This is a genomic window from Stutzerimonas stutzeri RCH2 (assembly GCF_000327065.1).
Classification (GTDB): Bacteria; Pseudomonadota; Gammaproteobacteria; order Pseudomonadales; family Pseudomonadaceae; genus Stutzerimonas; species Stutzerimonas stutzeri_AE.
In genome coordinates, this window is sequence record NC_019936.1 from 566,345 (window position 1) to 622,305 (window position 55,961).

Genomic DNA, 55,961 nt, shown 5'->3' on the forward strand with positions numbered 1-55,961 from the left:
GTCGGTCTATCGCATCGCTGGCAAGAGCGGTACTGCGCAGGTGGTCGCCATCCGCCAGGGCGAGAAATACGACAGTGCCAAGCTGGCCGAGCGCCATCGTGACCACGCCCTGTTCGTTGCCTTTGCTCCGGTGCATGACCCGAAGATTGCGGTGGCGGTGATGGTCGAGAACGGTGAGTCCGGTTCCGGCGTCGCCGCGCCAGTGGCCAAGCAGGTCATGGACGCCTGGCTGCTGGATGAGGAGGGCAAGCTCAAGCCCGAGTTCGCTCCACCCGTGACCGCCCAGGGGAAGAAGCCATGAATGGCAATTTCGACCGTACCCTGTCGCGCGAGGACGTGCTGCGCCGCCGCGCCAGTCTTTTGCAGCGCCTGCATATCGATGGGCTTCTGCTGGTTCTGCTGCTGGTGCTGGCGGCCGGCAGCCTGTTCATTCTCTATTCGGCCAGCGGCAAGAACTGGGACTTGGTCATCAAGCAGGCCACCTCGTTCGGGCTTGGGTTGGGCGCGATGCTGGTCATTGCGCAGCTCGAACCGCGTTTCATGGCGCGCTGGGTGCCGCTGGGGTATCTCGGAGTGGTTGCGTTGCTGGTGGCAGTGGAAGTGGTGGGCCACACGGCGATGGGGGCCACGCGATGGATCAACATTCCCGGGGTGATCCGCTTCCAGCCATCGGAATTCATGAAGATCATCATGCCGATGACCATCGCCTGGTATCTGTCGTCACGCAGCCTGCCGCCGAGCATCAAGCACACCGCGATCAGCCTGGCGATGATCCTGATTCCCTTCGTGCTAATTCTCAAACAGCCGGATCTTGGCACCTCGCTGTTGATTCTCGCCTCCGGCGCGTTCGTGCTGTTCATTGGCGGGCTGCGCTGGCGCTGGATCATCAGTGCGGTGGCGGCTGTGGTGCCCATCGCCGTGGCGATGTGGTACTTCGTATTGCGCGATTACCAGAAACAGCGCGTGCTGACTTTCCTCGATCCAGAGAGCGATCCGCTCGGTACCGGCTGGAATATCATCCAGTCGAAGGCGGCGATCGGCTCGGGCGGGGTGTTTGGCAAAGGCTGGCTGGCTGGCACCCAGTCGCACCTGGATTTTTTGCCGGAAAGCCACACTGACTTTATCATCGCCGTGCTCGCCGAAGAGTTCGGTCTGGTCGGCGTATGTCTGCTCCTGCTGGTGTATATCCTGCTGATCACCCGCGGACTGGTGATCACTGTGCAGGCGCAGACATTGTTCGGAAAACTGCTGGCCGGTGCGTTGACGATGACCTTCTTTGTTTACGTTTTCGTCAATATCGGTATGGTCAGTGGGCTGCTGCCGGTTGTGGGGGTGCCTCTGCCCTTCATAAGCTACGGTGGAACTTCATTGGTGACCCTGTTGTCAGGGTTCGGGGTTTTGATGTCGATCCACACCCATCGCAAGTGGATCGCACAGGTTTGATGAGAGTGAATTTGTTGACTTCATTACGGCGTGGCTGGGTAGCACGGATGCTGGGGGGCGTGGGCTTGGCCGGCGCTATGCTGGGAAGTCTGCCGCTGCAGGCCGCGGACTACACCGGCCCGAACGTGGACGAGTTCATCGCGGAAATGACCCGCGATTACGGGTTCGCCGGCGAGCAGCTGCGTGACCTGTTCAAGCAGGCCGAACGTAAGCAGGCGATTCTCGACGCAATTTCGCGACCGGCCGAGCGGGTCAAGCCGTGGAAGGAATACCGACCGATCTTCCTTACCGATTCGCGCATCGCTCAAGGCGTAGATTTCTGGCGCGAGAACGAAGCGGCCCTGACTCGCGCGGAAACCGAATACGGCGTGCCGGCCGAGATCATCGTGGCGATCATCGGTGTCGAGACTTTTTATGGTCGCAACACGGGTAGCCATCGAGTGATCGATGCGCTGTCCACTCTGGGCTTCGACTATCCGCCGCGGCAGCCTTTCTTCCGCCAGCAGCTCAAGGAATTCCTGCTGCTGACCCGTGAGGAGCAGGTCGACCCGCTGACCCTGAAGGGCTCCTACGCCGGGGCCATGGGGCTGCCGCAATTCATGCCGAGCAGCTTCCGTGCCTATGCCGTCGACTTCGATGGCGACGGCCGCATCGATATCTGGAACAACCCCACCGATGCCATTGGCAGTGCGGCCAGCTACTTCAAGCAGCATGGCTGGACAGCCGGCGGGCCCGTCGTGGCTCGTGCGAAAGTGTCCGGCAAGCGCTTCGAGGAAGGTCTGACCGTCGGCCTGGAGTCGCAGAAGAACGCCGGCGAGATGCGCAGCCTGGGTTGGCAGTTCGACAAGTCCGTGGCTGATGACACGGCGGTGACTGCATTCCGTCTGGAAGGTGCTGAGGGCGACGAATACTGGCTGGGCCTGCCGAATTTCTACGTCATCACCCGCTATAACCGCAGCGTCATGTATGCCATGGCCGTGCATCAGCTGTCCCAGCTGCTGGCCGAAGCGCGAGGCGAACAATGAGTGCTATCTGGACAAGGCTTGTAGTGCTGGGCGTGACTGGCTTACTGCTGGCGAGTTGTTCGTCGACACCGGCGCCCAGTAGCACGCAGAGCAAGCCGGCCGGCAGCAGCGGCCCTGGCGACTATGCCCGGCCTCACAAGGACGGCGCACCCTGGTGGGACGTAGACGTTTCGCAGATCCAGGACGCGGTGCCGATGCCGCATTACGGTCCATACAAGGCCAATCCATACACCGTGCTGGGCAAGACGTATTTCCCGATCAGTGACGGGCGGCGTTATTCGGCTACCGGGACCGCCTCCTGGTACGGCACCAAGTTTCACGGGCAGCCCACCGCCAATGGCGAGAAGTACGACCTCTACGGCATGAGCGCCGCGCACAAGACCCTGCCATTGCCCACCTACGTCAAGGTCACCAATCTGGATAACGGGCGTACGGTGACGTTGCGCGTCAACGACCGCGGTCCGTTCTACTCCGATCGCATCATCGATCTATCTTTCGCGGCGGCGAAGAAACTCGGCTTTGCCGAAAGCGGCACGGCGCGGGTCAAGGTCGAAGGGATTGATCCGGAGCAGTGGTGGGCGCAGCAGGGACGTCCGGTTCCGAGCATGATGGCGCAGCCGCAGATGGCCGCCGCCAAACCCGCCAGCAGCATTGCCCAGCCGATCGAGCAGTACACACCACCGCCTCAGCAGCACGCTGCGGCCACTGTGCCGCTTGAAATCGATGCAAAAAAAAACGCTTCGCCCGCAGCCTCTGGCCTGTTTCTCCAAGTTGGCGCCTTCGCCAATCCGGATGCAGCTCAGTTGTTGAAGGACAAACTGAGCGGCGTGGTGTCTGCTCCGGTGTTCATCAGCTCGGTGGTACACAACCAGCAGACCCTGCATCGGGTACGGCTGGGACCCATCGACACGCCGGATGAGGCCATGCAGCTCGAGCAGAGCGTTCGCCTGGCCAATCTTGGTCAGCCGCGGCGCGTCGCTGCCGACTGACCCATTTGCAAACATTACCTGTTTTACCTGACCAACTTTGAGATTCGGATGAACATCACCAGCCTCGTGCAACGCTTCATAGTCCTGACTCTGCTGACGGTCGCCCCGACCGTCTGGGCGGCCCAGATCCTGCCGTCGGCGCCTCAGCTGGCCGCCAAGTCCTACCTGCTGATGGACGCGGCCAGCGGCGAGGTATTGGTCGAGCACAATGGCGACGAGCGTCTGCCACCCGCCAGCCTGACCAAGTTGATGACTGCCTATATCGCCACCCTGGAAATCCAGAAGGGCCAGATCAGCGACAACGACATGGTCACCGTGAGTGAAAAGGCCTGGCGTACCGGCGGCTCGCGTATGTTCATCCAGGTCAACACGCAGGTTTCGGTGGACGATCTGCTGCATGGCATCATCATTCAGTCGGGCAACGACGCCAGCGTGGCCATGGCCGAGCACATCGCCGGCAGCGAAGAAGCCTTTGCCGATCTTATGAACAGCGCCGCCCAGCGTCTGGGCATGACCAATACCCATTTCATGAATGCCACCGGCCTGCCGGACCCGGATCACTACTCCTCGGCTGGCGATATGGCCAAGCTGGCGCGGGCGATCATCTATGAAGATCCAGCGCACTACGCCATCTATGCGCAGAAAGAGTTCTTCTGGAACAACATCAAACAGCCGAACCGCAACCTGCTGTTGTGGCGCGACAAGACCGTCGATGGCCTGAAAACCGGCCATACCGAAGAAGCCGGCTACTGCCTGGTGGCGTCTGCCGTGCGCGACAACATGCGCCTGATCTCGGTGGTGTTCGGCACCGACAGCGAGCAGGCCCGTGCAGCAGAGACGCAGAAACTGCTGACTTATGGCTTCCGCTTCTTCGAAACCCGCACCTTCTACCAGAAAGGTACTGAGCTGGCCCAGGCGCAGGTCTGGAAAGGCCAGCAGGACAAGCTCAAGGCCGGCTTGGCACAGGATCTGACCATGACCCTGCCGCGTGGCCAGGTAGAAAAACTGCAGGCTGTGATGAGCTTCAACGGCACGCTCATCGCGCCGATCCAGCAGGGCGACGTGATCGGCAAGGTCGAGGTCAAGCTGGACGACAAGGTGGTGCGCAGCACCGACCTGGTAGCGCTGGAGACCATCGAAGAGGGTGGGCTGTTCCGTCGCTTTTGGGATAGCATTCGCCTCTTCTTCTACAGCTTGTTCAACTGACCACGCTCCAGTGCGCCTTGGCTGATCCCGCCGCGGCGCACCTGCGGATCACGAGTCCGTTACGCCATGACCGATAACCAAGATGTTGCTGCACCCAAGATCGATTTCCCTTGCGAGCGCTACCCGATCAAGGTGATCGGCGACGCCGGCGAAGGGTTCCGGGAGGTCGTGATCGAGGTCATCCAGCGCCACGCGCCGGATTTCGACGAGACCACCGTGGTTACCCGTGACAGTCGCAGCGGGCGCTTTCTTTCGCTGCAGGTACTGATCACCGCCACTGGCGTGGAACAGCTGCAGGCCATCCATGTCGACCTGCGGGCCACCGGCCGTGTTCACATGGTGCTGTGATGACCCACGAAGTGGGTGTGCGTGAGCTCGGCCTGATCGAATACCGGTCTGCCTGGCAGGCCATGCAGCAGTTCACCAATACACGCGATGCGGACAGCGACGACGAGATCTGGCTGTTGCAGCATCCGCCGGTGTTCACGCAGGGGCAGGCCGGAAAGGCCGAACACCTGCTGTTCCCGGGCGATATTCCGGTGGTGCAGGTGGATCGCGGTGGCCAAGTGACCTATCACGGCCCCGGCCAGCTGGTTGGCTATCTGTTGCTCGATGTCCGTCGCCTCGGAATCGGCGTGCGCGAACTGGTAAGTCGCATCGAGCGCAGCCTGATCGATCTGCTTGCCGAGTATGGCGTCGAGGCGACAGCCAAACCGGATGCTCCTGGTGTTTACGTCAATGGCGCGAAGATCGCGTCGCTGGGCCTGCGCATTCGCAACGGCCGGTCCTTCCACGGCCTGGCGCTGAACGTGGATATGGATCTCGAACCTTTCCGGCGCATCAATCCCTGCGGTTATGCAGGGCTGCCCATGACCCAGATGCGTGACTTGATCGGACCGATCGACATCTGCCAAGTGGCCGATAGACTGCGCGAGCAATTGGTCCGGCAGCTCGGATACGCGCAACAGAAGACCCTCGCGGGCGGAATCGAAGCATATGAGTAGTGTAGAAACAGCAGGCAAGCGCCCAGCCAAGGTAGAAGCCGGCGTCAAGCTGCGCGGTGCCGAAAAGGTTGCGCGAATTCCGGTGAAGATCATCCCCACTGATGAGCTGCCGAAGAAGCCGGACTGGATTCGCGTGCGCATCCCGGTTTCCCCGGAGGTCGACCAGATCAAGCAGACCTTGCGCAAACACAAGCTGCACAGCGTTTGCGAAGAGGCGTCGTGCCCCAACCTGGGCGAGTGCTTCTCCAGCGGCACCGCGACCTTCATGATCATGGGCGACATCTGCACGCGGCGCTGTCCGTTCTGCGACGTCGGCCATGGTCGGCCGAACGCGCTGGACCCGGATGAGCCGAAGAATCTGGCTCAGGCTATCGCCGACATGCGTCTGAAGTACGTGGTGATCACCTCGGTCGACCGCGACGACCTGCGTGACGGCGGCGCGCAGCATTTCGCCGATTGCCTGCGCGAGATTCGCAAGCTGTCGCCATCGATCCAGCTGGAAACGCTGGTTCCGGACTATCGCGGCCGCATGGATATCGCTCTCGACATCACTGCCAGTGAACCGCCGGATGTGTTCAACCACAACCTGGAAACCGTGCCGCGACTGTACAAGTCGTCACGCCCGGGCTCGGATTTCGAGTGGTCGCTGGATCTGCTGGAGAAGTTCAAGCAGCGTGTGCCGGGCGTACCGACCAAGTCCGGGCTGATGCTCGGCCTGGGCGAAACCGACGAAGAGGTTATCGAGGTCATGCACCGCATGCGCGAGCACGACATCGACATGCTCACGCTCGGCCAGTATCTGCAGCCGTCGCGCAACCACCTGCCGGTGCAGCGCTTCGTGCATCCCGATACCTTCGCCTGGTTTGCCGAAGAAGGCATGAAGATGGGTTTCAAGAACATCGCCTCGGGCCCGCTGGTACGCTCTTCGTACCACGCCGATCAGCAGGCGCATGGGGCCAAGCACGACTGATCCCAAACAGTCGCGCCAGCCGTCACAAGGAAAGCCGCAGGGTAATCGAGATTGCCTCTGCGGCTTTTTTCTGGTCACGCGCTTGAATCCGTTCTGCTTGCAACCGAAGCGTTGGCAAGAAAATTGCGGCATTACGACGCATTAGACTTTGGTCTATAGTGGCGTTCGTTTACACCATGAGGCCAACCGAGGGCCACAGCAGATGAACGAACCCCAGTTAAAGAACCTCCTTGACGATCTGGATGCCGCGAAGGTCGAGTGCGATGCGATGAGTCGCCTGGTCGTGACACGACTGGCCAAGCAGCACATTCCATACCGGGCGATGTTGGGGCAGGTGGAGCTGGACGGAAAGGTGGTGTCGCCGCACTTCTGGGTCGAAACCGATGGCTGTGTGATCGACTACCGTGCTCGCCAGCGTCTTGGCGGCGACCAGCGCGTACCGCATGGCGTCGTGCCGCGTGAGGCAGTGCAAGCGCATTACCAGGGGCAGCAGGTGGTCATCGATCCGTTGCCGGATTACCTCTATGAGGTGGCCATCAAGCATTGATGGTAACCACAGGCTCTCGCCTGTAGATGAAAGCAAAAGCCCCGGTATGGCCGGGGCTTTTCGTATCTTTCTGTTGTGTTTGGCAATCAGGGTTGCGCGCGCAGGCGGCCGAGCAGTTCCTGGGTCGGGTGGCCATCGGCTGGCCAGCCCAGGCGTTGCTGGAAGCCGCGGATGGCCTTGCGGGTATTGGCGCCAATGATGCCATCCGGTGTGCCCGGGTCGAAGCCTTGGGCGACGAGGCGCTCCTGCAATTCCAGACGCTCGGAGCGACTGAGCGGCTGCTCACCGCGTGGCCAGCTGCCGGCAACCTGTCCCTTGCCTTGGAAGTTCTCCGCCAGCAAACCGATCGCCAGCGCATAGGCCGAAGAATTGTTGTAGCGCAGGATGGCGCGGAAATTATCCATGATGAGGAATGCCGGGCCGCGGTGGCCGGCTGGCAGCAGCAGGCTGGCGTTGGCTTCGTCCTGGCCGCTGGGCAGACCATGGAGGCCGAGGCGGCGCCATTCGGCAAGCGGCTTGCGGATCTCGTTGTCGGCCAGGGCGTAGTCGAAGCCTTTCGGCAGCTGCACCTCGAATCCCCAGGGTTGCCCTTGTTTCCAGCCGGATGACTGCAGGTAGTGCGCTGCCGAAGCCAGGGCATCGGCGGAGCTGTTCCAGATGTCGCGCTTGCCGTCGCCGTCGAAATCCACGGCATGGGTGTTGTAGGTGGTCGGAATGAACTGCGTCTGTCCCATGGCGCCGGCCCAGGAGCCGCGCATGCGCTGTGGCGCAACATCGCCATGTTGGAGGATTTCCAGTGCGGCGATCAGCTGGCTCTTGGCGAATGCCGGGCGGCGGCCTTCATGGGCAAGAGTCGCCAGCGAGCGAATGACCGACTTGTCGCCCATGATCTGGCCGAAGCTGCTCTCCAGCCCCCAGACGGCGACCAGGGTTTCGCGATCAACGCCGTAGCGAGCCTCGATCCTGTCCAGTGTGGCGGCATGCTCGCTGAGTAGGCGCTGGCCGCTGCGCACGCGCTGGGGGGAGATGGCGCCTTCCAGGTACTGCCACACGGGACGAGTGAATTCGGGCTGGCTACGATCGGCCGCGATCACTGCGGGATCGGGTTCGACGCCGGCGAACGCCTGATCGAAGGTCTTGGCGGAAATACCTGCCGCCAGGGCTTCGCTACGAAACTGATCGCGCCACTGGCTGAAGCTCAGATGAGGGCTTTCTGGGACCAGGTCGACCGCGGCGGTGTTGCTATGCGAGCTGGTTGACGGTGGGGCGTTACTGACCAGAGTGGACTGCGCGAGGGGTTCGGCTGCACAGGCAACGACCAGGCTCATCGCCGAAGCGGCGACCAGGGTACGAAGCAGCAGAACGGGAACGAAGGTGTGATACATGCACCACTCTCGAAACGTGTCGTCGGCCGCAGACATTATCACGCTTTGGCGGTGTTGGGTTTTCAGGCTGCCAGAAGGACCGAAGCCTCCCAGTTGGTGGGCTGGGAGGCTTCGCGACGGTAGCTGCCTTTGCCTTTTTTCGGCGTTTCCTGGCGTTGGCGGAACAGGGGTTGCGCGACCAGGCTTTTGGCCTTGTTCGGCCGTTTCTTGCGTGTGCTCATCCGATTTCCCTCATGGTGGCCCACTATCGGGCGAGGGCATCATAGGCCTTGTGCAAAAATTGTCCAGTGCGGACCAGTGAAGCGTTCTGGCAGCTAGGCGCCGATCCGGCGGCCGCTCAGCTGCAGGCAGATATCGGCCAGCCCGATCCACGGATCGCCGGCCGCCTGGCCCTTGATCTGCTCGTCGATGCGTTGCGCATCCATCAGCAATCGGCTCCAGCCGGCCACGTTGTGCCGCTGCAGTGCCTTGGAAATCAGCGGACGGCGCTTGTCCCACACCGGTGGGCGGGCCTGGCTGAAGGCGCGGTCGAGCGGGATACCCTGGGCATACTGCTGAGCGATATTGGCCAGCAGGCGCAGTTCGCGCGCCAGGGCCCAGAGGATCACCGGCGCTTCGACCCCTTCACCGCGCAGCCCTTCCAGCATGTGTAGCGCGTGAGCCGCCTGGCCATGCAGGGTGGCGTCGATCAGGCCGAAGACATCGTAGCGGGCGCTGTCGGCGACTGCGGCTTGCACGGTGTCCGCGGTGACCTGCCCGGCTTCGGCAAGCAGTTTGAGCTTCTCGATTTCCTGTGCCGCAGCCAACAGATTGCCTTCAACCCGGGCGGCGATCAGTTCAACCGCCTCCTGATCGGCGGACAGGCCCGCCTGGGCCAGGCGTTGGCGAATCCATTGCGGCAACTGCGCGGCATCTACCGGCCAGATCTGCAGGAACTGCACGTCCTTGCCGTCGATCAGCGCTTTCGCCCATTTGGTCTTCTGCGTGCTGCCATCGAGCTTGGGCAGGCTGATCAGCAGCACGGTGTCCTCGGCCGGACGCGCCAGGTAGTCCAGCAGCGCCGCGGCGCCCTTGTCCCCGGGCTTGCCGTTGGGAATGCGCAGTTCAAGCAGGCGCTTCTCGGCGAACAGCGACAGGCTGGCACCGGCCTCGATCAGCTGGCCCCAGTCGAAGCCGGTTTCCACATGAAAGACCTGACGCTCGCTGAAACCTTGTGCGCGCGTCGCGGCACGGATCGCGTCGCAGGCTTCCTGGCACAACAGGTGTTCATCGCCACAGACGACGTAAACCGGCGCCAGCGGGCCTTGCAGGTGTTTGCCGAGCTGAGCGGGAGAAAGCTTCATGATGCGAAGACGGGGGCCTTGAGGCCCCCGTTACCTGTTACTGGATGGGCAGCTGGATGGGCGACTGTTGCGGCTGTGCATCCTGGGCGCGACGGGCTGCTTCCATGGCTTCAGCCTCGGCACGTGCCTTCGCTTCGGCTTCCTGCTGCAGGCGATCGAGCTGCGACGGCGTGATGCGCTGGATGCGCAGGGCCAGTTGTTGCAGCAGCTCGCGGCGCATTTCCTGGCGCAGCTGATCGCCTTCCTGGGACGAGCCGATCAGGTTGTTGCTGTCGTGCACGTAGACCTTCTGCACTTCGATGCTGTCTTCGAGCAGCAGCAGATTCTGCGGGCCGCGGAATTCGTAATCGAGTGTGCTGGTCAGCTCGTACTCGGCGCTGCGTGCCGAGCTGGTGTAGCTCGCGGTGCGCTGGCGGGTCTGTTCGTTGGCCAGGTTGAGGCTGTACTTGGCGGCCGGAGTGACGCGTACGCCGTTGCTTTTGAGCAGGTCTTCGAGCTGCTGCACCGTTTCGCCGTAGCTGTTACGTGCTTGCAGGTTGACTTCCTTGAGGCCGAACTCGACGTCGCCGGTGCCGCGCAGCTGGAAGCCGCAGGCACTCAGCAGCAGTGTCAGGCCCAGCACCATCAGATTCCGTTTGTTCATCTTGTTATCCCCTTGCAGGCCCGGCGCGGACGCCGGGGCCGAATCAGTTAGCGACGATATTGACCAGTTTGCCCGGCACCACGATGACCTTGCGGATGGTCAGGCCTTCGGTAAAGCGCAGCACGTTCTCGTTGCTACGGGCGGCGGCCTCGACTTCCTCGCGAGTGGCGGCGGCCGCTACTTCGATCTGGCCGCGCAGCTTGCCGTTGACCTGCACCACCAGGGTCAGGCTGTCCTGCACCAGGGCAGATTCGTCGACCTTCGGCCATGAGGCGTCGATGATCGCGCCCGGCTTGCCGAGTTGCTGCCAGAGTTCGTGAGAAATATGCGGTGTGATCGGCGCGAGCAGCAGGGCGACAGTTTCCAGACCTTCCTGCAGCAGGGCGCGGTCCTGTTCGGTGGCGGTCGCGGCTTTCTCCAGCACGTTCATCAGCGTCATCACCTGGGCGATGGCGGTGTTGAATTTGTGGTGCTGGCCGACATCGACGCTGGCCTGCTTGATGGCCAGATGGATCGCGCGGCGCACGGCCTTCTGCTCATCGCTCAGGCTGGCGGTATCCAGCGCGCCCGCAGCACCCGCGCTGATGTGCGCATGGCCCAGACGCCAGACGCGGCGCAGGAAGCGACTCGCGCCCTCGACACCGGAGTCGGACCATTCCAGGCTCATGTCCGGCGGCGAGGCGAACATCATGAACAGGCGGCAGGTATCGGCGCCGTAGGCGTCGATCATGGCCTGCGGGTCGACGCCGTTGTTCTTCGACTTGGACATCTTCTCGGTGCCGCCGATTTCCACCGGTAGGCCATCGCTGGCGAGTTTGGCGCCGATGACCTTGGCCTTGGCATCGCGCTCGACGATTACGTCGGCCGGGTTGAACCAGTCCTTGCCACCATTTTCCAGGGTGCGGTAATAGGTGTCGGCCACGACCATGCCCTGGGTCAGCAGGTTCTTGAACGGCTCGTTGGAGCTGACCAGCCCCTCGTCGCGCATCAGCTTGTGGAAGAAGCGCGCGTAGAGCAGGTGCAGAATCGCGTGTTCGATACCGCCGATGTACTGATCCACCGGCAGCCAGTGATTGGCGGCGGCCGGGTCGACCATGCCCTGGTCGTAGTTCGGGCTGGCGTAGCGGGCGAAGTACCAGGACGACTCGACGAAGGTGTCCATGGTGTCGGTTTCGCGCTTGGCCGGTGCGCCGCACTTCGGGCAGCTGCATTCGTAGAATTCGGGCATGCGCGCCAGCGGGCTGCCGGCGCCGTCCGGTACCACGTTTTCCGGCAGCACGACGGGCAACTGGTCTTCGGGGACCGGCACATCGCCGCAGCTGTCGCAATGGATGATCGGGATCGGGCAGCCCCAGTAGCGCTGGCGGCTGATGCCCCAGTCGCGCAGGCGGAACTGGGTGCGCGCCTGGCCGAGGCCCTTCTTCTGCAGTGCCACTTCGATGGCGTCGAACGCACCCGCGAAATCGAGGCCGTCGAAGATGCCGGAATTGATCAGCTCACCGTGCTCGCCGTAGGCGTCCTGCCAGGGCGACGGAGTCAGGTCGCCGGCGCTGGTGCGTACCACTGGCTTGATCGGCAGGCCGTACTTGCTGGCAAATTCGAAGTCGCGCTCGTCGTGCGCCGGGACGGCCATGACCGCGCCTTCGCCGTAGTTCATCAGTACGTAGTTGGCGACCCACACCGGCAGCAACTCGCCGGTCAGCGGATGCTGCACGCGCAGAGAAGTGGCCAGGCCCTTCTTCTCCTGGGTGGCGATGTCGGCTTCGGCGACGCCGCCGCGCTTGCACTCGTCGATGAAGGCCTGCAGCTCGGGATCGTTCTGCGCCGCCAGGGTAGCCAGCGGGTGTTCGGCGGCCACCGCGACGTAGGTCGCACCCATCAGCGTATCGGGACGGGTGGTGAAGACCTTCATCTGACCTTCGCTGCCGATGCTGGCAATGTCGTAGGGGAAGCTGATTTCCATGCCGCGCGACTTGCCGATCCAGTTGCGCTGCATGGTCTTGACCTGTTCCGGCCAGCCATCCAGTTCGTCCAGACTCTCCAGCAGCTCATCCGCGTAGGCGGTGATCTTGAAGTAGTACATCGGGATTTCGCGCTTCTCGATCAGCGCGCCCGAGCGCCAGCCGCGGCCGTCGATGACTTGCTCGTTGGCCAGCACGGTCTGATCGACCGGGTCCCAGTTGACGGTGCCGTTCTTGCGATAGATCACGCCCTTCTGATACAGGCGGGTGAACAGCCATTGCTCCCAACGGTAGTAGTCGGGCTTGCAGGTGGTGACTTCACGCGTCCAGTCGACCGCCAGGCCCAGACTTTTCAGCTGGGCCTTCATGTAGGCGATGTTTTCGTAGGTCCACTTGGCCGGCGCCACCTGATTCTTCATCGCGGCGTTTTCTGCCGGCATGCCGAAGGCGTCCCAGCCCATGGGCTGCAGCACATTCTTGCCCTGCATGCGCTGATAGCGGGCGATCACGTCACCGATGGTGTAGTTGCGCACGTGACCCATGTGCAGCTTGCCGCTGGGGTAGGGGAACATCGACAGGCAATAGAAGGTGTCCTTGCCTGGCTGTTCGCTCACTTCAAAGGATTTCTGCGAATCCCAGTGGGACTGCGCGGCGGCTTCGATTTCGCGGGGCTGATACTGTTCGTGCATGGCTACTGGCGTTGGGATGGGGGCTGGCTCTCCGCAAATATGCTGGCGCAGGCTCGTCTGGCAGGTCCGGCGGAACTGGCGCAAACGCGGCCCTGCGGGCTGCGGGCGGAGGCATGGAAGCGCCGTAGCATACATGACCCCCCGCGGCCTAGGGAAACCCGATTTGCCGTAGCCGACAGGGGTTCCGTCCGTCGCACGCGGCTTGGGCGAGTCAGGCTGAGCTACGCTTGATCCAGGGGCGGGATGAATGCGAGGTGAGTTTGATGAACAGAGAACAGCAGTCGGAGGACGGCAGTCTTTATGCGCGGGTATTGCAACGACTGAGTTCAGCGTTGCAGGAAGCGGAGCGGGGTACGACCGGCGAAACAGGCGCGGGTGAACTGGAGGTGCGGGGGCTGACGCCGGCCGAATTCGAGCTGATCCGCGCCTATCTGCAGCGCGATTCGCAATGGCTTTCGGGCTGGCATGCAGCCGCGGAAGAGCAGGCCCATCTGAGCCGCCAGGCGTTGCGGCCGACGGTGCGCGGCGGTAGCCGGCAGCGGCATGGCTTGCGCACCAGACATGCCCCTGTGGCATTGCAGCAGACGCTCAGCTGCGCGCTGTGCAATGCCGAAGTGAGCTGGCCGGACGGCGCCGGCCCCGCCGCTTGCCCGGCTTGTGGCTCGCAGTTGCTGCGAGCGCGACAACGTCTGCATACCTATCCGAGGCACTGAGCCAAGCCTGCGCCGACAAAAGCGCTGACAGCCGCTAGAGTGTTGGCCTTTTGCCGGAGAGCTCGGATGCCGATTCGCTATTTCTTCAAGCAACTGCTGTTGCCACCGGGTCTGCTGCTGCTTCTGTTGCTGCTCGGATGGTGGCTGCGTCGTCGCGCGCCAAGACTGGCCGCGCTGTGCTTCGTCACCGGGTTCGCCGGGCTCTGGCTGATGAGTTTGCCGATCGTCGTAGAGTGGACGGCGCGTCTGGTCGAGAACGAGCCGGCTCTCGTCGAGGCGCAATGGTCAGGATTGGCCGAGCAGGCGGGTGCCATTGTGGTGTTGGGCGCGGGTCGCGAGCAGAACGATCCGGCCTGGGGCGGCGATCAGCCTGGCTACATCGCCCTTGAGCGGCTGCGCTATGCAGCGCGCGTAGCGAAAGCATCCGGGCTGCCGATTCTCACCAGCGGCGGCCTGCACTACGGCCAGCCGCCCAGTGAGGCGATGCTCGGCGCAGAGGTACTTCAGCGCGACCTGGATGTCACCACGCGCTGGCTCGAGGAGCGCAGCCGCACCACCTGGGAAAACGCGCTGTACAGTGCTGAAATGCTGCGTGCGGCCGGTGTCGAGCGGGTGGTTCTGGTCACTTCGGCATCGCATATGCCGCGTTCGCGCTGGTGCTTCGAGCAGAACGGCATTGAGGTCATCGCCGCGCCAGTGGGTTTCATGGGCGTGCCCAATGGTCGGCCGTTGCACGGCTGGCTGCCGGAAGCAAAGGCCTTCTGGCAGAACGGCATGCTGCTCAATGAAGTCGTGGGGATGGCCGTCTACCCGCTGGTTTACGGTGGCGTGGCCGAGTGAGCCGATTGCGCCGCCATAGTGGTGTGCGCTCCAGGCTTCAACGGCCCGGGCAGAGAACCTGCAGGGCGGCTTTCAAGCCCGCCCTACAGCTTGCACATTCTCAGCCTACGGCCCGGCGCCTGATCAGCGCCCAGCCGAGCAGCAGCCCGCACACTGCTATCAGTGGCCAGGAGCGCCAACGCAGGTAGGGCGTCAGGCCCTGCATCGCAGTGACCTGGCCATGCAGCACGGCCTGTTCGAACTGCGGAATCTGCTCAGTGATGTCCCCGTAAGGGTCGATCAGCACGGTAATGCCATTGTTGGTCGCGCGGATCATCCAGCGTCCGGCTTCCAGAGCGCGCATCTGCGCCATCTGCAGGTGCTGCAGCGGGCCGATGGAGCGGCCGAACCAGGCGTCGTTGCTCACCGTCAGCAGCAGGTCGCTCTGCGCCGCGAGGCCGGCAGCGAACTCCGGATAAACCACCTCGTAGCAGATATACGGTGCGATCTGCAGTCCCTTGGCCTGCAACAGCGGCTGGCCGGCCTCGCCGCGGGCGAAATCGGACATCGGCAGGTCGAAGAAGGCGATCAGGCCGCGCAGCAGATCCTGCAGTGGCACGTACTCACCGAACGGCACCAGTTTCTGCTTGAGATAGGTGCCGCTGGCGTCACCGGCGGTGGTCAGGCCGTTGTAATAGCGCAGTTCCCCGTCGGCATTGGGCTGGCGTACCGGCACGCCGGTGATCAATGCCGCATCGCGCTGTTCGGCGAAGCCGGCCATCATTTTCAGATAGCCCTCGGCGTGTTCCTTGAGAATCGGTACGGCTGTTTCCGGCCAGACGATCAGGTCCGCCGGGCGGCTGCGAAAGGTCATGTCGCGGTACAGCAGCAGCTGCATCTCCAGCTTCTTCGGGTCCCATTTCATGCTCTGCGCCACGTTGCCCTGCACCGCGGCGACGGTCAGCGGCTCGCCCTTGGGCGTGGTCCAGGCATGCCCGTTCAGCAGCAGCGCGGCAATCCAGGGCGCCGCCAGCAGCACGATGGCCAGCGCCAGACGCGGCTTCTCGGTACGCAGACGAGGTAGCGCGACCAGCAGCGTCGCGCTCAGTGCGATGGCAAAGCTCAGCAGCCAGACGCCACCGAGCGGAGCCAAGCTGGCCAGCGGGCCATCCAGCTGGCTATAGCCGATGTACAACCAGGGGAAGCCGGTGAGGACCCAGCCCCGCAGCGCATCGAATGCCAGCCAGAGTGCGCTGAACGCCAGCGCGTCACCGAGTGCGGAATGACGATTGCGCAGCAGGCGTACCCAGAGCCAGCCAAGCAGTGCGAAGAACAATGCCAGCCCGGCGACGAAGCCCAGAGTGAGCAGGCCGGCCAGCGCCGGTGAGGCCGCGCCGAAATCATGAATGCTCACATAGACCCAGCTGACCCCCGAGGCGAACAGACCGAAGCCATAGCACCAGCCGCGCTGCGCCGCTTGCTTCGCTGTGCTGTCGCGCAGGCCGAGGTACAGCAGTGCCACGGACACTAGCGCCAGTGGCCAGATATCGAACGGCGCGAGTGCCAGTGTGGTGAGCGTACCGGCAACCAGTGCCAGCAGATTGCCCGGCCAGCCGGGGCGGGTGATCCAGTGCATGGAGATTCCTTGCGCAATAGATGCGGGAGGGGAGGCTAAGGGCAATGGGACGGCCGGGCAAGCCGGTTCGGCGCAAGCGCCGCGCAGGCTGGCTGCGCGGAGTTACTCGGTTGCTTTCTACGCGCTTTCCGTGCGGCTCAGACGCAGCATGTGCACGCGGCGACTGTCGGCGTTCAATACGCGCACGCGGAAGCCGTCGATCTCGGTGACCTCGTTGCGCTTGGGCAGGTGACCGAAGGTGCTCATCACCAGGCCGGCAACGGTATCGAATTCGTCGTCGGGAAAGGCGCTGCCGAAGTACTCGTTGAAGCTGTCGATCGGCGTGAGTGCCTTGACCAGGAAGTCGCCGCTGGGCAGCGGACGAATGTAGCTGTCTTCCTCGACGTCATGCTCGTCCTCGATATCGCCGACGATCTGCTCCAGCACGTCCTCGATGGTCACCAGGCCCGCGACGCCGCCGTATTCGTCGATGACGATGGCCATGTGGTTGTGGTTGGCGCGGAACTCGCGCAGCAGGACGTTGAGACGCTTGGACTCCGGCACGAAGGTGGCCGGGCGCAGCAGATCCTTGATGTCGAAATTCTGCTGATCCTCCTTGAGGATCAATGGCAGCAGATCCTTGGCCAGCAGCACGCCGATCACTTCGTCCAGGCTTTCACCGACGACCGGATAGCGCGAATGCGCGGCGGCGATGATGGCCGGGAGGAATTCGCGTGGCGACTGATCGGCCCGGATGCTGATGACCTGCGAGCGCGGCACCATGATGTCGCGTACCTGCAGGTCGGCGACCTGGATGGCGCCTTCGACGATGGCCAGTGCTTCGTTGTCGAGCAGCTTGTTCTGATGGGCTTCGCGCAGGACTTCCAGTAGCTCCTGGCGATTCTTGGGTTCATGGGCAAAAGCCTGGGTGATTCTTTCCAGCCAGGTCTTCTGCCCGCTGATCGATCGATCTTCGCTCATGTCGTTGACTCAAGAGTCCTTGCAAATGCCCGAAACGGGCGATTCTTCAGCATAAGGGTCGGGATGACCCAGTTCGGCCAGCAGCTGACGTTCCAGGTCTTCCATTTCCTCGGCTTCGTCATCATCGATGTGATCGTAGCCAAGCAGATGCAGGCAGCCGTGAATGACCAGATGCGCCCAATGCGCGGTCAGCGTCTTGCCCTGTTCCAGCGCCTCGCGCTCGACCACCGGCACGCAGATGACCAGATCGCCGAGCAGCGGAATATCCAGCATTTCGTCGGGGACGTCGGCCGGGAACGACAGCACGTTGGTCGCGTAATCCTTCTGCCGCCAGGTGCGGTTGAGCTCGCGGCCTTCCTCCTCGTCGACCAGGCGAATGGTCAGTTCGGAGTCGCCGCTGCGCTGGCGTAGCGCCAGCTCGCACCAGTGCTGCAGATCGGCGAGCGCCGGCGCCGCGCCAGTGCTGGCGCACTGCAGGTCGAGCTCAATCACCGGCGGCATCCTGTGCGGCGCGCTTGCTGGCCGGCGACTGGCGATCCTCGAAGGACTCGTAGGCCTCGACGATACGCTGTACCAGCGGATGGCGGACTACGTCCTTGGGCTTGAAGTGGGTGAAGCTGATGCCGTTGACGTCCTTCAGTACCTCGATGACATGCGCCAGGCCGCTCTTGGTGCCGCGGGGCAGGTCGACCTGGGTGATGTCGCCGGTGATCACTGCGGTGGAGCCGAAGCCGATCCGCGTGAGGAACATCTTCATCTGTTCCTGTGTGGTGTTCTGGCTTTCATCCAGGATGATGAAACTGTTGTTCAGCGTGCGCCCGCGCATGTAGGCCAGCGGCGCGATCTCGATGACCTGCTTCTCGATCAGCCGGGCGACGTATTCGAAGCCAAGCATTTCATAAAGCGCGTCGTACAACGGGCGCAGGTAGGGATCGATCTTCTGCGCCAGGTCGCCGGGCAGGAAGCCGAGCTTTTCCCCGGCTTCCACCGCTGGACGTACCAGCAGGATGCGCCGTACCTGTTCACGCTCCAGCGCATCTACCGCGCAGGCCACCGCCAGGTAGGTCTTGCCGGTACCGGCCGGGCCGACGCCGAAGTTGATGTCGTTGTCGAGAATGGCTTTGACGTAGCGCTGCTGATTGGCGCCGCGCGGGCGGATCATGCCTTTCTTGGTGCGCAGGGCGACGCCCTGATGCGCGTTCGGATTGGCCAGCTCTTCCATCCCGGATTCCTGCAGGTACAGATGCACCATGTCGGGAGAGAGCTCGGTGTTCTTGGTTTCCCGGTACAGCCGGCGCAGCAGCTGCTCGGCAGACTTGGCCACGTCGCTCGGGCCGATCAGCTCGAACTGATTGCCGCGGTTGCGGATTTCCAGCTCGAGGCGCTGTTCGATCAGGCGCAGATGCTCATCGAATTGGCCGCAGAGGTTGGCGAAGCGACGGGCTTCAAAGGGTTCGAGGGTGAAGCGATGCGGTTCTATGGGTGCGTTCAAGGGCTTTATTTTTGGCCGTGGTCGGCGGAATGATGGGGGAAGAATAGCGCCGCGGGCGCAAAGCGGAAAGCGCAGGTGGTCGCGGCCCCCATCCATATCGGGGCCGCAGTCGCGTTTCTCAAGACAGCAGGGTGCCGCGCAGCGAATGCGGCAGCGCATCGTCGATGTGCACCTCGACGAACTGGCCGATCAGCCGAGGGTTGTCGCAGCGGAAATTGACGATGCGGTTGTGCTCGGTGCGGCCCTGCAGCATGCCCGGGTCCTTCTTCGAGTAATCGCTGACGAGGATGCGCTGGGTCGTGCCCACCATCCGTCGGCTGTTCTCGAAACCCTGCTGGTTGATGCGTTGCTGCAGGATAGCCAGGCGCTGCTTCTTCACCTCGTCCGGCGTGTCGTCGATCAGGTCTGCCGCCGGCGTGCCGGGGCGGGCGCTGTAGACGAACGAATAGGAGAAGTCGAAACCGACGTCTTCGATCAGTTTCATGGTCTGCTCGAAGTCCTTGTCGGTCTCGCCGGGGAAGCCGACGATGAAGTCCGAACTGATCAGGATATCCGGTACCGCCGCCCGCAACCGGCGGATGCGCGACTTGTATTCCAGCGCGGTGTGGTTGCGCTTCATCGCTGCGAGGATACGGTCGGAACCGGCCTGTACGGGCAGGTGAAGGTATTTGACCAGCTGCGGAATGTCGGCGTGGGCCTGGATGATGGCATCGGAGAATTCCAGCGGGTGGCTGGTGGTGTAACGAATCCGGCCGATGCCGTCGATCGCGGCGACCGCGTGCAGCAGGTCGGCGAAGTCATGCCCGTCGTGGCGGTAGCCGTTGACGTTCTGTCCCAGCAGGGTGACTTCCTTCACGCCGTTCTCGGCGAGGTGGACGATTTCCGCCAGCACGTCGGCCAGCGGCCGGCTGACTTCCTCGCCGCGGGTGTAGGGCACCACGCAGAAGGTGCAGTACTTGCTGCAGCCTTCCATGACCGAGACGAAGGCGCTGGGCCCATCGACGCGCGGCTCGGGCAGGCGGTCGAACTTCTCGATCTCGGGGAAGGAGATGTCCACCTGCGGCTTCTTGGTCGTGCGCGCGGCGTCGATCATTTCCGGCAGGCGATGCAGGGTCTGCGGGCCGAAGACCACGTCGACGTACGGGGCGCGGTCGCGGATCGCCGCGCCTTCCTGACTGGCCACGCAGCCGCCAACGCCGATCACCAGCTGCGGATTATCCAGTTTCAGTTCGCGCCAGCGGCCCAGTTGCGAGAAGACCTTTTCCTGGGCCTTTTCGCGAATCGAGCAGGTATTGAGGAGGATCACGTCGGCCTCAGCCGGGTTCTCGGTGATTTCCAAGGCCTGGTGTTCGCCCAGCAGGTCTACCATGCGCGAGCTGTCGTACTCGTTCATCTGGCAGCCATGGGTTTCGATGAAAAGCTTGCGGGTCATGTTACGGGCCGGCGTTGTGCAAAAAATGACCGGCGATTATATGCCCACGGCCGAGCAGGGGAAAGCGCGGGAGGATGCCGCAGGGTTTCGCTGGCGCTCAGGGGATCAGCGGTGCGTCGGCGGCCTGCAGTTGCATCAGGTAGTCGCGGAAAATCTGGCCGAGCACCTGGGTGGCGATCTCCAGCTCGTCGCGGCGCATCTGCGCGGAAACCCGGTCGGCGGTATCCAGTGCTTCGTCTTCGCCGTTGACCGCGGCCATCTTCAGCACGATATAGGCCTGCACATTGTTGGCCTTGACGCCCTCACCACGAAAGAACATCACGCCGAGCCGGTGCTGTGCCGCCGCATGGCCGCGCAGGGATGCCTGTTCGAACCAATACAACGCCTTGGCCAGATCGCGCGGTGCACGGCGACCGTCGTAATGGAACTCACCCAGCTCGTAAGCGGCTTGCACGTCGCCTTCGCTGGCAGCCTGTTGGCAGCTGCGCAGGGCTTCCGGCAGTTCTTCGGGGAGCGTGTCGAGCGCGCAGCGGGCAGTCGCCGGGATCAGCAAAGTGTTCCCGCCGGCCATGGCCGTGAGAGGCGAGAGAAGCAGCAGACAGCCCAAAGACAGGATGCGGCCGGTGCGGATCATGAAAATCTGGCGCCTCGAGGAGCAGGGCGGTAATGAAAGGCTGGAACGAGCCAGCCGTCACATTATGGATAAGCTGCAGTCTGCTTACAAAGCCTTTAACCGCCTGCCATCGGCTTTTTATGCGGCTGCCGGCTGGTCTCCGCCTGCGTTGCCCGGCAGGCGTCCCAGCAGGGCGGCGATAAACGGGCTGGCGATGGCCAGCAGCAGTGGGCGCAGCTCGCTGAGCGGATTGTCCATCAGGATGCCTGCCGGCAGCGGTGCCGAGGCCAGGAGCAGCATGCCAGCGACCACTCCGGCAGCGGCCGGCAGACTCGCCGGCCATTGCAGTGCGCCGGCGTAGATGATCAGCAGCGCGCTGGTCAGCATCAGCCCGAGCGCGTAGGGCTCGCTCCAGCCAAGCTGCCGCGCCAGCTCGAAGAACACGCACAGCCCCAGCACCACGCGTCCCCAGTTCGGTCGGCTCCAAGTCCAGCGTCGTGCCAGGGTCAGCGCCGCCAGTGCAATCAGTGGCAGGCCGAGCAGCAAGCTGGCGCGCTCCAGCCACTGCTGGGCTTCCTCAAGATCGAGGCCGATCAGGCTCGCCGCAGCGCATGCACCGCTCGCCGCGGCGAGGATGAAACCCAGCATCGCGCTGAACAGTGCCGGCTGATCCGCTTCGCCGTAGTGGCGTCGGCTGCGGCCGATCCATACCGCGCTGGCGCCCGCCGCCAGGAACAGCAGTACCGCTTGCAGCAATTGCATCGTCTCGCTCACTTGAGCTTGGCGAAGGCGCGCTCGGCCGCCTCCAGGGTGATTGCCAGCTCGGTGTCGCCATGGGCGATGGAGGTGAAGCCGGCCTCGAACGCACTCGGCGCCAGGTAGACCCCGCCTTCGAGCATCAGATGGAAGAAGCGCTTGAAGCGATCGGCGTCGCTGGCCATGACGTCGGCGAAGGTCACGATGTCGTCGGCGCCGCTGAAGTACAGGCCGAACATGCCGCCCACCTGGGTGGTGACGAACGGGATGCCCGCGGCATCGGCGCGGTCCTGCAGGCCCTGCAGCATACGGCTGGTGTAGGCGCTCAGCTCGTCGTGGAAGCCGGGACGGCTGATCAGGCCAAGGGTGGTCAGGCCGGCGGCCATGGCCAGCGGATTGCCCGACAGGGTACCGGCCTGATAGACCGGGCCGAGCGGAGCGATACGCTCCATGATGGCGCGCTTGCCGCCGAAGCAGCCCACCGGCATGCCGCCGCCGATGATCTTGCCGAAGGTCGACAGGTCCGGCGTCACGCCGTAGTAGGCCTGGGCGCCGCCGAGGGCGACGCGGAAACCGGTCATCACTTCGTCGAAGATCAGCACTACGCCGTGTGCGTCGCACAGGCTACGCAGGCCTTCGAGGAAGCCCGGCGCTGGCGGCACGCAGTTCATGTTGCCGGCGACCGGCTCGACGATGATGCAGGCGACCTGCTCGCCCTTTTCCTTCAGTGTGGCTTCGACTTCAGCGAGGTCGTTGTAGGCCAGGGTCAGGGTGTGCTTGGCGAAGTCCGCCGGCACGCCTGCCGAACTCGGCACACCCAGGGTCAGGGTGCCGGAGCCAGCCTTGACCAGCAGGCTGTCGGAGTGACCGTGGTAGCAGCCTTCGAACTTGATGATGGCGTCGCGGCCGGTATAGCCACGGGCGAGGCGGATCGCACTCATGGTCGCTTCGGTGCCCGAGCTGACCATGCGCACCATCTCCATCGATGGCACCAGGCGGCAGACCAGCTCGGCCATCTCGGTTTCCATGGCGGTCGGCGCGCCGTAGGACAGCCCGTGCTCGAGCTGGCGGCGCACGGCATCGAGCACCTCGGGATGGCTATGGCCAAGGATCATCGGACCCCAGGAGCCGACATAGTCGACGTAGCGCTTGTCATCCTCGTCGATCACATAGGCGCCGGCGGCATGCTTGAGAAACAGTGGGGTGCCGCCGACGCTGCGGAAGGCGCGAACGGGTGAATTGACGCCGCCCGGGATGTGGGTCTGGGCGCTGGCGAAGAGGGTTTCGGAACGGGACATGCGGGCCTCGCAAAACAGGGGCTGACCGCCGTGGGGCGGGTCAGCCGTGGCGGAATCAGGGAGTATTGAACAACTGGCTGAACGCTCGGGCGCGGCGCTCGACCTCGGCCGGGCTGTCAGCGGCGAACAGGGCGTGGACCACGGCGATCATCTGCACGCCCTCGGCGAGCAGACTCGGTGCCGTTTCCGGCGTGATGCCACCGATAGCGACAATCGGCAGGCCAATGCGGGTGCGAGCCTCGCGCAGCAGCTGAGGATCGGCCGCAGGCGCACCTGGCTTTGTCTGCGACTGGAAGAAGCGGCCAAAGGCGACGTAGCTGGCGCCGTCACGCGCGGCCTGTTCGGCCAGCGGCAGCTGCGCATGACAGGTGGCGCCGATGACTGCCTGGCGGCCGAGCAGGGCCCGGGCGACGGCGAGCGAGCCATCCTCCTGGCCGAGGTGCAGGCCGACGCCCAGTCGCGCCGCCAGTTCGGCGTCGTCGTTGATGATCAGTTGCGCGCCATGCCGGGCACAGAGTTCCTGCAACGCATCGGCTTCACGCAAGCGCCGCGCCTCGTCGCTGGACTTGTCGCGGTACTGCAGCAGCCGGGCGCCGCCTTTGAGTGCTGCTTCGACATATGGCAGCAGGCGACCGTCGGCGAGCAGCTTGCTGTCGGTGATGGCGTACAGGCCGCGCAGGCGAGTCGAGTCCTTCATGCGCTGCTCTCCAGTCAGGCCAGGTCCAGCGGCAGGCGCCGGGGAATGTATTGCCCGTGGCCGGGCGCCTCGGCGTCGCGCAGGGTGCGCCAGGTGTAATCGAGTGCGGACCTGACTGCGCTGGTCAGCTCCTCGCCCAGGGCCAGGCGGCCGGCGAGGGCGCTGGCCAGTGTGCAGCCGGAGCCGTGGTAACTGCCCGGCAGGCGCGCGCAGGTGAAATCGTGGCGACTGCCATCGCGGCAGTACAGACGATTGTGCACTTGGCTTTCGTCGCCGTGTCCGCCGGTAATCAACAGGTGGCGGATATGCGGCAGCAGGCGTTCGGCGCATTCGTCCGCGCTGCCCTCGGGCAGCTCGGCGAGGATGCGCGCTTCCGGCAGGTTCGGCGTGGCGATGGTCGACACCGGAAACAGCCGCTCGCGCATGGCATAGCCGACATCATCCTTGCCCAGTGCGCCGCCGCCACCGGCGCGCAGCACCGGGTCGCAGACCAGTGGCACGCCGGGCAGCTTGCTCATGATCTCGAGGACGGTTTCGACCATCTCCACCGAGCCGAGCATGCCCAGCTTGACCGCTGCGATGGGCAGGTCGGCGATCACCGCATTGGCCTGGGCGAGCACCCACTCGCGGTCGAGCACGCGGAAGTCGGAGACGTTGACGGTATCCTGCACGGTCAGTGCGGTGACGGTCGGCGCGGCGTGACAGGCCTGCGCCAGCAGGGCTTCGATGTCCGCCTGCAAACCGGCTCCACCACTGGGGTCATGGCCGGAAAGACAGAGGACGACGGGGCGTGAAGTAGGGTTTTTCATGGCGTGCGAGCTTATCACCAAACCGCGCTGGCGGGACGCGGCAGTTGTGCGTCGATCCGCCATCGCTGCGATTGCCGGCCATCGGCTAATCCAGGCGGGAGCGATTCGCCTTTCCGGCGAGAACGAGCGCTGTGGTAGATTGCTGGCACTTTGATTTTCGGACGCAGCGGCGGGGTTCACGGGCGTGAATTCGCATTCGCCGCCCGGCCTGCACGAGGCATCATGCGGTACGTCTTCCTCTTTTTCCTGGCTCTTCTGCCTGTCGTGACCAGTGCTGTCGAACTCGACGAGCACACCCGTCACCTGCCGCTGGGCCAGGTCATGCAGGTGTTCGAGGACCCGCTCGGCGAAGCGCGCATAGAAGACATCACCTCGACGGCTTTCGAAAGCCGCTTTCAGCCGCATCAGAACGCCGTGTTCAATGCCGGCTATTCCCGCTCGGTGCATTGGGTGCGGGTCGACCTGAACTACCGGCCACAGACGGTGCAGGGAGCGCGGCGCTGGTTGCTGGAAGTGGCCTATCCGCCGCTGGACAGCCTGCAGCTGTATCTGGCCGATGGCCAGGGTGGCTACCGCCTGGCCGGGGATACCGGCGATACCAAGCCCTGGGCCAGCCGCGAAATCCGCCAGGGCAACTACCTGTTCGAGATCGAGCTGCAGCCCAACCAGCCGCAACGTGCCTATCTGCGCGTTGCGAGCGAGGGGTCGATCCAGGTGCCGCTGAGCCTCTGGTCGCAGCATGCGTACCTCGAGGCGCAGCCCGGGCGCATCTATGTGCTGGGCATGATCTACGGCGTGTTGCTGGCGATGCTGGTCTACAACCTGTTCATCTATGTCAGCATCCGCGACCAGAGCTACCTGTTCTACATCCTCTACATCGCCGCGTTCGGCCTCTACCAGGTCTCGGTGAACGGTGCCGGGGTGCAGTTTCTCTGGCCTGATCGGCCCTGGTGGGCCAACGCTGCCACGCCGTTGCTGATCGGTGCCACCGGGCTGTTCGGCTGCCTGTTCACGCGCAGCTTCCTGCGCACCGCCGAGCACAGCCGCTGGATGGACCGGCTGCTACGGCTGATCATCGGCTTCTCCGTGGTGGTGATGGTGCTGGCGCTGACCACCGATTACGGCCTGTCGCTGCGCCTGGCGACTGCATTGGCGCTGCTGTTCACCCTGGCGGTGTTTGCCGCCGGCATCCTCGCCTGGCTGCGTGGCATGCGGGTGGCGCGCTACTTCATCATCGCCTGGAGCGCGCTGCTTATCGGTGGGCAGATCAACACGCTGATGGTGCTCGGCCATCTGCCGCACAATTTCCTGACCATGTATGCCAGCCAGCTGGGCGCGGCGCTGGAAGTGGTACTGCTGTCGATGGCGCTGGCCGATCGTATCAACGCGCTCAAGGACGAGCGGGCGAAGATCCTGGAGAGCGCCCGCTCCGACCTGGAACAGCTGAACCGCGAGCTGGCCGAGAGCAACCGGCTGAAGGATGAATTTCTCTCCAATATCAGCCATGAGCTGCGCACGCCGATGATGGGCGTGATGGGCGCGCTGGAGCTGCTGCCCGCCTCCGAAACACCGGAAGAGCTGCAGCAGTATCAGCACATCGCCACCGGATCGGCGCGCGACATGATGCGTCTGGTGAATAACATCCTGGTGCTCAGCGAGCTGCGTGCCGGCAAGCTGCGCCTGCAGGATCAGCGGTTCAGTCTTCGCGAGACCGCAGCACGATTGCACCAGCAGTTCGCGCCCTTGGCCCGCGAAAAAGGGCTCGCCTTCGACCTCGACTTCGACGAACAGCTGCCTGATCGCGTTTACGGCGATGCCGAAAAGCTTGAGCAGTGCATCTGCCATCTGCTCGACAACGCGGTCAAATTCACCGCTCGCGGGGCGGTGAACCTGCGCTTCACGGGTGCGGTCGAGCCGCGCCAGCTGCAGCTGAACGTCGAAGTCATCGACAGCGGCATCGGCTTCAGCGATGCCGACCAGGCCTTCCTCTATCACCAGTTCCGCCAGGTGGACGGTTCGATGACGCGGCGCTATGGCGGCCTCGGCATCGGTCTGGCCATCAGTCGCGGCCTGATCGAGCTGCTCGGCGGGCGGCTGGAGCAGCAGTCACGGCCGGGCCTGGGCAGCCGCTTCGGCATTCATCTGCGCTTTGCGCTGAATCCTTCGGATGGGCCTGCCTCCGACTCCTCGTCTGCCGTTCCGCCATCCGCGCCGATTGCCTGACGCGCGGACCTTTTGGCCGATACCTCGCTTCAACCGCCGCATGACAGCATGGTTCACTGCTGATCCATCGCCAGCGCCGACTACGCTTGCTGGCAACCGCCGCGGCATCGGTATCGAAGGAGGACGCTAGATGAACCTGCAGACCTGCGCCGAAACCCATGAGGTCACCAATCAGGTGCCGCCGCTGGATGGCGCCAACCTCTACCGTATCGACCTGCCATTGCAGCAGTGGGTACAGCGCTACCACGCCGGCTGGGCGGAAGATCGACTGGACCGTTACGGCGCGCTCGCCGGCGGGCCGCTGATGCAGGCCGGCTTTCTCGCCAACGAGAACAGGCCGCTGTTCAAAAGTCATGACCGCTACGGCCATCGCATCGATCTGGTGGAGTTTCACCCCGCTTATCACGAGCTGATGCGTGCCGCCGTCGAGCACGGTATTCCGTCGCTGCCCTGGAGCGAGCCGCAGCCCGGCGCACAGGTGGCACGTGCCGCCCTGATGTACCTGCACAACCAGGCCGAGGCCGGCAGCAGCTGCCCGCTGACCATGACCTACGCCAGCGTGCCGGCGCTGCGCCTGCAGCCGGATCTTGCCGAGCGCTGGCTGCCGAAGATCCTTGCCCGCGAATATGACCCGCGCAACCTGCCGATGGAGCAGAAGGCCGGCGTCACCATCGGCATGGCCATGACCGAGAAGCAGGGTGGCACCGACGTGCGCGCCAACAGCACCCGCGCCTATCCGGTTGGTGCCGGTGGGCCGGGCCAGGCCTACGAGCTGATCGGGCACAAGTGGTTCTGCTCGGCGCCGATGTGCGATGCCTTCCTCACCCTGGCGCAGACCGACAAGGGCCTGTCCTGCTTCCTGCTGCCGCGCCATCGCCCGGATGGCACGCGCAACCAGTTCTATATCCAGCGCCTGAAGAACAAGCTGGGCAACTGGGCCAACGCCTCCAGCGAAGTCGAATACCGCGGTGCGCTGGCCTGGATGGTCGGTGAAGATGGGCGCGGCGTGCCGACCATCATCGAGATGGTCTCCTCGACCCGCTTCGACTGCATGATCGGCTCCAGCTCGCTGATGCGTCAGGCGCTGACCCAGGCCATGCACCACTGCGCGCACCGCTTGGTCGGCGGCCGCGTCCTGCTGGAGCAGCCGCTGATGCAGAACGTGCTGGCCGACCTTGCCCTGGAAAGCGAGGCGGCGCTGGCGCTGACCCTGCGCATGGGCCGCGCCCAGGACAATCGCCATGACGAGCACGAAGACAAGTTCGCCCGTCTGGTCACCGCCGTCGGCAAATACTGGATCTGCAAGCGCGCGCCGAACATGATCGCCGAGGCCAGCGAATGCCTGGGTGGCGCTGGCTACGTCGAGGAAACCATCCTGCCGCGGCTGTACCGCGAGGCGCCGGTGAATTCCATCTGGGAGGGCTCCGGCAATGTGCAGTGCCTGGACGTGCTGCGCGCGCTGTCCAAGGAGCCCGGCGTGCTGGAGGTGCTGTTCACCGAGCTCGGCGACGGTCACGGTGATGCGCGGCTGAAGGCGCACATCCAGCGACTGAAGGTGGCCTTTGGCGATACCGAGGACATCCAGTACCGCGCCCGGCAGCTCACCGAAGACGTGGCCATCGGCCTGCAGGCCAAGTTGCTGCTCGAAGCCGGCAACGCAGCCGTTTCCGATGCGTTCATTGCCAGCCGCCTGGAGGGGCAGGGGCGCGTCTATGGCACCTTGCCGCGCGGGCTGGACATCGACGCGCTGCTCGCGCGCAGTGCGCCGCAGCTGTGACTCGTGGCAGGTGGTATCGGCTAGCGGCGAGCCTGCCCGCGTAGCAGTTCCTTGAGTTCGGCGATTTCGCCACGCAGGGCGCGGACCTCTTCATGCAGGTCGGCCTCGATGTGCTCGCGTGCCGCCTCGATGGTTGCCTGAGTGGCTTCGTGGTCAGCATCGGTAACCGTCTGCATCGCGTTGACGATGATCGCGATGAACAGGTTGAGCATGGTGAAGGTGGCGATCAGGATGAACGGGATGAAGAACACCCAGGCATAGGGGAACACGTCCATCAGCGGGCGCACGATGCCCATCGACCAGCTTTCCAGCGTCATCACCTGGAACAGTGTGTAGACCGAACGGCCGAGGTTGCCGAACCACTCGGGGAAGTCGGCGCCGAACAGCCCGGTGGCGATCACTGCGGACACGTAGAAGACCAGCGCCAGCACCATGGCAATCGAGCCCAGGCCGGGAATGGCTGACAGCAGCGCTCCGACCACGCGGCGCATCGATGGCACCATGGTGACCATGCGCATCACCCGCAGCACGCGCAGGGCGCGCAGAACGCTGAACGGGCCGCTGGCGGGTACCAGCGCGATGGCCACCACGGTGAAATCGAACAGGCTCCAGGGATCACGGAAGAACGCCGCGCGATGAACGTAGATGCGCGCTGCGATTTCCACCACGAACACGCCGAGGATCAGCATGTCGAGGACTCTGAGGAACTCGCCCCAGCTGGCCACCAGTGACGGCGAGGTCTGCATGCCGAGGATGGCCGCGTTGATCACGATCAGCAGCAGAATGCCGCGCTGAACGGCTGGCCGCTCAATGAGCTGCTTGAGCCGACTACGAGTGCTCGTTTCCACGGGGGTTGCCTGCATGATGCCTACCTGTCTGTTTCGATCATCGCCCTGCCCGCGACCGCGGGAGGTTACCGCTGTACTCGGCCGGGCGGGCGCGAGTATGGCGGCGAAGACCTGCGCGGGGAAGTGACAGCGGTGCCCGGTTCGTTTCCCGATTTGACAGGGATCGGGCGGCGCTTTGAGCGCGGCGACAGACCGGGCGCCCCGGTTCCACCGCGTGCGAGGGCCAGCGAGCGCCTCGCAGCTGGCCGGTCGTGGTTGCGCTGGGCGCGGATACCGGCTATGACCTCTCCTGTGCGGCGGCCTGCTAGTACCTTTGTATAACAGCCAAACGAGCTGGTGCTCCTAGAATGGGGCCAGCGACTACGTTACGGGGTTGCAAGTGCCGCATGATTTTTTGAGGTTCAGATATTGAGCGGCAAAAGACATGGGCGCTTTGTCTCCGGACATCAAGTGGCCGTCTCCCTGCCTCGTCAGGCCTGGCGAATTTCTTTGCAGAGCCTTCACGGACGAGCATTCGATGAGTTTCTGAGGTGAGTTCATGGCAACCGATCTAAACAAGTACATCCGCAACGCAGCGTTTCTCGACAAGGTCGTCTCGGCAGAAGAGGCCGCGTCGTGGATCGAGGACGGCATGACGCTGGGCATGAGCGGCTTCACCCTGTTCGGGGAGCCGAAGGTGTTTCCGAAGGCACTGTCCGAGCGCGGCCAGCGCGAGAAATTCAAGGTCAACCTGTTCACCGGCGCGTCCATGGGGCCGGCGGCCGACCAGTCGATGGCCGAAGCCGGCATCATCAACAAGCGCATCCCGTACCAGGGCAACGCGGTACAGCGCAAGAAGATCAACGCCGGCGAGGTGCTCTACATCGATCAGCACCTGTCGCACACCGCCGAGTTGCTGCGTCAGGGCGTGCTGCCGCAGGTCGACTACGCCATCATCGAGGCGGCTGCGATCACCGAGGACGGCCAGATCATCCCGACCGGTTCGGTCGGTAACTCGCCGATCTTCGTGCAGAACGCCAAGCACGTGATCATCGAGCTGAACACTTCTGCTCCACGCGAGTACGAAGGCATGCACGACATCTACATTCCCGGCCCCGCCGGTGAGGATTCGCGCAAGGACATCCCGGTCTACAACGTCAGCAAGCGCATCGGCTCGATCGGTATTCCGGTCGATCCGGCCAAGGTGCGCGGCATCGTGCTGTCCAGCGAGCCGGACATTCCTTCCCCGCTGTTCGAGCCGAACGCCGAAACCCAGAAGATCGCCGACAACCTGCTGGACTTCCTGCGCGAGGAAGTGAAGCTGGGACGCCTGACCAACAGCCTGGCTCCGCTGCAGTCCGGTGTCGGTTCGGTGGCCAACGCGGTGCTGGCCGGCATGAAGACCTCCGAGTTCAAGGATCTGACCGTCGCTTCCGAAGTGCTGCAGGACGGCGTTTTCGACCTGATCGACGCCGGAGTGGTGAAGTTCGCCGCCGCCACCGCCTTCTCCCTGTCGAAGAAGCGCGTGGACAACCTGGCCTCGGACCTCGCCAAGTACGCCGGCAAGGTGGTGTTCCGTCCGCAGGAGATCTCCAACCATCCGGAAGTGATCCGCCGGCTGGGGATCATCTCCTTCAACACTGCGCTGGAAGCCGACATCTACGGCAACGTGAACTCCACGCACGTCAACGGCACCCACATGATGAATGGTATCGGCGGCTCGGGTGACTTCGCCCGCAACGCACGTATCAGCATCTTCGTGACGACCTCGACGGCGAAGGACGGCAAGATCTCCTCCATCGTACCGTTCGTCACGCACGTGGATCACACCAACCACGACGTCGACGTGATCATCACCGAGCAGGGCTATGCCGATCTGCGCGGGCTGGCGCCCGTCGAGGCGGCGGCGCGAGTCATCAACAACTGCATGCACCCGGACTACAGGGCCCAGGCGCTCGCCTACCTCGAAGAGGCGAAACAGCGTGGCGGCCACACCCCGCACGTGCTGGAAAAAGCCTTCTCCTGGCATGCCAACTTCGCCAAGAACGGCACCATGCTGCTGGACAAGTAATCGGTAGGAGCCTGTGCGGCTGATGCAGCAATGCATCGGCGGCGGGCTCGAAGCGGTACCCGAATCCGACGTCAGGCTCTGGCGTCGGATTTTTTTCGCCGATGACGGCGCACATTTCCAGAGCGCCGGCGTCTCGGATGCGGCTCCAACCGCTCGGCTGCGTATACATCCGTCACCAAATGCAGCCAAGATAGAGCGGAGTGTTAAGCCAGGATTAGCCATGACTTCCAACGAATCCAGATCCTTCACCGTCGCCACCCGCGCTGAGGAGGCGGTCGACAAGCTGGCCGAGCTGCACGCGCAGGCCACAGCGGCCCTCAACCAGGCGCTCAAACGCTACGTAACCAGCCGCACCGAGCCCAGTGCCGCGGAGCGCAACCTGTTCCGCTACCCGCAGCTGCGCCTGACCTACGAGTGCCACGGCGAAGTGCCGGCCTCGACCCGTGCCTACGCCAAGGTCCAGGCGCCCGGCGTGTACAGCGTCACCGTGACCCACCCGGCCGCGTTCCGCGCCTATCTGCTCGATCAGCTGAAGCCGCTGATTCAGGACTTCAACGTCACCGTTGAGGTCGGCATGAGCGACCGCAACATTCCCTATCCCTACGTGATCGAGCAGGGCGACGAGCTGGCCGGCACCGGCGTGACCGCCGCCGAGCTGGCGCGGGTATTCCCCAGTACCGACCTGTCCGCCGCTACCGACGATATCGCCGACGGGCTCTACGACTGGGAGCACGCCGATCCCTATCCGCTGGCACTGTTCGATGGCGCGCGGGTGGACTTCTCGCTGCGTCGGCTTGTGCACTACACCGGCAGCGATTGGCGCCACGTACAGCCGTGGATCCTGCTGACCAACTACCACCGCTACGTCGACCAGTTCATCCGCCACGGCCTCGACATGCTGCGCGACGACACCCGCTTCACGCGCATGGTGTTGCCGGGCAACGTGATCATCGAGCGCGGCATGGAGGAGGGCGAGGCGCAGGCGATCATCGGTGGCGTGATGTGGCACCGCTACCAGATGCCGGCCTATCACCTGATCGCCGACGATGGCCATGGCATCACCCTGGTCAACATCGGCGTCGGTCCGTCCAACGCGAAGAACATCACCGACCACCTGGCCGTGCTACGCCCGCATTGCTGGCTGATGATCGGCCACTGCGGCGGGCTGCGGCAGTCGCAGTCCATCGGCGACTACGTGCTGGCCCACGCCTACATGCGTCGCGACGGCATCCTCGATCGGGTGTTGCCGCCGCACATCCCGCTGCCAGCGCTGGCCGAGGTGCAGCAGGCGCTGCAGGAATCGGCCGCGACGGTCACCGGCGAGCAGGGCGAAGCGTTGAAGAAGCGCCTGCGTACCGGCACCGTGCTGACCTACGACGACCGCAACTGGGAGCTGCGCTGGGCGCAGGAGCGGCCGCTGATCAATCTGTCGCGTGCCGTGGCGGTGGACATGGAAAGCGGCACCATCGCCGCCCAGGGCTACCGCCTGCGGGTGCCCTACGGCACCTTGCTCTGCGTGTCGGACAAGCCGCTGCACAGCGAGATCAAGCTGCCCGGCTCGGCCAATGCGTTCTACGAGCGGGCCGTGACCCAGCACCTGAAAATCGGCATCACCGCACTGGAACTGCTGCGCAGCCAGCTCAACTCGCTGCACTCGCGCAAGCTGCGCAGCTTCGACGAGCCGCCGTTCCGCTGAATCAGCATGTGCTGCCGGCGCTTTCGTGGGAATGGACGATACTCATAGCGTTCATTCCCGCGTCAGCACCGGAGGTCAACATGGAACAGTCGATCCACGCCTTCCATAACCTGTTCGAACAGTTGGGCCTGCCCAACGACGATGTCTCGATCAGGCGCTTTATCGAAACCCATTCGCCGCTAGCCGAGGACGTCTACCTGGCCGACGCGCCGTTCTGGACGCCGGCCCAGGCGGCCTTCCTGCGCGAGGAAATCCTCGAGGATGCCGACTGGGCCGAAGTGGTCGATCGCCTCAATGTGGCGCTGCGACGGCGCTACCACTGAGGCATGGCCTGGTTCTCAGCTGGCCAGCAGCCAGGCGCCGGTGAGTGCCGAGGCAGCGCCGGCGATGCGCACCAGTGGCGCGGCGGCCTGCGGCAGGTAACGCACCAGCGCGTAACCGGCGGCATGCAGAGCGGCAGTGGCAACAATGAAGCCGGCGGCATACCCCCACGGGCTGGACAGCTCTGGCAGTTCCAGGCCGTGGGCGACGCCGTGGCTGGCGGCGAACAGGGCGGTCAGCGCTGCGGCGACGACCAGCGGCGGGCGTACCGCCAGTGCCACCAGCAGGCCGAGGGCCAGCACCGAGCCGGCGATGCCGGTTTCCATCAGCGGCATTTCGATTCCGGCGAAGCCGGCCAGGCCGCCGAGCAGCATGGTCGCGACGAAGGTCATCGGCAGCGCCCAGCGCGCCTTGCCAGTCTGCTGAGCCGCCCATAGACCCACCGCGAGCATGGCCAGCAGATGGTCGAGGCCGAAGATCGGGTGGGCGATACCGGACAGCACTCCGGCGTGGTCATGCCCAGGGTGAGCCAGGGCCAGCGCAGGGCTGAGCAGCAGGGCGGAGGTGACCAGGATTTTCTGTACGTTCATGCGAGTTCCTCTGATTGCAAGGCTGAGAGCTGGACCGAGAAGCTGGCACTCGGTCGATTTCCGTTGATGGGCGAGGTCACGCGGCGCTGAGCATTCCCTGTTTCTCGATAAAGGCGATGATCTCGTCGAGGCCGTGGCCGACCTTCTGGTTGCTGAAAACGAACGGCCGCTCGCCGCGCATCTTGCGGGCGTCGCGATCCATCACCTCCAGCGAGGCACCGACCATCGGCGCCAGGTCGATCTTGTTGATCACCAGCAGGTCGGACTTGCAGATGCCCGGACCGCCCTTGCGCGGCAGCTTGTCGCCGGCGGACACGTCGATCACGTAGATGGTCAGGTCCGACAGCTCCGGGCTGAAGGTCGCCGAGAGGTTGTCGCCGCCGGACTCGACGATGATCAGATCCAGGCCGGGAAAGCGCCGGTTGAGCTGCTCGACGGCCTCGAGGTTGATCGAGGCGTCCTCGCGGATCGCCGTATGCGGGCAGCCGCCGGTTTCCACACCGATGATGCGCTCGGGTGCCAGGGCTTGGTTACGCACCAGGAACTGGGCGTCTTCCTGGGTGTAGATGTCGTTGGTCACCACGGCGAGGTTGTAGCGATTGCGCAGGGCCTGGCACAGGGCGAGGGTCAGGGCGGTCTTGCCGGAACCGACCGGCCCGCCAATGCCGACGCGCAGGGGTTGGGTGTTCATGGGTGTTCTCCTCTGGAAGGCGGTGTGACTGCCTTGGGGTTGATGCGAAGGGGGTGCTGCCGGGGTGCGCGGAGGGACGCGAAGTCCGTAGGGTGGGTAACGCGAAGCTTACCCACCGTTTTGAAAAGTAATCCGCCATGGTCCGGCGAGAACTTGGTTGTAGCCTGTGGTGGAAAATGCTGCGCAGTTTTCCACCCTACATTGCGTTGCACTCGCATTCGCTTTTCCATCCACGGCCTGACAGGCAACACCCAATTCCCCTTCAGGAGGGTGAGCGGAATCGTTGCGTAAGGGGATGAGCCGCATGGATGCGGCGAAAGGCTTAAAGGGCCATGGATGGCCCTTGTAAGCCGGCCCCTGGAGCGGCGATGGAGTGAACGAACCCTGCGCGTAGCGCAGGGCCGGATGCAGGGGCGCGCTTTCTTTTGCTTACTTTTCTTTGCGCGTGCAAAGAAAAGTAAGGCGCCGTGAGAGGCGCAACCTGTCGCTCGCGCCGAGGAAAGCGCGGAGCGCCGGCACTCATGCAGAAAGCCAACAGTTTCGCGGCCAAGATTCCTTCGCATTGGTTCAGTGAACACCGTGCGCCACGAGTGACCAGCGGGTTCGTGAGCAGCGCTCGCTCCTACAGGCGCGCACTGCAACGGCGGACTCGATCCGCTCATGACCTAAACAACCGACTGTACTGCCGCTCATGCGCCATGCTGGTCAGCACCAACCCGAGCGGCGCGCTGCCCCAGGCCGCTTCCGGCAGCTCGCTGGCCTCCCGCTGCGCCTGGCTCAGGACCGGCAACAGCCCTGAGGTCAACCGCTGCGCCGCCTGCTGTCCCAGCGGCAGGGTCTTCATCAGCACCGCCAGCTGGTTTTCCAGCCAGCCCCACAACCAGGCGGCGAGAGCATCGGCGGGCGTGATCTGCCAGGCGCGGGCCGCGAGCGCCCAAGCCATGGCCAGGCCCGGTTCTCCGGCAGAGGCAAAGCAGTCGCGTGCCTGTTGATCGAGTTCCGGCAGGCCGTCGAGCAGCTGCGTCAGGGAATAGCCCATCTGCCGGCTTTCCAGCTGAAGTTCGCGGGTTTCGCGGCTGGCGCGGTGCTCGGCGGCGAGCTGCAACAGACGCGGCCAGTCGTCCTGTGCCGCCGCTTCGCAATGCGCGAGCAGCAGCGGCGCCTCGAAGCGCGCGAGGTTGAGCAGCAGTTGATCCTCCAGCCAACGCCGAGCGCTGTCGGAGTCGTTCACCCAGCCGTTTTCCACCGCCATTTCCAGACCCTGGGAATAGCTGTAGCCGCCGATCGGCAGCTGCGGGCTGGCCAGCCGGAGCAGCGCCCAGGCGGAGCCGGGAGCGGCCGTCGCGTTCACGTCCGTACGCCGAACTGGTGCAGGCGCGGTGCGTAGCTGAACTCTGCCTCACCTGCGTGGGAATGGTGATGACCTCCGCCGTAGGCGCCATGCTCCGGCTGGAAGGGGGCTTCGATGTGTTCGACGCTGGCGCCCAGCTGCAACAGCATGTCCTTGAGCACGTAGTCGTCGAGCAGCCGCAGCCAGCCATCGCCAACCTGCAGGGCGACATGGCGGTTGCCCAGGTGATACGCCGCGCGGGTCAGTTCGAAAGCGCTGGTGCAGGTGACGTGCAGCAATTGCTCGGGCCGAGCACGCACGCGCACGACACGGCCATCACCGGCGAGCAGGCATTCGCCATCGTGCAGCGGCGGCTGGCCGCGTTCGAGAAACAGGCCGACATCCTCGCCGCTGGTACTGAAGCAGCGCAGGCGACTCTTGCTGCGCGCGTCGTAGGTCAGTTCGAGTTCGGCCTGCCACTCGGGGCGGGCGTCGATGCGTTGGCGAATCACCAGCATGAGCAGAGTTCCGGTCGGATCGTTTCCGGAACAAGAGCAAGTGGCTTGCCAACCGGCCCCATATATCGCGATCGCGGCGCCTTTCGGGCCTGCGTGCCTGATAATGGGGCTTTGAGCGCACCGTCATAGTGCGCCTGTCGGGGCCGGGTGAGGTGCGTGCGCCTTACTGGTGCAGGTCGCGCACCATGTACACGGCAGGGATCTGGTAGCTGGCCAGGTTGCCGGCCTGCGGCGGGTCGAGTTCGTCGTGGGCTTCGTAGCCCAGACGCGACCAGAAACCGGTGGAATCCTGCACCGACACCAGTGCCGAATAGCGCAGCTGTGCGGCGCCGGCCTGTTGCAGGTTATGCCGCACCAGTGCCGGGCCGATGCCGCGGCCGGCGGCCCGTCCGGCCACGGCCAGGTCATGCAGGTAAAGGCAATCGGCTTCGCCGTCGGTGCAGAACTCCCCGTCCAGCGGCGTCACTTTACCCAGTCGCGAGTGGTAGGCGAACAGATAGGCGCACACCCCCTCGTCATCCTCGGCCACCCACGCCAACTGCGGAAATGTCGCCAGACGTGAGCGGATCACCGCCTCGTCTTCCAGAACCTCGGCGGCATAGGATTCTTCCTGGATCGCCAGGACGGCAGGGATATCGCGCTCCTGCATCGCTCTCAACTGGTACATCACGGCTACACTCGAACGCCGCGAAACGCCGCGCGGCTCGGCAAAAAGCCGGCGATCATACGCGAAATGCCGGCGTTCCGCTTGCCGTCGGGCGGGCGTCCGTGCTCAGTCAGCGCACGCAGCGGAACGGACAGGGCAGTGACGCCACCGTCCTGGTTGGGCTGAATGGTTTCAGCTGATTGGTGCAGCGGTGCGACAAGATGACAGGCATAATGGTTAGCCTGCTAACAAGTGGCTGAGGCCTGCGTTGAACGATCACCATCACCCGCTCTACGGCGTTCTGCTGATATTGCTGTCGGGTCTGTTGCTGGCCAGTCATGACGGGCTGGCCAAGCACCTCTCGGAAATCTACCCGGTGTTCCTGGTCATCTGGGCTCGTTACGTCGCGCAGACGGTGCTGATGACCGCGCTGTTCGTGCCGCGCATGGGCCAGCGCGTGTTTCGCACCCTGCGCCCGTGGCCGCAGCTGCTGCGTGGGCTCAGCCTGGTCAGCGTCAGTCTGCTGTTCATCAACGGCCTGCATTTCATCCCGCTGGCCGAAGCCACCGCGGTGATCTTTCTGACCCCGGTGCTGGTGACCATCGCCTCGGCGTTGCTGGGTGAGCGGGTCAGCCGCAGCCAGTGGCTCGCCGTGGGCTTCGGCCTGCTCGGGGTGCTGATCATCGTGCGTCCCGGTTCGGCGCTGTTCACCCCGGCGGTGCTGTTGCCCTTTGGCGCGGCGCTGTCGTTCACCGTGTATCAGCTGGTGACCCGGCGCCTGGCCGGCACCGACCACCCGGTTACCAGCAACTACCTGACCAGTCTGGTCGGCTGCGTGACCCTGAGCGTGCTGGTGGTCTTCAACTGGCGGACGCCAACCCTGCACGATGCGCTGCTGATGGGCGCGCTCGGCGGCATGGCGATGCTCGGCCACCTGCTGCTGACCAATGCCTTCCGCTTCGCCAGCGCAGCGACGCTGGCGCCGTTCACCTACGGCCAGATCGTTTTTGCCGGGGTGGTCGGCTACGTCGCCTTCGATCACGCGCCGGATGCAGGGGCGCTGATCGGCATGGCGGTGATCATCGCCAGCGGCCTGTGCATGGCTTATGTGCAGCGCCGCCAGGGGCCGGTCGAGGGATAAACGGCGAAAATGTGCCATCCGGCCGACCAGGCAGCTTCTCAACAACACTGAAATGAAAAGACAGGGCGAATCGACCCTTGCGTGCACTCATGGAGCCTATATGCCGCGACTCTCTCATCACGACCTGCGCCGCAACTTTCGCGAGCTGCTGAACGCCGACCGCTGCTTCCACACCGCTTCGGTGTTCGACCCGATGTCCGCGCGCATCGCCGCCGACCTCGGCTTCGAAGTGGGCATCCTCGGTGGCTCGGTAGCCTCGCTGCAGGTCCTCGCCGCGCCGGACTTCAACCTCATTACCTTGAGCGAGTTCGTCGAGCAGGCTACGCGTATCTGCCGCGTCGCCCAGCTGCCGGTACTGGCCGACGCCGACCATGGCTACGGCAACGCGCTCAACGTCATGCGCACCGTTTCCGAACTGGAACGCGCCGGGATTTCCGCACTGACCATCGAGGACACCCTGCTGCCGCCCAAATTCGGTCGCCGCTCCACTGACCTCATCGGCATGTTCGAGGCGGTCGGCAAGATCCGTGCGGCGCTGGAGGCGCGGGTCGACCCGGAAATGGCCATCATCGGCCGTACCAACGCCGGCGTGATCGGCTTCGAGGAAGTCATCGCCCGCGCCCAGGCCTACGAGAAGGCCGGCGCCGATGCCATCTGCCTGGTCGGCATCGAGGATTTCGACCACCTGGAGAGCATCGCCAGTCAGTTGAGCAAGCCGCTGATGCTGGTCACCTACGGCAACCCCAACCTGCGCGACAACGCGCGGCTGGCGTCGCTCGGCGTGCGCATCGTGGTCAATGGCCACGCCGCCTACTTCGCCGCGATCAAGGCCACCTACGATTGCCTGCGCGAGCAGCGCCAGGTCGATGCACTGGACCTGAATGCCTCGCAGCTGTCGGTCAAATACTCCACGGCCGATGAATACGTCGTCTGGGCCGAGGAATACATGCAGGTCAAGGAGTAAGCCCCTGCGCTGGTGCGCTCGCCTGGCTGAAGTCAGCCGCGCGGGCACCGTGCATGGGTCGGCTGTGCTTCGTGGCCCGTGCTCAGAAGAACGAGCGCTCGGCCTTGAACATCATGAAGCCTTCGCAATAGGCGTTCTGCCCCGAGTACACGCCGCACTGCGCGCCGCGCAGGCTCGAGTCGCTGTAGGACAGGTCCATCTGCATGCCGAGCAGCCGGCGGGAAAGGTTCAGCGACCAGTCGTTGAACACCCGCACGCTGCCGCCCGGGTGATACATCGGGCTGTCCATCGAGTGGCTGGCGTACTTCATCCGTACCCCGACATCGAACGGCTGCAGCGCGCCCAGCTCGAGAAATAGCGTGCTGTCGGTGCGCCCCAGCGAGCTGCTCATCGCGCCGCCCAGGCGGCTGCTGCCGAGGTTGATGCCAGCGTAGTACTCCTCGCGGTTTCGCGTCTCGACTTCGGGAAAGCTGTAGCGGATCACGCCCAGCTCATAGCCCATCGAATCGTCGAGCCGTGGTTGGGCATAGCCGACGTAGCTGTTGAGCTCCAGCTGGCTGCCGTCGAACAGACCGACACTGGGCGACCACTGGCCGACATACACGCCGCTGTCGTGGGTCAGATCCAGGCCGCCGCGAAAGGTGCTGGCGGTAGTCGGCTGTACCAGGCCCTGGGCCATGCTGCGCGTGGGCGCCGTGCCGAGCTTGAGATCGAACTGCCCGATTTCGCGCTCGACCACCTCCGGTTGGCTGGCACAACCGCCAAGCACGACGGCCAGTGCTATCAGATATCTGTTGTCCATACACCGCTTCACTGGTGATGTGTGACAGGCCGACCAGTGACGACCGCGGGTGGGAAGGCCAAGCCAGAGCGCTCCAGCGCAGCGGCATATGAGCTTTCCCGATATCGGGCCGAGGATAGTCAATGCAATCTGCCGGCGAGCCCCGCTCGTCGATTTGGCGCCAGTAGATCGACAGGCGGTGCCGTCCACAGGCGAGGCGGGATTCCGGCGCGCTTTGTTCGCATTGTGGGAAACGCTTGCCGCAAATGCCGTTCGAATGAGATATCCGAAGATGCGACGGTTCGGACAGAACGAGGAGGTTGCGATGGCTACCGGTTGGGCAGGGGATGGCGCGGTACAGGACCAGATCGACAGCACCGTCGAGGATGCCGTGCAGCGCGCACGCAGCCGACTCGGCCGTGGCGAGAGTCTGAGCCACTGCGAAGAATGCGGGGAGAAGATCCCCGAAGCCCGGCGTCAGGCAGTTCCTGGCGTGCGGCTATGCATCAAATGCCAGGCTGAGCGGGACAAGGAAGAGGCCACGTCCAGCGGCTACAACCGCCGTGGCAGCAAGGACAGCCAGCTGCGTTGATCAGTCGCGGCGCACTGGCATCGAGAAGGTGAAGGTGGTGCCGGCATCGGCGCTGGAGTTCACCTGCATACGGCCGCCATGGGCCTTTGCCACCTGCTCGACGATAAACAGCCCGAGCCCCAATCCGTTGCGCGAGGTGTCGTCTTCCTGGGAATAGGCATGGAACAGTTGTTCCAGCCGTTCAGCTGGGATTGGGGTGCCGCGGTTGTGTACCGATAGCTGGAAATGCCCGTCGACCACTTCGGCGTTCACGATCACCGGGCCGGTACTGGCGCCATGGTGCAGCGCGTTGGTGATCAGGTTGGCCAGCAGTTGGGCGATCCGGTCCGGGTCGCACTCGAACACCGACAGCTCCGGCAGCTGCTCAAGCAACACCCGGCGTGGATAGGCTGTACGCAGCTCGTTGACCACCTGCGATAGAACAAGATGCAAGTTGGCCGAGGCCGTCCAGTTCAGCGGTATGCCGTTGCCCAGCTGGCCGCGGGCGAAATCCAGCAGATCATCGACCATTCGTGAGGCGCGCTGGCTGGACGTGCGCACATGCTCGGCGAGTCGTTGCGTACCGGGTTCCGTGGAGCGCCGGACCAACAGATCGCTGGCCGCCTGGATCGAGGCCAGTGGGGTGCGCAGATCATGGCCGAGCAGGGCGATGAACTGTTCGCGCTGGTGGCCGGTGATGCGCTCATCGGCTAGCGCCGCACGCGTGGCCTGCTGTTGCTCCTCGGCTTCGATCTGCAGCGTCAGCAGCCGCGCAAAGGACTCGAACATCGCCGGCGTCGCCGGGCTCGACAGGTCGCGTGGCAGCGGGTCGAGCGCACAGAGCGTGCCGAAGAAACTGCCGTCGGCGCGCAGCACCGGCACCGAGATATAGCTTTCGAAGCCGTACATCTGCGGTGTGTGATGGTTGCAGTAGCCGGGGTCGGCGCTGACCTGGCTGATGATGATCGGCTGCTGCGAAGCGTGGATTTCGCTGCACAGCGTGGTGGTCACGTCGAGTTCACCGCCAACCTTCAGACCGAACTCGATGCGGTCGAGCACGGCGCAGGCCGTCCAGGAATCTTCGGTAACCCGAGCGACCGCAGCGAAGCGCAATCCGGTTGTTTCGCTGACCACTTGCAGGATGGCCGGGACGGCGCTGATGCGTTGGACGGTGAGCAGGTCGTCGAGGATGGATCGCGCCATCTGCAGGCCCTGAGCGACGAAAAAAAGGCCGGCCACATTAACATGACCGGCCTCGTCTACAGACGGCGTTCAGCCGGGCGGTGCCGCTTGTACCGGGTTGGCGACCAGCTGCTGATTACGCATCAACCCGTAGTGCAGCACCCCGCCGAACAGTGCACCCAGCAGCCAGGCGAAGCCGGACAGATTTTCCAGCCCAGGCATCCAGACCGAGGCCACGGAGAACACCGCGCTGACGCCGAAGGCGATCATGGCCTTGCGGTTCCAGCCGGCATTGAAGTGATAGATCCCGCTGCGTTCGGCAGAGAACAGCTGCTGCAGATCGAGGCGTTGGCGGCGAACCAGGTAGTAGTCGGCGACGATGATGCCGTACAGCGGCGCCAGCACCGCACCGAGCGTATCGACGAAGGCGGCGATACCCACTTCGCTGATGAAGGCTACCCACAGCGCGCCGATAAAGAAGGCGATGGCCGCAGTGATGAAACCGCCGGTGCGCGCGCTGATTCGGGCCGGCGCCAGGTTGGCGATGTCATAGGCCGGCGGGATGAAGTTGGCGACCAGGTTGATGCCCACCGTGGCGGCGAAGAAGGTGATGGCGGCGACCACCGTCAGGGTGACGTTGTCGATGCGCGCGACGATGTCGGTGGGGTTGGTCAGCGTTTCGCCGAACACCACCACGGTCCCGGCGGTGATCACCAGCGCGATCAGCGAGAAGATCGCCAGGCTCACCGGCAGGCCGAGGAAGTTGCCGATGCGCATCTGCCGTTCGCTCTTCACGAAGCGGGCGAAGTCGCCGTAGTTGATCACCACCGCGGCGAAGTAGGCGACCATGGTGCCGACCACCGCGGCGAACGCGGCGATCGGTCCGCCGGCGTGCTCGCCGCTGCCACTAAAGATATCGCCCAGCGCGCCGAGCAGGCTCGGGCCGGCCTGATACCAGATGGCGATCATCAGCACGATCATCACCAGATAGACCAGCGGGCCGGCCCAGTTGAGAAAGCGCGTCACCCAGTCGACGCCACGGACGAACAGCGCTACCTGGAAAACGCAGACGATCACGTAGGCGGCCCAGTCGATGGCTGTCAGGCCGAGCAGTGTTGCGGCCTGTGGCTCGCTGCCGAGCAGCGTGCGCAGCAACAGCGCCACCGCGGTCGAGGCGAAGTAGGTCTGCACGCCGTACCAGAAAATCGCGACGATGCCGCGCACCACCGCCGGGAAGTTCGCGCCGCGCACGCCCATGCTCGCCCGCGCCATTACCGGGAAGGGGATGCCGTACTTCACGCTGGGCTTGCCGGTGAGCTGCACCAGACCCATGACGATGAAACCGGCCAGCATGATGCCCGCCAGCACTGCCCAGCCATTGAGGCCGTAGCTGATGAACAGGGTGGCGGCGAGGGTGTAGCCGAACAGGCTCTGGATATCGTTGGACCACACATTGAATATCTCTAACCAGCCCCATTTGCGCTCAGCCGGGGCGAGTGGAGCGAGATCGGCGTTATACAGGCTGGGATCGATCTGCTTGATCTGGAAATCGTCATGATTCATGGGAGGGCGCTCTGAGCAAGACTGTTGATTTTTTGTATGCAGTTCTTGTTCCGCGTAAGGCAGAGCTCGCGATTTAATCGGACGTGGCGTAGCGCGTCGCGTCAGCGATCCCAGGATTCTAGGCGCTCTCAGGCAATGTGCTTGGGTTTTTTGTATACAGAAACTGAGGCAGAGTTGGCCGCTGTCGAGGGCGAAGGCTGTCTACGAATGCGCCGCTCCAGAGCCTGATAGCGAGCGCCGCACCAGCAGGGTGCGTTCCGGTAGCGCATTAAAAGCCAGGCCCCGGGTGGGGGCCTGGCTTCTCCGACCGAATCGGCCGGTGGACGCGCTTATTGCTGGGTAATGATCGCGGTATTGTTGCTGCCGGTCTGGCTGATGTTGGCGTAATCAGCGAAGCCAGCCTGGGTAACGTTGGCGAAGTTGTCCATGCCGTTCTGCATGACCACGGCCTGATTCGCTTCACCGAACTGATCGACCAATGCAAGGTTGCCGTCGCCCTGTTGCATCAGGTCCACGGAGTTGGCCAAACCCTCTTGAGCGATGTCGGCGACGTTCATGTTGCCCGCCTGGCTCACGTCGATGATGCCCTCCTGGCCAGTCTGCGAGATCAGCGCTTCGTTGCCTTCGCCGAATTGATCGACGACGGTATCGTTGAAGGCGTTGTCCTGAATCAGCACGACATCGTTGTTCAACCCGTCCTGGGTGATGTCGGCGCTGTTCGCGAGGCCTGCCTGTTCGACGAGCGTGCTGTTGTTGACGTCGTACTGGCTGATGATGACCCGGCCTTCGACGCCGGTCTGGATGACGTCTGCCTGATGCAATGCACCTTGCTGGGTCACCTCGGAAAAGTTGTCCTGGCCGGTTTGCGTGGTGGTGGCAGCGTTCTGCTGCGACGCACCGCTCTGGTAGATGTACGAAGCCTGGCCGACACCTTCCTGATAGACGTCGGCAACCTGGTCAAAACCATTTTGTTCGATAACCGCTTCACTGCTGGCCGCAAAAGCCTGGGTAGCGGATACAGCGAGTACAGCAGCGAAAAGCGCGTTGATTTTGAACATCGATGTTTCTCCGTGGATTCAGTCAGTCGCACAGCCGAATCAGCTGGCGCGGTTACCCGACAAACGCACACCCTCCCGAGAGCGGTACCGGCAATGCCCGCCTTGAGCTTTGGCGCCAGTAGCCGCTTCGCATCCGTGCGTCCTAGAGCGGGGCGTCGCGCTTGGGTACGCAGAAGGTAAATACCTGCCGGGTATTCCCAATCCGTCGAACGGTTGATTCATTCGTGAACCGACGAAGTGCGCCTCGCTAGGTGGCGGTGAGGAGATGGTCGATCGCCCTGTTTGAGGGCGGCCGATCAGGCTGGATGCGCCCGTGAAGGCGATGCCATTTGGCTGAGCTGCCGGCTGGCTGCAGCGCCGCGCAGAGCTCAGAACAGGAAGTATCGCTGCGCCATCGGCAGCACCTCGGCGGGTTCGCACCAGAGCAGCTGGCCGTCGGCGCGGACCTGATAGTTCTGCGGATCGACCTGAATATCCGGCGTGTAGTCGTTGTGGATCAGGTCTTTCTTCTGCACCGAGCGGCAGCCCTTTACCACGCCGATCTTCTTCTTCAGGCCCAGCTGCTCCGGCACGCCGGCTTCGAAGGCGGCCTGGCTGATGAAGGTAAAACTCGATGCATGCAGCGAGCCGCCAAAGCTGGCGAACATCGGCCGGTAGTGCACCGGTTGCGGGGTCGGGATCGAGGCATTGGCGTCGCCCATCAGGCTGGCGGCAATCGCACCGCCTTTGAGGATCAGCGTCGGCTTGACGCCGAAGAACGCCGGGCGCCAGAGCACCAGATCGGCCCATTTGCCGACTTCGATCGAGCCCACCTCGTGGCTGACGCCGTGGGTGATCGCCGGGTTGATGGTGTATTTGGCGATGTAGCGCTTGGCGCGGAAGTTGTCGTTGCCGGCGCCATCACCGGGTAGAGCGCCGCGCTGCTTCTTCATCTTGTCGGCGGTCTGCCAGGTGCGGGTGATCACTTCGCCGACGCGGCCCATGGCCTGGCTATCGGAGCTGATCATCGAGAACGCGCCGAGATCATGCAGGATGTCCTCGGCGGCGATGGTCTCGCGACGGATACGGCTCTCGGCAAAGGCCACGTCCTCGGCGATGCTCGGATCGAGGTGATGGCAGACCATCAGCATGTCCAGGTGCTCGTCGATGGTGTTGCGGGTGAACGGCCGCGTCGGGTTGGTCGAGCTCGGCAGCACGTTGGCGAAGCCGCAGGCCTTGATGATGTCCGGCGCGTGGCCGCCGCCGGCACCCTCGGTGTGGTAGGTGTGGATGGTGCGGCCCTTGAACGCGCCGAGGGTCGTCTCGACGAAGCCCGATTCGTTCAGCGTGTCGGTGTGGATCGCCACCTGCACGTCGTACTGGTCGGCGACCGACAGGCAGTTGTCGATGGCCGCCGGGGTGGTGCCCCAATCCTCGTGCAGCTTGAGGCCGATGGCGCCGGCCCTGACTTGCTCGATCAGCGGTTCGGGCAGCGAGGCGTTGCCCTTGCCGGTGAAGCCGATGTTCATCGGGAAGGCGTCGGCGGCCTTGAGCATCATCGCCATGTGCCAGGGGCCGGGCGTCACCGTGGTGGCGTTGGTGCCGGTAGCAGGGCCGGTGCCGCCGCCGATCATGGTGGTGACGCCGCTCATCAAGGCTTCTTCGATCTGCTGCGGGCAGATGAAATGGATGTGCGAGTCGATGCCGCCGGCAGTGAGGATCATGCCTTCGCCGGCGATCACTTCGGTGCTGGCGCCGATGGCGATGGTCACGTCGGGCTGGATATCCGGGTTGCCGGCCTTGCCGATGGCGGCGATGCGGCCATCCTTCAAACCCACGTCCGCCTTGACGATGCCCCAGTGGTCGAGGATCAGCGCGTTGGTGATCAGGGTATCGACCACCTCGGCGGCGCACAGCTGGCTCTGGCCCATGCCGTCGCGGATGACCTTGCCGCCGCCGAACTTCACCTCTTCACCATAGGTGGTGAAGTCTTTTTCCACTTCGATCCACAGGTCGGTGTCGGCCAGGCGCACCTTGTCGCCAACGGTGGGGCCGAACATGTCGGCGTAGGCTTGGCGGGAAATCTTCATCGAATCTCATCCTTGTCCGTAGGGTGGACAACGCGAAGCTTGTCCACCGGCAATCTGGGTGGTGGAAAAGCCTGTGGCTTTTCCACGGGGTGGCCATCCACCCTACGAATTTGTAATCAGAGCGCGCCCATCACCCGTCCGGCAAAGCCGAACACCCGGCGCTCGCCGGCCAGCTCGACCAGCTCCACCTCGCGGCTCTGTCCCGGTTCGAAGCGCACCGCGGTGCCGGCCGGGATGTTCAGGCGCATGCCGCGGGCGGCGGCACGCTCGAAGGCCAGTGCATCGTTGGTTTCGAAGAAGTGGTAGTGCGAGCCGACCTGAATCGGCCGGTCGCCGCTGTTGGCCACGGTAATCGTCAGGGTGCGGCGGCCGACGTTGAGCTCGATCTCGCCGTCCTGGATCTGGTATTCGCCGGGGATCATGGATTGGACGTCCTGTTGAGGGTCAGTTGCATCATGGTCAGGTCCAGCCAGCGACCGAACTTGCAGCCGACCTGGCGCATCTGGCCGACATGGATGAAGCCGAGCTGCTGGTGCATATGCACCGAGGCGCGGTTCTCGCTTTCGATGAAGGCGACCATCACGTGCTTCTCGAGCACCCGGGCGCGCTCGATCAGCGCTTTCATCAGGCTGCGGCCGATGCCGCTGCCACGATGGTCGGGGCTGACGTAAACGGAGTTCTCCACGGTATGGCGAAAGCCGTCATGCGGGCGCCACGGGCCGAACGAGGCATAGCCGGCCACGCGGCCCTGCTCGTCGATGGCCACCAGCACCGGGTAATGCTGCGCGTGACGCTCGGCCAGCCAGGCGCGGCGGTTGTCGAGGTCGACCGTGTGGTCGTTCCAGATCGCCGTGCTGTTCAGCACCGCGTCGTTGTAGATATGCAGGATGCCTTCGAGATCGGCGTCCAGGGCGTCACGTATTTGCACGTTGAGTTCCTTCAAAGCGGGTCTGGGGTCTTCGCAGTAGACATTGACCGACATTTCAGGCGATTGGTTGATGCACGGTGACCAGCTTGGTGCCGTCCGGAAAGGTCGCCTCGACCTGAATTTCCGGGATCATCTCCGGCACGCCTTCCATCACCTGTTCGCGGCTCAGCAACGTGGTGCCGTAATGCATCAGATCGGCGACCGTCTGGCCGTCGCGCGCGCCTTCGAGCAGTGCGGCGGAGATATAGGCCACGGCCTCCGGGTAGTTGAGCCTCACCCCGCGCGCCAGGCGGCGCTCGGCCACCAGGCCGGCGGTGAAGATCAGCAGCTTGTCCTTCTCTCGTGGTGACAGATCCATAACAGCTCCAGTCGTAGGGTGGATGTCGCTTTTCACATCCACCGGCTCGTGGCGGCAAACCACGCAGCGTTATTCAGGGCAGCGTGCACGCAGGCGCGCCAGAGTGGGCAAAGGCCTTGCCCACTGATCATTCAGGTACTCCAGATTCGTGGCGGTACGGCCTCGCGGCCCAGCAGTTCAGGGCGCAACAGTCGCCATAGGTCGATCAGCCAGGCGCGCGCATGCAGCGCTTCGTCGGCCAGGCAGCGCGCTACCACCAGGCCGGGCAGCTGGGTCAGGTCACCGCGTACGCGGCTGGGCAAGTCACGGCAGCGTTCCATCAGGTCGGCATAGATCTCGCCGCTGACGATCAGGGTGGCAAACACCGAACGGCCGTCGAGGCCGATCGGCGAGTCCAGCAGGCCGTCGCCGCCGGCGATGCGCTGGCGCTCGTGCCAGAGCAATTGACCATCGCGGCGAATATCCAGGCGCGCCTGAAAATGCCCGGCGTCGAAGCGCTCGCCCGCAGCCGGTCGCCCCAATGCAACCATGTCCCAGTAGAACAGCCGCGCGTCGCCTTCCAGCTCGATGACCGTGCTCAGCTCGGCCTGTGCCGCGGAATAGACGATGGTCTCCTGCGGTAGCCATTCCAGCGTGGCGCCGGCTTCGACGCGCAAGCGCAAGTCCTGATACGCCGGGCCCGCCGCGCGATACCACTTGGCCGCCCCGGGGCTGGTCAGCTGCGCCCAGGCACCGGCGCCAACCGAGGCGCAGATATCCAGCCGATCACCGCCGGCGATGCCACCCGGCGGGTGCACGATGATGTGCTGGCAAACCTCCGGCCCCTCGGGATACAGATGCTTCTGCACCCGTAGCGGCCCGCTGTGGCGGCGCAGCACCGGCCGCGTGGCGCCGGCGCACAGTGCATAACCGAGTTCCAGCTCGGCATGCCAGTGCGGGGTGAAGAGTTGCGTCAGAACGGTCATGCGCAGCTGCCAGTCGTAGTTGACTGGGCAGACAGCAATAGTCGTGCCTCTACCCGGCGCGATGCGCAGCTTCGGGGCGTGCAGCCGAAGTGCTGGTGTAAGCAGGCTGGTTTCGATGATGGAAACGTCAAGCCGCTGCACCGTTTAGGTGCGAAGCGAGGGCTCGCAATATGCGGCGCTCGCAAATGGTGCATTTCGGTCGCGTCAGGGCTGGCGGGCTGCGCTGAGCCGGGCGAAAAAACGTTGTTTGGCCCATTCCGAGCAAGCTGCATAGAGCAGCGTGATCAGCAGTACCGCGCCCAGAACCGCTGCCGGCAGCGGCTGCAAGGCGAACCAGGCGCCTACGGGCGTGTAGGGCAGCAGGACAGCAAGCAGCCCGACACCGATCGCGCTTGCCAGCAGGAAGCGACCGGGACGGCTGCGGTAAAACGGCTTGTGCGTGCGCACCACGAAAATGATCGCCAGTTCGGTGATCAGCGATTCGACGAACCAGCCGCTGCGAAAAAGCTCTGGCTGCTCGCCGACCAGGTAGAGCAGCACGCCGAAGGTCAGCAGGTCGAAGGCTGAGCTGATCAGGCCGAAAGTGATCATGAAGCGCCTGACCTCACCGATGTCCCAGCGATGCGGCGTACGCGACCAGTCGGCGTCGACGCGGTCGCTGGCGATGCCGATGGCCGGAATGTCGGAGAGAAAGTTGTTGAGCAGGATCTGCTTGGCCAGCAGCGGTAGAAACGGCAGGAAGAACGAGGCTACGGCCATGCTGATCATGTTGCCGAAGTTGGCGCTGGTGGTGAGAAAGATGTACTTGAGGGTATTGGCGAAGGTACGCCGGCCTTCGTCGATGCCCTCGCGCACCAGGCCCAGCTCGTGGCGCAGCAGGACGAAGTCGGCCGCCTCCTTGGCCACGTCCACCGCGTTGTCCACCGAGATGCCGACGTCCGCGGTGTGCAGCGCCGGTGCATCGTTGATGCCGTCGCCGAGAAAGCCCACCACGTGGCCGGTCTTCTGCAGCGCGCGGATGATGCGTTCCTTCTGGTTGGGATCGACTTCGGCGAACAGGCTGATACGAGGCGCCAGGTTGATCAGCGCCTCGTCGCGCATCTGGCCAAGCTCGGCGCCGGTGATGATCTGCTCGACCGGAATGCCGACGCTCTCGGCAACATGCCGGGCGACCAGGCGGTTATCGCCGGTGATGACCTTCACGGTCACGCCCAGTTCGTGCAGGGCGCTCAGCTCCTCGCGCACGCCGGGTTCGGGCGGGTCGAAGAACAGCAGAAAGCCGGCGAAGGTCAGTTCCTGTTCGTCCTCGGCGCTGCAGCCGTCGTGATCGAGAAAGCGGTAGGCAATGCCGAGTACCCGATAACCGGCCGCGCTCCAGGCGGCGAAGCGGGCGTTCAGCGCCTCGCGCCGGGCCGCGGTGAGCGGCAGCAAAGCATCGCCCTGCTGCACGGACGCCGATACGTGCAGCACATTGTCCAGTGCGCCCTTGCAGATCAGTCGCGGCGTAGGCTGGTCTGCCTCACGCAGCAGCACGCTCAGGCGCTTGCGGACGAAGTCGTAGGGAATCTCGTCGAGCTTTTCGGCGCCTGGCATGGCTGGCTCCTGGTCGCGAGCGTAATCGCCGATCGCCTCGTCCAGCGGATTGCGCAGACCTGTCTGCAGCGAGGCGTTGAGCCAGGCTAGGCGCAATACCGTCCGGCTGGGCTGACCATCGACATCCAGCGCACCGTCGAGCGCGACCACGCCGCGGGTCAGGGTGCCGGTTTTGTCGGTGCACAGGGTGTCCATCGCGCCGAGGTTCTCGATGGCATTGAGATGACGCACGATCACGCCGCGCGCAGCCATCCGCCGCGCACCGGCCGATAGCGTGGCACTGAGGATCGCCGGCAACAGTTCCGGCGACAGCCCGACGGCCAGGGCGATGGCGAACATCAGGGTTTCCAGCGGCGGACGCTCGAGAAACAGGTTGAGGCCCAGCACGGCGGTCACCATGACCAGCATGACGCGCAATAGCAGCCCGCCGAAATGGCGCAGGCCGCGCTTGAATTCGGTTTCCGGCGGCCGCAGCACCAGCGACCGTTCGATATGGCCGAGCTCGGTCTGCACGCCGCAGTTCACGGCCAGCAAGCGAGCTGTGCCGCTGCGCAGCGAGGTGCCGCGGAACAAGCAGTTGTCGCGCTGCGCGAGGCCTGCGTCAGGCGCAACCTGGCCGGCCTCCTTGTGAACCGGGAAGGTTTCGCCGGTCAGCAGCGCCTGATTGACGAAACAGTCGCGGGCGTCAACCAGCCGACCGTCCGCGGGGATCAGGCTGCCGGCCGAGAGCTCGACGATATCGCCGGGTACCACGTCGCTGGCAGGGATGCTCTGGATGCGGCCGTCGCGCCAGACATCGGCGCGACTGGCCACCTGTCCGCGCAGGCGATCGATCGCGCGGTTGGAGCGGACTTCATGCGCGCAGCCCACCAGCGCGCTGGCCAGCACGATGGCCAGGACGATCAGGGCGTCCAGCCAGTCGTGCACCACTAAGGCCACCGCCGCGCCAATCAGCAGGATCAGCACCAGCGGGCTGGACAGCTGGCGCCCCAGTGAGGCGACGACCATTCCCGCCAGATGGGGGCGGTGGGCTCGCAGCACAGACGGTTGGCGCGCTGCGGCTTCGTCGCTGCGCAAGCCGCCAGGGGCCGCCTGCAGCCGGCCATAAAGCTGATCCAGTGGCTCGCTCCAGAACGCCATGGACGGCGTTTCGCGGGAACCCTCGGACTGGCTGCGCAACGCCGAACGGGAAAGCCAGAAACCGGGCAGCATCGGCAGCCAGAAGCTCAGCGCACGGAACAGCAGGGTTGCCGACAGGCCTGCGGCCAGCGGCACGCCGGCCCAACTGAGGGTCGTTACCGCCGCTGCCTCGAACGCGCCGAGCCCGCCCGGCACGATGCCGATGCTGCGCAGCACGCTGGCGAGCATGAAACTGGCGAAGATACCGGCGAAGGGGGCGGCATGGCCGATGGCGTAGAGCAGGACCCACATGGTCAGCGCATCGAGCAGGACGATAGCCAGCGAATAGCCGGTCGCCCGCACCAGCAGCGCGGGGCTTCGTGTCAGGCGCGGCTCGGCAGCAAACACCATCGCCAGGAGTCGCTGCATCCAGCGAACGTTCTGCATTCGGCTGGCCAGGCGGCTCTGCGGCAACCCGGCGATCAGTGGCGCGGCGACGGCCATCAGACCGCAGAACAGCATGAAGGCGGCACTGGTTGCGATCACCGCGAGGCCGCCATGCCCGCTGCCGATGGCGATAACCAGCGCTGCACCGAGCGCCAGCAGATAAGCCGCGAAGTAGGCCGAGACGCTGATGATGAAGCAGCTCGAAACCTGCGACAGACCAATGCCGCGCCGCTGCAGCAAGGCGACAACGGTCACTGCGCCGCTGAACCCCGACGAGGGTAACGCCTGGTCGACGAACAGTTTGGCCAGGCTGAGCTTCGTCGCATCCCATAGTGGCAGCGCCGCGCCCGAGGCCTTCAGCACTATGCGGTAGAGCTGACCCTGCGCGATGTAAGTCAACCCCTGCAAGGCAATGGCCAGCAGCAGCCAGCCCGGCTCGGCCTGGCTGAGAAGCAGCTCGAAATGGCTGGCATCGGACAGCTGCAGCACACCGGCCACCAGCGCGCCGAGCACGGCCGCGCCCAGCAGCCAGGAGAACCAGACCAGCTGTCTGGCGTGCGCGCTCGAGCTGGTGGAACCGAGTACATCGTGCATGCGGTGCATCCGATGAAGGAGATCAACAGCTTTCGATACTCGTCCTGCGAACGCGACGCGGCATTGACGCCGGTCAGCCAGGCTTCGCGGGCCGCTGCAGCAAGGCTAGATCGCTACCAGGCGTTGTACACCGTCGGCGGCCATGTTTTCGCCGCGCCCTTGCTGAATGATCTCGCCGCGGCTCATCACCAGGTACTGGTCGGCCAGCTCGGCGGCGAAGTCGTAGAACTGCTCCACCAAGAGGATCGCCATGTCGCCGCGGGCGGCGAGTTTCCTGATCACCGCGCCGATCTCCTTGATCACCGAGGGCTGGATGCCTTCGGTGGGTTCGTCGAGGATCAGCAGGCGCGGCTTGCTCGCCAGCGCGCGGCCGATGGCCAGTTGCTGTTGCTGACCGCCGGAGAGGTCGCCGCCGCGGCGGTGCTTCATTTCCTTGAGCACCGGGAACAGCTCGTAGATGAACTCGGGTACTTCCTTGGCTTCCCTGGCGCTGAAGCGGGACAGGCCCATCAGCAGGTTTTCCTCGACGGTCAGACGGCCAAAGATCTCCCGCCCCTGCGGCACGTAGGCGATGCCCGCGTGCACGCGCTGGTGCGGTTTGAAACCGGTGATCGGCTTGCCCTCCCAGTTCACCGCGCCTTCCTTGGCCGGGATCAGGCCCATCAGGCATTTGAGCAGGGTGGTCTTGCCGACGCCGTTGCGGCCGAGCAGGCAGGTGACTTCGCCAACCTTCGCCTCGAATGAGAGGCCGCGCAGGATATGGCTGCCGCCGTAGTACTGATGCAGTTGCTGGACTTGCAGCATGTGCGACTCCTTCACTTGGTGGACAAGCCTCTGGCGTTATCTACCCTACGATTAGGTTTGTGATGATGCGGGCATGGGCGTTCGGCGGACGTAGGGTGGATGACGCTTTACCCATCCACCGTGGAGGTCCTCGGTGAATGGCGCCAGTCATCTCCCTGTGAGCGGCTTACCGCCCCAGATACACCTCGATCACCCGCTCATCCGCCTGCACCTGTTGCAGCGAACCCTCGGCCAGCACCTGGCCCTGGTGCAGCACGGTGACGTGGTCGGCGATGGTCTCGACGAAGCCCATGTCGTGCTCGACCACCATCAGCGAATGCTTGCGCGCCAGCGACTTGAACAGCTCGGCGGTGAACTCGGTTTCGGCATCGGTCATGCCGGCCACCGGCTCGTCGAGCAGCAACAGTTGCGGCGACTGCATCAGCAGCATGCCGATCTCGAGGAACTGCTTCTGCCCGTGGGACAACAGCCCGGCCGGGCGATGGCGTGACTGGCCGAGGCGGATGGTTTCCAGCACTTCGTCGATGCGGTCTTTTTGCTCGCCAGAGAGTTTGGCTCTCAAACTCGCCCACACCGACTTGTCGGTCTTCTGCGCCAGCTCGAGGTTCTCGAACACGCTGAGCGCTTCGAACACCGTGGGCTTCTGGAATTTGCGGCCGATGCCGGCCTGGGCGATGTCCACCTCGCTCATGCGCGTCAGGTCCAGGGTTTCGCCGAACCAGGCGCTGCCGCTGGTGGGGCGCGTCTTGCCGGTGATGACGTCCATCATGGTGGTCTTGCCGGCGCCGTTGGGGCCGATGATGCAGCGCAGCTCGCCGACGCCGATGTACAGGCTAAGGTCTGTCAGCGCCTTGAAGCCGTCGAAGCTGACGTTGATGTCTTCCAGGCTGAGGATGGTGCCGTGGCGCACGTCCAGGCCTTTCTCGGCCACTCGGCCAAGGCCGATGGCATCGCGGGTCAGGCCGCCGCCGGTAGGGTCGAAGCCGTCGATGACGGCGCTGCAAGGTACGGTTTTCATCATTCGCCCCTCCGCTTGATAAGGCCGATGACGCCCTTGGGCAGGTACAGGGTGACGATGATGAACAGCGCGCCGAGGGCGAACAGCCAGTATTCGGGGAAGGCCACGGTGAACCAGCTCTTCATGCCGTTGACGATGCCGGCGCCGAGCAGCGGGCCGATCAGCGTGCCGCGTCCACCGAGGGCAACCCAGACAGCAGCCTCGATGGATTGCGTCGGCGCCATTTCGCTGGGGTTGATGATCCCCACCTGCGGCACGTAGAGCGCACCGGCCAGGCCGCAGAGCACCGCGGACAGCGTCCAGATGAACAGCTTGTAGCCGCGCGGATCGTAGCCGCAGAACATCAGCCGGTTCTCCGCATCGCGCAGGGCGGTGAGCACCCGGCCGAACTTGCTGCGTGCCAGGCGGAAGCCCAGATAGAGGCTGCCGACAAGCAGGAGGACCGTGGCGAAGAACAGCGTGGCGCGGGTCGCCGGCGCCGAGATCGAGAAACCGAGGATGGTCTTGAAATCGGTGAAGCCGTTGTTGCCGCCAAAGCCGGTCTCGTTGCGGAAGAACAGCAGCATGCCGGCGAAGGTCAGCGCCTGGGTCATGATCGAGAAGTACACGCCCTTGATCCGCGAGCGGAAGGCGAAGAAGCCGAAGACGAAGGCCAGCACGCCGGGCACCAGCACCACCAGGCACATCGCCCAGAGAAAGCTCGAGGTGCCGTACCAGTACCAGGGCAGCTCGTTCCAGGCGAGAAAGCTCATGAACGCCGGCAGGCCGTCACCGGCGCTCTGCCGCATCAGGTACATGCCCATGGCGTAACCGCCGAGGGCGAAGAACAGGCCGTGGCCGAGGGACAGCAGCCCCGCGTAACCCCAGACCAGATCCAGCGCCAGGGCGACGATGGCGTAGCAGAGGATCTTGCCCACCAGGGTCAGGGTGTAGGCCGAAACGTGCAGGGCATGCTCGGCCGGCAGCAGGTGCAGCAGCGGCATGGCCAGCAACACGACCAAAGCGATACCGAGCGCGACGGCGGTGAGTTTTGGCCCGGCTTTCTGCGCGGCGGTGAGGGTAAGTGGCTGGTTCAATCGATGACCCTCCCCTTGAGAGCGAAGAGTCCCTGCGGACGCTTCTGGATGAAGAGGATGATCAGCGCAAGGATGAGGATCTTGCCCAGCACGGCGCCGATCTGCGGTTCGAGGATCTTGTTGGCGATGCCCAGGCCGAAGGCGGCGAAGATGCTGCCGGCCAGCTGGCCGACACCGCCGAGCACCACCACCAGGAAGGAGTCGATGATGTAGCTCTGGCCGAGGTCCGGGCCGACGTTGCCGATCTGGCTCAGCGCCACGCCGCCGAGGCCGGCAATGCCGGACCCAAGCCCGAAGGCCAGCATGTCGATGCGCCCGGTGGGCACGCCGCAGCAGGCGGCCATGTTGCGGTTCTGCGTTACCGCGCGCACGTTCAGGCCCAGCCGCGTCTTGTTCAGCAGCAGCCAGGTCAGCAGCACCACGAACAGCGCGAAGCCGATGATCACCATGCGGTTGTACGGCAGCACCAGGTTCGGCAGCACCTGCAGGCCACCGGACAGCCAGGCCGGGTTGGCGACCTCGACGTTCTGCGCGCCGAACAGCACCCGCACCAGCTGGATCAGGATCAGGCTGATGCCCCAGGTCGCCAGCAGGGTTTCCAGCGGGCGGC

The 55,961-nt window shown here is 64.3% G+C and carries 54 protein-coding genes (2 of these 54 running past the window's edge); 19 read left to right on the plus strand and 35 right to left on the minus strand.

The features are described 5' to 3' along the window. From mrdA to PSEST_RS02555, 9 genes are all read left to right on the plus strand, one after another. On the plus strand, window positions 1–301 hold the end of the coding sequence (gene mrdA, locus PSEST_RS02515) for a penicillin-binding protein 2 (RefSeq protein WP_015275502.1). It extends 1,589 nt beyond the left edge of the window; the window shows 301 of its 1,890 coding nt (coding positions 1,590–1,890); its start codon lies beyond the left edge, outside the window; the stop codon is at window positions 299–301. Next, window positions 298–1,443 (plus strand): rod shape-determining protein RodA, encoded by a 1,146-nt coding sequence (rodA, locus tag PSEST_RS02520; protein WP_015275503.1) that lies wholly within the window; start codon window positions 298–300, stop codon window positions 1,441–1,443. The genes mrdA and rodA overlap by 4 nt, the downstream gene beginning before the upstream one ends. A gap of 47 nt (window positions 1,444–1,490) precedes the next feature. Next, window positions 1,491–2,468 (plus strand): lytic murein transglycosylase B, encoded by a 978-nt coding sequence (gene mltB, locus PSEST_RS02525; protein WP_041756429.1) that lies wholly within the window; start codon window positions 1,491–1,493, stop codon window positions 2,466–2,468. Further along, window positions 2,465–3,457 carry a septal ring lytic transglycosylase RlpA family protein gene (locus tag PSEST_RS02530; protein WP_015275505.1) on the plus strand — a complete coding sequence of 331 codons (993 nt, stop codon included), beginning with the start codon at window positions 2,465–2,467 and terminating at the stop codon, window positions 3,455–3,457. The genes mltB and PSEST_RS02530 overlap by 4 nt, the downstream gene beginning before the upstream one ends. 48 nt (window positions 3,458–3,505) lie before the next feature. Beyond that, complete coding sequence (locus PSEST_RS02535) at window positions 3,506–4,663, plus strand: D-alanyl-D-alanine carboxypeptidase family protein (protein ID WP_015275506.1); 1,158 nt, start codon at window positions 3,506–3,508, stop codon at window positions 4,661–4,663. 66 nt (window positions 4,664–4,729) lie between these two features. Continuing rightward, a complete protein-coding gene (locus PSEST_RS02540; RefSeq protein WP_015275507.1) occupies window positions 4,730–5,011 on the plus strand; it encodes a DUF493 domain-containing protein in 282 nt (93 codons plus the stop codon). Further along, window positions 5,011–5,667 carry a lipoyl(octanoyl) transferase LipB gene (gene lipB / locus PSEST_RS02545; protein WP_015275508.1) on the plus strand — a complete coding sequence of 219 codons (657 nt, stop codon included), beginning with the start codon at window positions 5,011–5,013 and terminating at the stop codon, window positions 5,665–5,667. The genes PSEST_RS02540 and lipB overlap by 1 nt, the downstream gene beginning before the upstream one ends. Continuing rightward, window positions 5,660–6,637, plus strand: coding sequence for a lipoyl synthase (lipA, locus tag PSEST_RS02550; RefSeq protein WP_015275509.1), 978 nt, complete (start codon window positions 5,660–5,662; stop codon window positions 6,635–6,637). The genes lipB and lipA overlap by 8 nt, the downstream gene beginning before the upstream one ends. Before the next feature lie 202 nt (window positions 6,638–6,839). Beyond that, window positions 6,840–7,184, plus strand: coding sequence for a hypothetical protein (locus tag PSEST_RS02555; protein ID WP_015275510.1), 345 nt, complete (start codon window positions 6,840–6,842; stop codon window positions 7,182–7,184). A gap of 86 nt (window positions 7,185–7,270) precedes the next feature. On the opposite strand, the gene PSEST_RS02560 is transcribed toward PSEST_RS02555, so the two are convergent. The 5 genes from PSEST_RS02560 to leuS form a co-directional block, all read right to left on the minus strand. Next, on the minus strand, window positions 7,271–8,569 hold the full coding sequence (locus PSEST_RS02560) for a lytic murein transglycosylase (protein ID WP_015275511.1): 1,299 nt from the start codon (window positions 8,567–8,569) through the stop codon (window positions 7,271–7,273). Window positions 8,570–8,631: 62 nt separating this feature from the next. Further along, window positions 8,632–8,790 carry an alternative ribosome rescue factor ArfA gene (arfA, locus tag PSEST_RS02565; protein WP_015275512.1) on the minus strand — a complete coding sequence of 53 codons (159 nt, stop codon included), beginning with the start codon at window positions 8,788–8,790 and terminating at the stop codon, window positions 8,632–8,634. Window positions 8,791–8,883: 93 nt separating this feature from the next. Next, entirely contained in the window at window positions 8,884–9,912 is a 1,029-nt protein-coding gene (gene holA, locus PSEST_RS02570; protein ID WP_015275513.1) for a DNA polymerase III subunit delta, read from the minus strand. A gap of 37 nt (window positions 9,913–9,949) precedes the next feature. Continuing rightward, window positions 9,950–10,555 (minus strand): LPS assembly lipoprotein LptE, encoded by a 606-nt coding sequence (gene lptE / locus PSEST_RS02575; protein ID WP_015275514.1) that lies wholly within the window; start codon window positions 10,553–10,555, stop codon window positions 9,950–9,952. Between the two features lie 43 nt (window positions 10,556–10,598). Next, the gene (gene leuS, locus PSEST_RS02580) at window positions 10,599–13,205 is read right to left on the minus strand and encodes a leucine--tRNA ligase (protein ID WP_015275515.1); all 2,607 of its coding nucleotides are present in this window, start codon (window positions 13,203–13,205) and stop codon (window positions 10,599–10,601) included. A gap of 263 nt (window positions 13,206–13,468) precedes the next feature. Between leuS and PSEST_RS02585 the strand changes: the two genes are divergently transcribed. Both PSEST_RS02585 and PSEST_RS02590 read left to right on the plus strand, forming a co-directional pair. After that, window positions 13,469–13,918, plus strand: coding sequence for a hypothetical protein (locus PSEST_RS02585; RefSeq protein ID WP_015275516.1), 450 nt, complete (start codon window positions 13,469–13,471; stop codon window positions 13,916–13,918). 66 nt (window positions 13,919–13,984) lie between these two features. After that, window positions 13,985–14,758 (plus strand): YdcF family protein, encoded by a 774-nt coding sequence (locus PSEST_RS02590; RefSeq protein WP_015275517.1) that lies wholly within the window; start codon window positions 13,985–13,987, stop codon window positions 14,756–14,758. Between the two features lie 100 nt (window positions 14,759–14,858). Here PSEST_RS02590 and lnt read toward each other — a convergent pair whose 3' ends face one another. The 10 genes from lnt to PSEST_RS02640 all read right to left on the minus strand — a co-directional run bounded on the left by lnt (window position 14,859) and on the right by PSEST_RS02640 (window position 24,430). Then, a complete protein-coding gene (gene lnt / locus PSEST_RS02595; protein WP_015275518.1) occupies window positions 14,859–16,373 on the minus strand; it encodes an apolipoprotein N-acyltransferase in 1,515 nt (504 codons plus the stop codon). Window positions 16,374–16,490: 117 nt separating this feature from the next. Beyond that, entirely contained in the window at window positions 16,491–17,333 is an 843-nt protein-coding gene (locus PSEST_RS02600; protein ID WP_015275519.1) for an HlyC/CorC family transporter, read from the minus strand. A gap of 9 nt (window positions 17,334–17,342) precedes the next feature. After that, window positions 17,343–17,825 (minus strand): rRNA maturation RNase YbeY, encoded by a 483-nt coding sequence (ybeY, locus tag PSEST_RS02605; protein WP_015275520.1) that lies wholly within the window; start codon window positions 17,823–17,825, stop codon window positions 17,343–17,345. Next, the gene (locus PSEST_RS02610; protein ID WP_041756431.1) at window positions 17,818–18,825 is read right to left on the minus strand and encodes a PhoH family protein; all 1,008 of its coding nucleotides are present in this window, start codon (window positions 18,823–18,825) and stop codon (window positions 17,818–17,820) included. The genes ybeY and PSEST_RS02610 overlap by 8 nt, the downstream gene beginning before the upstream one ends. A gap of 118 nt (window positions 18,826–18,943) precedes the next feature. Further along, window positions 18,944–20,257, minus strand: coding sequence for a tRNA (N6-isopentenyl adenosine(37)-C2)-methylthiotransferase MiaB (gene miaB, locus PSEST_RS02615; RefSeq protein WP_015275522.1), 1,314 nt, complete (start codon window positions 20,255–20,257; stop codon window positions 18,944–18,946). A 97-nt stretch (window positions 20,258–20,354) separates the two neighbouring features. Next, window positions 20,355–20,891: a tetratricopeptide repeat protein gene (locus PSEST_RS02620; protein WP_015275523.1), complete on the minus strand. Its 537-nt coding sequence runs from the start codon at window positions 20,889–20,891 to the stop codon at window positions 20,355–20,357. Window positions 20,892–21,008: 117 nt separating this feature from the next. Beyond that, window positions 21,009–21,632, minus strand: coding sequence for a hypothetical protein (locus PSEST_RS02625; protein ID WP_015275524.1), 624 nt, complete (start codon window positions 21,630–21,632; stop codon window positions 21,009–21,011). 8 nt (window positions 21,633–21,640) lie between these two features. Continuing rightward, entirely contained in the window at window positions 21,641–22,924 is a 1,284-nt protein-coding gene (gene hemL, locus PSEST_RS02630; RefSeq protein WP_015275525.1) for a glutamate-1-semialdehyde 2,1-aminomutase, read from the minus strand. Window positions 22,925–22,979: 55 nt separating this feature from the next. Beyond that, window positions 22,980–23,621: a thiamine phosphate synthase gene (gene thiE / locus PSEST_RS02635; RefSeq protein ID WP_015275526.1), complete on the minus strand. Its 642-nt coding sequence runs from the start codon at window positions 23,619–23,621 to the stop codon at window positions 22,980–22,982. Between the two features lie 14 nt (window positions 23,622–23,635). Further along, window positions 23,636–24,430 carry a hydroxymethylpyrimidine/phosphomethylpyrimidine kinase gene (locus tag PSEST_RS02640; protein WP_015275527.1) on the minus strand — a complete coding sequence of 265 codons (795 nt, stop codon included), beginning with the start codon at window positions 24,428–24,430 and terminating at the stop codon, window positions 23,636–23,638. A gap of 222 nt (window positions 24,431–24,652) precedes the next feature. On the opposite strand from PSEST_RS02640, the gene PSEST_RS02645 reads away from it, so the two are divergent. Beyond that, window positions 24,653–26,653, plus strand: coding sequence for a sensor histidine kinase (locus tag PSEST_RS02645; RefSeq protein WP_015275528.1), 2,001 nt, complete (start codon window positions 24,653–24,655; stop codon window positions 26,651–26,653). Between the two features lie 130 nt (window positions 26,654–26,783). Continuing rightward, window positions 26,784–28,430, plus strand: a complete 1,647-nt coding sequence (locus tag PSEST_RS02650; RefSeq protein ID WP_015275529.1) for an acyl-CoA dehydrogenase family protein — start codon at window positions 26,784–26,786, stop codon at window positions 28,428–28,430. A 20-nt stretch (window positions 28,431–28,450) separates the two neighbouring features. Here PSEST_RS02650 and PSEST_RS02655 read toward each other — a convergent pair whose 3' ends face one another. Beyond that, a complete protein-coding gene (locus PSEST_RS02655) occupies window positions 28,451–29,293 on the minus strand; it encodes an ion transporter (protein ID WP_015275530.1) in 843 nt (280 codons plus the stop codon). A 523-nt stretch (window positions 29,294–29,816) separates the two neighbouring features. Here PSEST_RS02655 and PSEST_RS02660 point away from each other — a divergent pair. From PSEST_RS02660 to PSEST_RS02670, 3 genes are all read left to right on the plus strand, one after another. After that, window positions 29,817–31,328 (plus strand): succinate CoA transferase, encoded by a 1,512-nt coding sequence (locus PSEST_RS02660; protein WP_015275531.1) that lies wholly within the window; start codon window positions 29,817–29,819, stop codon window positions 31,326–31,328. 220 nt (window positions 31,329–31,548) lie between these two features. After that, a complete protein-coding gene (gene amn / locus PSEST_RS02665; protein WP_015275532.1) occupies window positions 31,549–33,024 on the plus strand; it encodes an AMP nucleosidase in 1,476 nt (491 codons plus the stop codon). Between the two features lie 80 nt (window positions 33,025–33,104). Then, entirely contained in the window at window positions 33,105–33,347 is a 243-nt protein-coding gene (locus PSEST_RS02670) for a DUF2789 domain-containing protein (protein ID WP_015275533.1), read from the plus strand. A gap of 15 nt (window positions 33,348–33,362) precedes the next feature. Here the strand turns inward: PSEST_RS02670 and PSEST_RS02675 are convergent, their stop codons facing one another. The 5 genes from PSEST_RS02675 to PSEST_RS02695 form a co-directional block, all read right to left on the minus strand. After that, window positions 33,363–33,935 carry a HupE/UreJ family protein gene (locus PSEST_RS02675; protein ID WP_015275534.1) on the minus strand — a complete coding sequence of 191 codons (573 nt, stop codon included), beginning with the start codon at window positions 33,933–33,935 and terminating at the stop codon, window positions 33,363–33,365. A 76-nt stretch (window positions 33,936–34,011) separates the two neighbouring features. Continuing rightward, window positions 34,012–34,626, minus strand: a complete 615-nt coding sequence (gene ureG, locus PSEST_RS02680) for an urease accessory protein UreG (RefSeq protein ID WP_015275535.1) — start codon at window positions 34,624–34,626, stop codon at window positions 34,012–34,014. A gap of 658 nt (window positions 34,627–35,284) precedes the next feature. Then, window positions 35,285–35,977 carry an urease accessory protein UreF gene (locus PSEST_RS02685; RefSeq protein ID WP_015275537.1) on the minus strand — a complete coding sequence of 231 codons (693 nt, stop codon included), beginning with the start codon at window positions 35,975–35,977 and terminating at the stop codon, window positions 35,285–35,287. Further along, a complete protein-coding gene (ureE, locus tag PSEST_RS02690; protein WP_015275538.1) occupies window positions 35,974–36,474 on the minus strand; it encodes an urease accessory protein UreE in 501 nt (166 codons plus the stop codon). Before ureE ends, PSEST_RS02685 begins: the two co-directional genes overlap by 4 nt. 163 nt (window positions 36,475–36,637) lie before the next feature. Continuing rightward, window positions 36,638–37,123, minus strand: a complete 486-nt coding sequence (locus tag PSEST_RS02695) for a GNAT family N-acetyltransferase (RefSeq protein ID WP_041015919.1) — start codon at window positions 37,121–37,123, stop codon at window positions 36,638–36,640. 265 nt (window positions 37,124–37,388) lie between these two features. On the opposite strand from PSEST_RS02695, the gene PSEST_RS02700 reads away from it, so the two are divergent. Further along, a complete protein-coding gene (locus PSEST_RS02700; RefSeq protein WP_015275540.1) occupies window positions 37,389–38,261 on the plus strand; it encodes a DMT family transporter in 873 nt (290 codons plus the stop codon). 100 nt (window positions 38,262–38,361) lie between these two features. Beyond that, window positions 38,362–39,225, plus strand: coding sequence for an isocitrate lyase/PEP mutase family protein (locus PSEST_RS02705; protein ID WP_015275541.1), 864 nt, complete (start codon window positions 38,362–38,364; stop codon window positions 39,223–39,225). Between the two features lie 82 nt (window positions 39,226–39,307). On the opposite strand, the gene PSEST_RS02710 is transcribed toward PSEST_RS02705, so the two are convergent. Next, window positions 39,308–40,027: a TorF family putative porin gene (locus PSEST_RS02710; RefSeq protein WP_015275542.1), complete on the minus strand. Its 720-nt coding sequence runs from the start codon at window positions 40,025–40,027 to the stop codon at window positions 39,308–39,310. Between the two features lie 304 nt (window positions 40,028–40,331). Between PSEST_RS02710 and PSEST_RS02715 the strand changes: the two genes are divergently transcribed. Continuing rightward, a complete protein-coding gene (locus PSEST_RS02715) occupies window positions 40,332–40,598 on the plus strand; it encodes a DksA/TraR family C4-type zinc finger protein (RefSeq protein ID WP_015275543.1) in 267 nt (88 codons plus the stop codon). Here the strand turns inward: PSEST_RS02715 and PSEST_RS02720 are convergent, their stop codons facing one another. The 13 genes from PSEST_RS02720 to urtB form a co-directional block, all read right to left on the minus strand. Beyond that, window positions 40,599–41,780 carry a GAF domain-containing sensor histidine kinase gene (locus PSEST_RS02720; protein ID WP_015275544.1) on the minus strand — a complete coding sequence of 394 codons (1,182 nt, stop codon included), beginning with the start codon at window positions 41,778–41,780 and terminating at the stop codon, window positions 40,599–40,601. Between the two features lie 69 nt (window positions 41,781–41,849). Then, window positions 41,850–43,322 (minus strand): NCS1 family nucleobase:cation symporter-1, encoded by a 1,473-nt coding sequence (locus PSEST_RS02725; RefSeq protein ID WP_015275545.1) that lies wholly within the window; start codon window positions 43,320–43,322, stop codon window positions 41,850–41,852. 329 nt (window positions 43,323–43,651) lie between these two features. Further along, the gene (locus tag PSEST_RS02730) at window positions 43,652–44,380 is read right to left on the minus strand and encodes a curlin associated repeat-containing protein (protein ID WP_015275546.1); all 729 of its coding nucleotides are present in this window, start codon (window positions 44,378–44,380) and stop codon (window positions 43,652–43,654) included. Between the two features lie 368 nt (window positions 44,381–44,748). Further along, window positions 44,749–46,449 (minus strand): urease subunit alpha, encoded by a 1,701-nt coding sequence (ureC, locus tag PSEST_RS02735; protein WP_015275547.1) that lies wholly within the window; start codon window positions 46,447–46,449, stop codon window positions 44,749–44,751. A gap of 116 nt (window positions 46,450–46,565) precedes the next feature. Then, complete coding sequence (locus PSEST_RS02740) at window positions 46,566–46,871, minus strand: urease subunit beta (protein WP_015275548.1); 306 nt, start codon at window positions 46,869–46,871, stop codon at window positions 46,566–46,568. Beyond that, window positions 46,868–47,431, minus strand: a complete 564-nt coding sequence (locus tag PSEST_RS02745) for a GNAT family N-acetyltransferase (RefSeq protein ID WP_015275549.1) — start codon at window positions 47,429–47,431, stop codon at window positions 46,868–46,870. Before PSEST_RS02745 ends, PSEST_RS02740 begins: the two co-directional genes overlap by 4 nt. 1 nt (window position 47,432) lies before the next feature. Beyond that, window positions 47,433–47,735: an urease subunit gamma gene (ureA, locus tag PSEST_RS02750; RefSeq protein WP_015275550.1), complete on the minus strand. Its 303-nt coding sequence runs from the start codon at window positions 47,733–47,735 to the stop codon at window positions 47,433–47,435. Window positions 47,736–47,866: 131 nt separating this feature from the next. Beyond that, entirely contained in the window at window positions 47,867–48,700 is an 834-nt protein-coding gene (locus tag PSEST_RS02755; RefSeq protein ID WP_015275551.1) for an urease accessory protein UreD, read from the minus strand. Window positions 48,701–48,904: 204 nt separating this feature from the next. After that, window positions 48,905–52,453 carry a magnesium-translocating P-type ATPase gene (mgtA, locus tag PSEST_RS02760; RefSeq protein ID WP_015275552.1) on the minus strand — a complete coding sequence of 1,183 codons (3,549 nt, stop codon included), beginning with the start codon at window positions 52,451–52,453 and terminating at the stop codon, window positions 48,905–48,907. Between the two features lie 105 nt (window positions 52,454–52,558). Further along, complete coding sequence (urtE, locus tag PSEST_RS02765) at window positions 52,559–53,257, minus strand: urea ABC transporter ATP-binding subunit UrtE (RefSeq protein WP_015275553.1); 699 nt, start codon at window positions 53,255–53,257, stop codon at window positions 52,559–52,561. A 166-nt stretch (window positions 53,258–53,423) separates the two neighbouring features. Then, the gene (gene urtD, locus PSEST_RS02770; RefSeq protein ID WP_015275554.1) at window positions 53,424–54,275 is read right to left on the minus strand and encodes an urea ABC transporter ATP-binding protein UrtD; all 852 of its coding nucleotides are present in this window, start codon (window positions 54,273–54,275) and stop codon (window positions 53,424–53,426) included. Next, window positions 54,275–55,351 (minus strand): urea ABC transporter permease subunit UrtC, encoded by a 1,077-nt coding sequence (urtC, locus tag PSEST_RS02775; RefSeq protein ID WP_015275555.1) that lies wholly within the window; start codon window positions 55,349–55,351, stop codon window positions 54,275–54,277. Before urtC ends, urtD begins: the two co-directional genes overlap by 1 nt. Then, window positions 55,348–55,961, minus strand: the 3' end of a protein-coding gene (gene urtB / locus PSEST_RS02780; RefSeq protein ID WP_015275556.1) for an urea ABC transporter permease subunit UrtB. It continues 958 nt past the right edge of the window; 614 of the gene's 1,572 nt are visible here — the last part of the coding sequence; its start codon lies off the right edge, out of view; it ends in the stop codon at window positions 55,348–55,350. Before urtB ends, urtC begins: the two co-directional genes overlap by 4 nt.

What these genes read in the sequence shown, in the direction of transcription:
- PSEST_RS02530 (WP_015275505.1), top strand. Translation starts at nt 2,465, where the DNA reads ATGAGTGCTATCTGGACAAGGCTTGTAGTGCTGGGCGTGACTGGCTTA.
- mgtA (WP_015275552.1), bottom strand. Translation starts at nt 52,453, where the DNA reads ATGCACGATGTACTCGGTTCCACCAGCTCGAGCGCGCACGCCAGACAG.
- PSEST_RS02535 (WP_015275506.1), top strand. Translation starts at nt 3,506, where the DNA reads ATGAACATCACCAGCCTCGTGCAACGCTTCATAGTCCTGACTCTGCTG.
- amn (WP_015275532.1), top strand. Translation starts at nt 31,549, where the DNA reads ATGACTTCCAACGAATCCAGATCCTTCACCGTCGCCACCCGCGCTGAG.
- PSEST_RS02600 (WP_015275519.1), bottom strand. Translation starts at nt 17,333, where the DNA reads ATGAGCGAAGATCGATCGATCAGCGGGCAGAAGACCTGGCTGGAAAGA.
- arfA (WP_015275512.1), bottom strand. Translation starts at nt 8,790, where the DNA reads ATGAGCACACGCAAGAAACGGCCGAACAAGGCCAAAAGCCTGGTCGCG.
- PSEST_RS02620 (WP_015275523.1), bottom strand. Translation starts at nt 20,891, where the DNA reads ATGATCCGCACCGGCCGCATCCTGTCTTTGGGCTGTCTGCTGCTTCTC.
- thiE (WP_015275526.1), bottom strand. Translation starts at nt 23,621, where the DNA reads ATGAAGGACTCGACTCGCCTGCGCGGCCTGTACGCCATCACCGACAGC.
- miaB (WP_015275522.1), bottom strand. Translation starts at nt 20,257, where the DNA reads ATGACCCGCAAGCTTTTCATCGAAACCCATGGCTGCCAGATGAACGAG.
- holA (WP_015275513.1), bottom strand. Translation starts at nt 9,912, where the DNA reads ATGAAGCTTTCTCCCGCTCAGCTCGGCAAACACCTGCAAGGCCCGCTG.
- PSEST_RS02755 (WP_015275551.1), bottom strand. Translation starts at nt 48,700, where the DNA reads ATGACCGTTCTGACGCAACTCTTCACCCCGCACTGGCATGCCGAGCTG.
- PSEST_RS02585 (WP_015275516.1), top strand. Translation starts at nt 13,469, where the DNA reads ATGAACAGAGAACAGCAGTCGGAGGACGGCAGTCTTTATGCGCGGGTA.
- mltB (WP_041756429.1), top strand. Translation starts at nt 1,491, where the DNA reads ATGCTGGGGGGCGTGGGCTTGGCCGGCGCTATGCTGGGAAGTCTGCCG.
- lptE (WP_015275514.1), bottom strand. Translation starts at nt 10,555, where the DNA reads ATGAACAAACGGAATCTGATGGTGCTGGGCCTGACACTGCTGCTGAGT.
- PSEST_RS02710 (WP_015275542.1), bottom strand. Translation starts at nt 40,027, where the DNA reads ATGGACAACAGATATCTGATAGCACTGGCCGTCGTGCTTGGCGGTTGT.
- PSEST_RS02725 (WP_015275545.1), bottom strand. Translation starts at nt 43,322, where the DNA reads ATGAATCATGACGATTTCCAGATCAAGCAGATCGATCCCAGCCTGTAT.
- PSEST_RS02670 (WP_015275533.1), top strand. Translation starts at nt 33,105, where the DNA reads ATGGAACAGTCGATCCACGCCTTCCATAACCTGTTCGAACAGTTGGGC.
- PSEST_RS02650 (WP_015275529.1), top strand. Translation starts at nt 26,784, where the DNA reads ATGAACCTGCAGACCTGCGCCGAAACCCATGAGGTCACCAATCAGGTG.
- PSEST_RS02730 (WP_015275546.1), bottom strand. Translation starts at nt 44,380, where the DNA reads ATGTTCAAAATCAACGCGCTTTTCGCTGCTGTACTCGCTGTATCCGCT.
- urtD (WP_015275554.1), bottom strand. Translation starts at nt 54,275, where the DNA reads ATGAAAACCGTACCTTGCAGCGCCGTCATCGACGGCTTCGACCCTACC.
- rodA (WP_015275503.1), top strand. Translation starts at nt 298, where the DNA reads ATGAATGGCAATTTCGACCGTACCCTGTCGCGCGAGGACGTGCTGCGC.
- PSEST_RS02560 (WP_015275511.1), bottom strand. Translation starts at nt 8,569, where the DNA reads ATGTATCACACCTTCGTTCCCGTTCTGCTGCTTCGTACCCTGGTCGCC.
- leuS (WP_015275515.1), bottom strand. Translation starts at nt 13,205, where the DNA reads ATGCACGAACAGTATCAGCCCCGCGAAATCGAAGCCGCCGCGCAGTCC.
- lipB (WP_015275508.1), top strand. Translation starts at nt 5,011, where the DNA reads ATGACCCACGAAGTGGGTGTGCGTGAGCTCGGCCTGATCGAATACCGG.
- hemL (WP_015275525.1), bottom strand. Translation starts at nt 22,924, where the DNA reads ATGTCCCGTTCCGAAACCCTCTTCGCCAGCGCCCAGACCCACATCCCG.
- PSEST_RS02705 (WP_015275541.1), top strand. Translation starts at nt 38,362, where the DNA reads ATGCCGCGACTCTCTCATCACGACCTGCGCCGCAACTTTCGCGAGCTG.
- PSEST_RS02590 (WP_015275517.1), top strand. Translation starts at nt 13,985, where the DNA reads ATGCCGATTCGCTATTTCTTCAAGCAACTGCTGTTGCCACCGGGTCTG.
- PSEST_RS02645 (WP_015275528.1), top strand. Translation starts at nt 24,653, where the DNA reads ATGCGGTACGTCTTCCTCTTTTTCCTGGCTCTTCTGCCTGTCGTGACC.
- PSEST_RS02660 (WP_015275531.1), top strand. Translation starts at nt 29,817, where the DNA reads ATGGCAACCGATCTAAACAAGTACATCCGCAACGCAGCGTTTCTCGAC.
- PSEST_RS02655 (WP_015275530.1), bottom strand. Translation starts at nt 29,293, where the DNA reads ATGCAGGCAACCCCCGTGGAAACGAGCACTCGTAGTCGGCTCAAGCAG.
- PSEST_RS02640 (WP_015275527.1), bottom strand. Translation starts at nt 24,430, where the DNA reads ATGAAAAACCCTACTTCACGCCCCGTCGTCCTCTGTCTTTCCGGCCAT.
- PSEST_RS02720 (WP_015275544.1), bottom strand. Translation starts at nt 41,780, where the DNA reads ATGGCGCGATCCATCCTCGACGACCTGCTCACCGTCCAACGCATCAGC.
- PSEST_RS02695 (WP_041015919.1), bottom strand. Translation starts at nt 37,123, where the DNA reads ATGCAGGAGCGCGATATCCCTGCCGTCCTGGCGATCCAGGAAGAATCC.
- PSEST_RS02555 (WP_015275510.1), top strand. Translation starts at nt 6,840, where the DNA reads ATGAACGAACCCCAGTTAAAGAACCTCCTTGACGATCTGGATGCCGCG.
- PSEST_RS02740 (WP_015275548.1), bottom strand. Translation starts at nt 46,871, where the DNA reads ATGATCCCCGGCGAATACCAGATCCAGGACGGCGAGATCGAGCTCAAC.
- PSEST_RS02675 (WP_015275534.1), bottom strand. Translation starts at nt 33,935, where the DNA reads ATGAACGTACAGAAAATCCTGGTCACCTCCGCCCTGCTGCTCAGCCCT.
- urtE (WP_015275553.1), bottom strand. Translation starts at nt 53,257, where the DNA reads ATGCTGCAAGTCCAGCAACTGCATCAGTACTACGGCGGCAGCCATATC.
- ureG (WP_015275535.1), bottom strand. Translation starts at nt 34,626, where the DNA reads ATGAACACCCAACCCCTGCGCGTCGGCATTGGCGGGCCGGTCGGTTCC.
- PSEST_RS02715 (WP_015275543.1), top strand. Translation starts at nt 40,332, where the DNA reads ATGGCTACCGGTTGGGCAGGGGATGGCGCGGTACAGGACCAGATCGAC.
- PSEST_RS02540 (WP_015275507.1), top strand. Translation starts at nt 4,730, where the DNA reads ATGACCGATAACCAAGATGTTGCTGCACCCAAGATCGATTTCCCTTGC.
- ureA (WP_015275550.1), bottom strand. Translation starts at nt 47,735, where the DNA reads ATGGATCTGTCACCACGAGAGAAGGACAAGCTGCTGATCTTCACCGCC.
- PSEST_RS02625 (WP_015275524.1), bottom strand. Translation starts at nt 21,632, where the DNA reads ATGCAATTGCTGCAAGCGGTACTGCTGTTCCTGGCGGCGGGCGCCAGC.
- lipA (WP_015275509.1), top strand. Translation starts at nt 5,660, where the DNA reads ATGAGTAGTGTAGAAACAGCAGGCAAGCGCCCAGCCAAGGTAGAAGCC.
- ureC (WP_015275547.1), bottom strand. Translation starts at nt 46,449, where the DNA reads ATGAAGATTTCCCGCCAAGCCTACGCCGACATGTTCGGCCCCACCGTT.
- PSEST_RS02745 (WP_015275549.1), bottom strand. Translation starts at nt 47,431, where the DNA reads ATGTCGGTCAATGTCTACTGCGAAGACCCCAGACCCGCTTTGAAGGAA.
- ureE (WP_015275538.1), bottom strand. Translation starts at nt 36,474, where the DNA reads ATGCTGGTGATTCGCCAACGCATCGACGCCCGCCCCGAGTGGCAGGCC.
- lnt (WP_015275518.1), bottom strand. Translation starts at nt 16,373, where the DNA reads ATGCACTGGATCACCCGCCCCGGCTGGCCGGGCAATCTGCTGGCACTG.